Source organism: Aeromonas sp. 30P (assembly GCF_051919805.1).
GTDB lineage: Bacteria > Pseudomonadota > Gammaproteobacteria > Enterobacterales > Aeromonadaceae > Aeromonas > Aeromonas veronii.
Genome location: NZ_JBQBEA010000001.1, coordinates 77,501 through 125,000, shown reverse-complemented (window position 1 = coordinate 125,000; position 47,500 = coordinate 77,501). Strand labels below are relative to the sequence as shown.

The following is a 47,500-nucleotide window of genomic DNA, read 5'->3' as shown; positions in this document are numbered from 1 at the left end:
GCCGTGCCCTGCATCGGGGCGTTGATGGCGGCCCGTTCGGCAGCCTTGCGCAGACCGGCGTTGCGGGACTTGATATCCGGCAAATAGAGGCGACGACCAAACAGGGTCTCGACATACCCCTGGGCTTCCGCCTGCTGACGGGTGCGCTCCATATACTCCAGCACGCCCGGGTAGCGCTCGAAGTAGAGATCCATGTACTTCTGCGCTTCGGCACGACCGATCCCCAGCTGCTTGGCCAGACCGAAGGCACTCATGCCGTAGATAAGGCCGAAGTTGATCGCCTTGGCGCTGCGGCGCATGTCGGTGGTGACCGCATCGAGCGCCACGCCGAACACCTCGGCGGCAGTCGCCTTGTGGATGTCCTTGCCCTCGGCAAAGGCGGTCAGCAGCCCCTTGTCACCGGAGAGGTGCGCCATGATACGCAGCTCGATCTGGGAGTAGTCCGCCGCTACCAGCTTGTAACCGGCGCTCGGAATAAAGGCCTGACGGATCCGGCGCCCCTGCTCGTTGCGCACCGGGATGTTCTGCAGATTGGGATCAGATGATGACAAACGGCCCGTAGCCGCTACCGCCTGATGATAGGAGGTGTGTACCCGCCCGGTCTGCGGCTTGATCATCAGCGGCAACTTGTCGGTGTAGGTGGACTTGAGCTTGGCCAGACCGCGGTGCTCCATCAAGAGACGCGGTAGCTCGTAGGTCTCCGCCAGCTCGGCCAGCACCTCTTCTGCGGTGGACGGTGCCCCCTTCGGAGTCTTTTTGATGATCGGCAGGCCCAGCTTGGTGAAGAGGATCTCCCCCAGCTGCTTGGGCGAGGAGAGGTTGAACTCCTGTCCGGCCCGCTCGTGAGCCTGCTTCTCCAGCTCCGCCAACCGCAGCTCGATCTCCTGGCTCTGCTGGTGCAGCAGCTTGGGATCGATGGTGGTGCCGAGCAACTCCATCCGCGCCAGTACCGGCAGCAGGGGCAGTTCGATCTCGCTGAATACCTTGGCGAGACCCGGCACGGCCTCCAGCTGACCCCACAGGGTCTGGTGCAGACGCAGGGTGATATCGGCATCTTCCGCCGCATAGGGGGCCGCCTGCTCCAGCTCGATCTGGTTGAAGGTGAGCTGTTTCACCCCTTTGCCCGCAATATCTTCAAAGGAGGTGGTCTCGACCCCGAGGTAACGCTTGGCCAGCGAATCCATATCGTGACGACTGGCGGTGGAGTTGAGCACGTAGGACTCGAGCATGGTGTCGTAGGCAATACCCTGCAGGTCGATGTCGTGGTTGAGCAGCACGTTGCGATCGTACTTGAGGTTCTGCCCCACCTTGAGACGAGTCGGATCTTCCAGCAGCGGCTTGAGCTTGCCGAGCACCACGGCCTCGCTCAGCTGTACCGGTGCCCCCAGATAGTCGTGGCCAAACGGCACATAAGCAGCCTTGCCCGGCTCAACCGCGAAGGAGACGCCGACAATCCGCGCCTCCATATAGTCGAGACTGGTGGTTTCGGTATCGAAGGCAAACAACGGTGCCGCTTTCAGCTGTTCCAGCCAGCCGTCAAACTCGGCTTCGTCCAGAATGCAGCGGTAGTCGGTTTCGATGGCGGCAACCGGAGCGGAGCTCTCATCGCCAGCCTCGTCCTGTCCGGCGCTCTCGCTGCCCTCTTCACCACCGGACTCCAGCTCCTTGATCAGGTTGCGCAGCTCGTATTCGCGATAGACCGCCAGCAGGGACTCCTTGTCGACCGGCTTGAGCAACAGCTCTTCCAGACTCTGTTCCAGCTCGACATCGGTCTTGATGGTCGCCAGTCGATAGGAGAGGCGAACCTGCTCCTCCTGCTCGCGGAACTTGTCGGCGAACGCCTTGGAGCCACGAAAGCCGAGCGCGGCCACCTTGTCGAGGTTGGCAGCAATCTCGTCGATGCTGCCGATCCCCTGCAGCAGGACAAGTGCAGTCTTTTCACCAACGCCGGTCATGCCGGGGATATTGTCGACCTTGTCCCCATCAGGGCCAGATAGTCGATGATGAGCTCGGGCGGTACGCCGAACTTCTCGATCACCCCTTCCCGATCGGTCTTCACATCTTTCATGGTGTCGATCAGGGTGACATGGTCGGAGACCAGCTGTGCCATATCCTTGTCACCGGTGCTGATCAGTACCGGCAGCTGCTTCTCGGTCGCCTGGCGGGCCAGGGTGCCGATCACGTCGTCGGCCTCCACCCCCTCCACCATCAGGAAGGGGAAACCCATCGCCTTGATCATCTGGTGGATAGGGGCAACCTGACTGCGCAGATCGTCCGGCATGCTGGCACGGGTCGCCTTGTACTCGGGATAGATGTCGTCGCGGAAGGTCTTGCCCTTGGCATCAAACACCACGGCCACATGACAGTCAGGATATTGCTTGCGCAGGCTGCGCATCATGTTGGCCATGACACGGACGGCGCCGCTCGGCAAACCGGTCGATGTGCGCAGATCGGCCTGCTGGGAGGCGAAGAAGGCGCGGTAAAGATAAGAGGAGCCGTCGACCAGAATAAGGGGGTTGCTAGGGGCCATGAAATCGTCCTGCCAGAGATAAACAGCCGCTAGGATGCCACAGGGCCCCCCTCACACCAAGGGGCGCAGCAACAGCACACAGCGCCTGATAAAGGGACTCAATCTGTGGATAACTCTGTGTTCAAAAATGGGACGCATCAGAGCGCACAGTGATAAAGCTGTGCATAAAAATATAAAAAACCATTAAAAACAATGCGTTGAGATCGTAAAAACCGATCGTGAGACAGTTGGAATGATCTCGATCAATGTGGAAAAAGATTTAAGGGAGTAGGTACGGCAGGATCCAAAACGAAACAATCCTAGCACAGCAAGATGACTTGACCAGCGGAGGGTGAGCGATAACCATACAAAAGTACAACAATCCATCCTGGCTCACATTTTCAACAACGAGGAGTTTGCCATGAAAAAAGTGGCCGTGATTTTGAGTGGCTGCGGTGTCTTTGACGGAGCCGAAATCCACGAGGCCGTCATCAGCCTGCTGGCGTTGGCCCGTCAGGGAGCCGCCGTCCAGTGCTTCGCCCCGAACGTGGCGCAGCTCCATGTCATCAACCACCTGACCGGTGAAGTGAGCGAGGGAGAGAGCCGCAACGTGCTGGTCGAAGCGGCCCGCATCTGCCGTGGCCAGATAAAGGATGTGGCCGAGCTGGATGCGGCCGATTACGACGCGCTGCTGGTGCCCGGCGGCTTTGGCGCGGCCAAGAACCTGTGCGACTTCGCTATCAAGGGGGCCGAGTGCCAGATCCAGCCCGATGTGCTGAAAGCGTGCCAGAGCTTTGCCAAAGCCAACAAACCGGCCGCCTATATCTGCATCGCACCCGCCATGATCCCGCTGATCTATGGTGCCGGGACGCTGGCGACCATCGGCCATGACGAGGGTACCGCCAACGCCATCGAGGCGATGGGGGGCTGCCATCTCAACTGCCCGGTCAACGAATTCGTGGTGGATCAGGAGCGCAAGGTGATCTCCACCCCCGCCTACATGCTGGCCAACAACATAGTCGAAGCGGCAAACGGCATCGAGAAGACAGTCAAGCAACTGCTGGCGCTGTAATTCCCATCCCGCCAAAAACAGACGGGCCGCTCATGGAGCGGCCCGTTTTCAATTCTGCCTGAAAGCAATGAATTAGATGGTTTCGCCCATCTGATCCATTTTGCCCAGCAGGGCACGCAGACGCTCCTGCCATGCAGTGTGCTCGTTGCGCAGCTGATGGTTCTCGTCTTGCAGCTTGCTGTTCTGCTCTTTCAGCTCGTCCAGCTCCATCTTCAGCAGGGAGATGTTGTCGACGGCGGATTGTACTTTGGATTCGAGTTGCTCAAGGACTTCTAGTGACATATGCATACCTGTATGTTCAATTGCGATGCCCCACAGAGGGCGATTCAAGCGCGTGAAGCCAGCATACCCCGAGCGCATCGGCACAAACAAGCCAGTGCGCTGTAAAATGCACCTTCCATAGATGTATTGTCTAAATATGCGTCTATTTTTCTCGCATCCTGCGCCCGAGCCGCGACAACACACTGAAGCGTGCGTAAAAGACCCCGGCGCCCGCGCATCATTTGCCCCCCTTCCAACGGAACCGCCGTTATCCATGCAAGGCGATATAAGCCCCCAGCAACAGACAGGCGACAACATACATCAGCAGGCCGTAGAGCAGATTCCAGCGCAGGATCAGCCCGGCACTGAGGTTGTAGCGTGAGGCCAGCGCCAGATTGGATCCGGAGAGCGGACTGGTGCCGGTGGCAAGCCCCCACCCCAGCAGGAAACACATGCCGAGCAGGCTGGGATCCGGCGCCAGCGGCCAGAGCAGTGGCGCCAGCCCGGAGATACTGATGAGCGGATGCACCCCGACGATGGCCACCAGCAGAATCAATAGCAGGGTGACGGATGCCTCAAGCCAGCCAAAGTGATTGAACAGCGGCAGGCCATGACCGGCACCGAGATCGATGACCGACAGCGCACTGTTGATGCCTGCCGCCAGCAAACCGGCACCCAGAAACAGCACCAGCTGACCGCCGATGGCGGGAAAGCGCTCCACCACCTGCCGCTTGAGGGCCGCCTTGCGCCCGACCCTCGGCATAAAGAGCAGCGCCAGCAGCGGGGCCACCAACGCGATCACCGCCAGAATGCCGAGCTGGGGCCAGATCTGCTTGATGAGCAGTACCAGCAACGCCAGCGTGACCGGCAACCCCAGAGTCTGCAACCGCAGCGGATAACCGGCAAAGTCGGCCACCCCGATCCGTTCCACCTGCCAGGCGGTCAGCCCCATCGCCAGCAAGGCGGCGAGGATCCCGAACGGCAGAATATGGGAGAGCTGCAAGCCCGGCGCATAGGTGAGCGCCACCGCCATGGCGACAAAGAAGGGTGACCAGAAGGCAGCCGCACAGAAGATCCGGCTCAGCACCATCACCTGACGCCGCTCCAGGGTGCCATTGCGCTCCAGCCGATCGCCGATGATAAACAACACCGAGAGGTTGATGACCGCCCCCAGCAGATTGAGGCTGGCCATGGTGCTCCACAGCCCCTTGCGCCCGGTCCAGGAGGTGGTGCCGGTCAAGAGACCCGAGGTGGCGAGGTTGAGGGTGCTCACCGCGGCAAACATGGTGAGCATATTGATGTTGGGCAGCAGCCAGTCACCGGCGGTGAGGGTCGCACCCTGCCACCAGGAGAAGATGAGCAGCAATAGCGCCGCGCCATACAAGGCCAGCGCCTGCCGCTTGGCGGCCCCCACCAGCCAGGGCCAGGTGAGCAGTGATGCCCCCCAGGCCGCCATGGCCGCAGGCCAGGGGGAGAGTCCCAGATAGAGATGGAGCAGGTTGAGCAGCCACATCCCCAAAATCAGATAACCCGACCAACGCTTGGCCATCGACTACTCCGGCCGGGAGATCAGAGACACTGATCCATATCCAGTGAAGGCTTGTCGCACTCCGGACGGCCGACGATCTTGGCAGGTACGCCAGCGACCGTGGTATGAGGCGGCACCGGGTTGATCACCACGCTGCCCGCGCCAATTTTGGCACCCACGCCCACTTCGATATTGCCGAGCACCTTGGCGCCCGCCCCTATCATCACCCCTTCGCGGATCTTGGGGTGGCGATCGCCGCTCTCCTTGCCGGTACCGCCGAGGGTCACGCTCTGCAGGATGGAGACATCATCTTCAATCACCGCCGTCTCGCCCACCACTATGCCGGTGGCGTGGTCGAACATGATCCCCTTGCCGATACGGGCGGCAGGGTGCACATCCACCCCGAACACCACCGAGATCTGATTTTGCAGATAGAGGGCCAGCGAGCGGCGCCCCTGACGCCACAGCCAGTTGGCGACCCGATAGCCCTGCAGGGCATGGAACCCCTTGAGATAGAGCAGCGGGGTGGAGAAGAGATCGACCGCAGGATCCCGCTCCTGTACCGCGCAGATGTCGGCCGCCACTACCGTCAGCAGCTCGGGCTCGCTGCGCAGGGCCAGCTCGATCACCTCGCGCAGAGCGATGGCGGGCATGGTGGCGCTGTCGAGTTTGTTGGCCAGCTGGAAGCTGAGGGCCGAACGCAGATTCTTGTGATTTAGAATGGTGGAGTGGAAGAAGCTGGCCAGCATCGGCTCCTGGGCCGCCATGCACTCCGCTTCTTGCTGAATTTTGTGCCAGGTTTTGGCAACCAGTTCATCCATGTTGCAGCCTACTGTTGTTCTGGGTGAGGGCTCTGTTGTTCTTTTGTCAGCACCGAGATGGGGTCCATGTGGATGATGACATCCATCCGCTCGAATGCCTGGCGTACCGCCAGTTCGGCTTCATCGGCGATCTGATGGGCCTTGACCAGGGGGATCTGATCATCCAGTTCAAGATGCAACTGTACGAATCGGGTCGGCCCGGATTGACGGGTGCGCAGGTCATGTACGCCGTGTACACCTTCTACGGCACAGCAGAGCGCCATTATTCTCGCTTGTTCTTCCGCTGGCAACTGACGATCGAGCAGGGCCTGCACCGACTCGTAGCCGATGTGTCCCGCCCCCCACAACAGGAATAGCCCGATCAGGATGGCAAACAGGCCGTCGGCCCAGTACCACCCCTGCCCCGCCAGCACCAGCGCCAGCAAGACACCGGCATTGAGCAGCAGATCGGAACGGTAGTGCAGCATGTCGGCCTTGATGGCCACACTGTTGGTCTTGCGAATGACAACGCTCTGGAAGCTGACCAGCAGCAGGGTCAGCACGATGGAGCCACCGCTGACCCAGAGACCCGCCTCCAGCCGCAGAATAGGCGCCTGATTGAGCAGAGATGAAATTCCGTGCATCACCAGCAGCAGGGCGGAGCCGGAGATAAAGGCCGACTGGATGAGGCCCGCCAGCGACTCCGCCTTGCCGTGACCGAAGCGGTGTTCGTCATCGGCCGGGGCAAGCGCATAGCGAATGGCCAGCAGGTTGATGATGGAGGCACTCACATCCATAAAGGAGTCAGTCAGGGATGCCAGCAGGGTCGACGAATCGGTCATCAGCCAGGCGATCAGTTTGCCGATGATCAGCAAGGTAGCGGTGGTGACCGCCGCTATGCTGGCAAAGGTCACCCAACGGGAATATTGTTGATGGCTCAAAACCGGCTTTCCTCTGGCGATGAAAAACTTATTATACCCTGACCCCGGCGTCAGTTTGGCGCGAAAATCTGCGGAATAACACCAGATGAACAGAATACTCCTGGTCGACGACGATCTTGAATTGACCCAACTGCTCACCGAAATTCTGACCCTGGAGGGATTTCAGGTCACGGTCGCCGAGGATGGTGAAGAGGGGCTGCAACGGCTGGCGGAGCAGAGCTTCGATCTGGTGCTGCTGGACGTGATGATGCCCAAGCTCAACGGCTTTGCCATGCTGACCAAGCTGCGCAAGACCCACGACACCCCGGTGCTGATGCTGACCGCCCGCGGTGACAGCCAGGATCGGGTTAACGGTCTGGAAGCGGGTGCCGACGACTATCTGGCCAAGCCGTTCGATGACAGGGAGCTGCTGGCCCGGGTTCGCGCCATCCTGCGCCGTACCCAGAGCGCCCCGCCCCAGCGCGGCAGTTCCTCCGACGAAGTGCACTTCATGGATATCGTGCTGCAACCCGGCCTGCAGCAGGCCCGCTGCGGCGAACAACTGCTGGAGCTGACCGCCACCGAATTCGGGCTGCTGGAGTGCCTGCTGCGCAATCCCGGCCAGATCGTCAGCAAGAGCCACCTCTCCGAGCAGGTGCTGGGCAAGAAGCTGGAACCCTTCGATCGGGCCATCGACATGCACCTGAGCAACCTGCGCAAGAAGCTGCCGGACCGCACCGATGGCCAGCCCCGCTTCAAAACCGTACGGGGGCGCGGTTACCTGTGGCTAGAGCAAGAATAGAGCGCATCAACTCCCTCAACGGGATCTCGACCCACATCTTCCTCTGGTTCTGGTTCATGCTGCTGGTGATGCTGGCCGCCGTGATCAGCCTGCCGACCCTGGATCCCCGCAACCAGATCCCGCTGCCGACCCATGAAGTGGCGCGGATGCAGAACAACGTACAGGCCCTGCTCAACGCTGCCGAGCCGGATCAGGATTTCGATCTGGCCAAGGCAATGGACAAGATCGCCATGCTGCCGGTGGACAACGTCTACCTGCGCGACGAGAAGGGGCAGATCCAGTCCACCACCCATCCGCGCAAGTTCGTGGTGCGCTTTATGGTGGATGCCGATGACCCGGCCAATCCCATGCTGGGCAACGAGGATCGCAAGGCGATCGCCGGCCCCTTCCTGATGGAGCACCACGGCCATCGCTATCACGTCTATTTCGGCCTCAATGCCGAGAACCCCTACCTGTTCCTGTTTATTCAGGTGCTGGATCACCCGATCCGCATTCTGGGCATCTCGATGCTGGTCAGCACCCCGCTCTGTCTGCTGCTCGCCTGGCGGCTGACCCGCCCCATCCTGCAGTTGCAGAAATCGGTCTCCCAACTGGCGGCTGGCAATCTGGAGGTACAGATCCCCAACCTGGGACGGGGTGACGAGATCGGCCAGCTGGCGGACAACGTCAGCCGCATGGTAGAGACGCTCAAGAGCATGATCCAGAAGCAGAAACAGCTGCTCTCCGATATCTCCCACGAGCTGCGCAGTCCCCTCACCCGGATGCAACTGGCGCAGGCGCTGATCCGCCGCAAGCAGGGTGACAGCGCCGAGCTGGCGCGGATCGAATCGGAGATCGGACGGCTGGACAAGCTGATCGGCGATCTGCTGGATCTGTCGCGGGTACAGCAGCATGTAGAGGCACCGGTGGTGCACCCGCTGGCCGACCTGCTGGAGCCCATCCTCGAAGATGCCATGTTCGAGGCAAACCAGAGCGGCAAACAGCTCAGACTGCCGCCACTGCCCGCAGAGTCGATCCAGATGTGGCCCGAGCTGCTGGCCCGGGCGGTGGAGAACCCCCTGCGCAACGCCCTCAAATATGCCCGCGAGTTCATCAAGGTGGACTGGTATCGGGAGGGGCAGGAGTGGGTGATGACCATTCGAGATGACGGCCCCGGGGTGCCAGACGAGCAGCAGGCGCTGCTGTTCCAGCCCTTTTTCCGGGTCGATGATGCCCGCAACGCCAAGACTGGCGGCACCGGGCTGGGGCTGGCCATCGCCTCGGAGGCGATCCAGCGCCACGGCGGCACCATTGCGGCCAGCAACAATCACCCGACCGGGCTGACCATCACCATCCGCTTGCCCATCGCCTGATCCTTTTCATCCGGACGGGCGCTGGGTATGCTGGCGCCCCTTCTTGGCTTTACACCTCTTTGCAGGAGCTCGTCATGCTCGATATCGTCCTCTACCAGCCGGAAATTCCGCCCAACACCGGCAATATCATCCGGCTCTGCGCCAATACCGGTTACCGGCTCCATCTGATCGAGCCACTGGGGTTTGAGTGGGATGACAAGCGGGTAAAGCGGGCGGGACTCGACTATCACGAGTTTGCCGAGGTGAAGCGCTGGCCGAGCTATGAGGCCTTTCTGGCTGCCGTCGCGCCCAAGCGGGTGTTTGCCTGCACCACCAAGGGCCGCACCGCGCACTCGGCAGTACAATATGCCCTTGGCGACGCCCTGCTGTTTGGCCCGGAGAGTCGCGGCCTGCCCATCGAGATCATCGAGAGTCTGCCATTCGAGCAACGGCTGCGCATCCCTATGGTGCCCCAGAGCCGCAGCATGAACCTCTCCAACGCGGTGTCTGTCTTTGTCTACGAGAGCTGGCGCCAGCTCGGCTACGACGGTGCCATGTAAGCGCCACCGATGATCAGTGGCGGGCGTCGAGCAGATGCCCGCTGCGCTCCAGCCGCCAGCAAGTAACCCCCAGCGACAGACCTCGCCCCACCATCAGCGCCGCCATCGCTGCCCATAACGCGGCCACGCCCCACGACTGACAGAGCCACCAGATCGGGAAGAAGCCGCCAAACGCGGCCAGCAACATGCTGTTGCGCATCTCCCGCGCCCGGGTCGCCCCGATGAATACGCCATCCAGCAGGAAACACCAGACCGCCAGCAAGGGCATGGCGATCAGCCAGGGAAGCTGACGATGAGCCTCCGCCACCACGGCCGGAATATCGGTGATATAGCCGATAAGGTGGGCACCGAAGAGGGCAAACACCAGGGTAAAACCACTGGCAATGAGGGCGGCCCAGCCCAGATTGAGCACGATGGCCTCCTGCAGTTTCTGCCGATCCCGCTGACCGATGGCTCGTCCTACCATGGCCTCCACCGCATAGGCAAAACCATCGAGTCCGTAGGAGATAAGCATCAGGAAGTTGAGCAGCACCGCATTGGCGGCCACCGCCACATCCCCCAGTCGTGCCCCTTGCAGAGTCATGAAGACGAAACAGAGCTGCAAACAGAGGGAGCGCAGGAAGATATCGCGGTTGAGGCCGAGCAACCGCACCATGGGCGCAAGCTGCCGCCAGCGCTGCCAACCATCCTGCCACACCGTCGGTGCCAGTTGCCGCAGTTGACGGCGTACCAGCCAGATACCGACTGCCAGCGCGCAGTAGTCCGCCATGACCGAGGCCGCCGCCACACCCCGCACCTGCCAGCCGAGCCCCAGCACAAACAGGGCATCGAGCGCCATATTGACCAGATTGGTGAGGATCAGCATCACCATGGGGCTGCGGGCATCCTGCATCCCCAACAGCCAGCCCATGACCACCAGATTGCAGAGCGCCGCCGGGGCGCTCCAGATCCGCACCGCCACATATTGGCCCGCATAAAGCTGCACCTCGGGCGAGCCGCCACTCAGGACGATCAGTCGTGGCAACAGGGGGAAGAGCAACAACAGCAGCGCCAGACCAAGAGCAATGGCCAGCCCCAGCGCCCGCAGCAGGGTATCGAGCTGGGCACGACCGTCGGCGGCGCCGTGCGCCTGCGCCGTCAGCCCGGTGGTCGACATCCGCAAAAAACCGAGCAACCAGAAAATGAGGTTGATCAGGGTCGCACCGACCGAGACGCCCCCCAGAAACCAGGCCTGACCGAGATGACCGATCACCCAGGTGTCCACCAGCCCCAACAAGGGGGTGGTGATATTGGAGAAAACCATGGGCAGGGCGAGCGCAAAGACAGCGCGGTGGCGAGAGGGATCTCGCCACCAGGGGGCAACAGCTGGGGTCACGCTCAGTGACCTGCCAACTTCAGGATGCGGGCGAAGTCAGAGAGCATGGTGGCCATCTGCACCCGGGGCACCTGACCCGGTGCCACCTGCGGGCGGAATACCGCCTGCAGCTTGCCCTTGGGATTGATGAGCACGATGGAGGCGGAGTGATCGATCAGGTAATCCTTCTCCCCCTGATTGGCGATGGAGTAGATCAGCCCCAGATTGCGCACGAACGGGAACAACTTGTCGTGGGGGGCAGTGGCCGCCTTGAACTCGGGATTGAAGAAGGCGGTATAGGTCTTGAGGCGTGGAATGTCGTCACGCTGGGGATCCGCCGAGATAAACACCACCTGACTGTCGGGCGCCATTTTCTTCAGCTGGTCATAGACGGAGCGCATATCTGCCAGGGTGGTGGGGCAGATATCGGGGCAGAAGGTGTAGCCGACAAACAGGAAGGTCCAGTGCCCCTTCAGGTTGGCAGGGGTGAACGGCTGGTTGTCCGCATCGGTAAAAGCGAAATCATTGATGTCCCGCCCCGCTGGATAGTAGTCGGCCTGTTCCGGCTGCTCTGGCTGCGTGGCGTAGAACACCAGGATCAGGCAGGCTGTCAGCAGCAGAAAGAGCAGGGGATAGCGGAGCTTCATCATAACAAGAGACCCTTTCAGTTCGAGGCAGATGGCCAGCAGTGACCGGACAAGAGGGGTGCATTGTACCCCAGCGAGCCGCCAAGGTGGTTCAACCTTGTGCAACGCCCTGTCAGGAGTCGACCATTTGGCATAATTAATCGCCAATTTCAGCCATAAAAAAACCGGCCCCCTCGGGTGCCGGTTATGGATGGATTTGTTTGTCTCTTCTGCTCAGGGGCGAGCGTTACGCCCCTGCTGCAACATCTTGCCGATGGCCCGCACGCCGATGGGAATCACGGGGGCCAGCCAGCCCTCTTCCCCCTGGCGATCACCGTGACCCCGTTTGAACAGCAGCACCAGACGCACCACCTTCTCTTTCGGGCATCCCAGCCAGAGCGTCCAGTGCGAACCACGATGGTGCAGCCAGAGACCGTAAAACCAGGTCATCCGGCTACCTTTGACGAAACGGGTGATTGACGATTCCGCTGGCGCAGCCCCAGCCTCTGAATCCCATGGCGATCTTGATGCCATACCAGTCCTCCTTGACCGACAGGTCATGTTGCTTCGTCGGCCTGAACTGGGAACAGGCCCGTCACGACTATCTGCAACCATTACAAGTAGTCCCCTTTGCCTGACAAGGCTCGGGATCTCCCCACTCCCCCTTCATATCCCGTGAAGGTGTACTGCCCGATTCTCGTTGTTACCGGCCCTCCCGTACCGACGCATTGTGATGGTCAGAGGGAGGTGCCAAGCCCTGTCTCGGCGACAGGGCACTGATCTGAGCATATATCTGAAATGGATGATTGGTAGCCGGTCGCGCAGGACAAAAATGCCGCCGCCGATGATCTGTTTGATATGACAGGGAAAGTGCGCCAGAAACAGCACAGCCTCCCGAAGGAGGCCGTGTGGCAAACGCAGTTGGCGGGGATGATTACATCCAGTCGGCGTTGCGGATCACCCCGACAGCCAGTCCTTCGATGGTGAGCTGCTGGCAGGAGAGGTCCACCTCGATGGGGGAGAGCTCTTCATTCTCCGGCAGCAGCCATACCTGACTGCCCTTGCGCTGGAAGCGCTTGACGGTGACATCCTCATCGAGACGGGCGACCACTACCTGACCGTTGCGCACCTCCTGGGTCTTGTGCACCGCCAGCAGATCGCCATCCAGAATGCCGATGTTCTTCATGCTCATCCCTTGCACCCGCAGCAGAAAATCTGCGCGCGGGTGGAACAGGGCAGGATCCACCTGATAGTGGCTCTCGATATGCTCCTGAGCCAGGATGGGTTCACCGGCGGCCACCTTGCCGATGAGCGGCAAGCCGCTCTCTTCCAGCACCTCTTCCTCTTCGAGCAACAGGCGAATGCCGCGGGACGTGCCCGGCATGATCTCGATGACCCCTTTTTTGGCCAGGGCCTTCAGATGTTCTTCGGCCGCATTGGCCGACTTGAAACCAAGCTTCTGGGCAATCTCGGCACGAGTCGGCGGCATGCCGGTCTCGCTCATGTTCACCTTGATCAGCTCCAGCACTTCGGCCTGGCGGGGGGTAAGGGGTTTCATAGAATTAGCACCTGTCTTTTTATACAGCACACTGGCAGTATATACAGTGCAGTGGCCAAGGCAAGGCGCAGCTGACATTTGTCGCAACCAACCCCTCATTTACTGCTGTTTTGATCCTGCGCAGCCGACTCATCGTACCTCTCGGCGACAAGGGGCTGTCGATTTGCTATGCTCACGCCGCATTTTTTTGGAGAGCAGACGCACATGTCCCTAGGACAGAAGATTTCCAGAGCCATCTTGCAATGGCCGGTCAGCGGCTTGGTCAATCACAAGAGCCTGCCGGAAAATCCCATCACAGAACTCAATCTGGATCCAGCCAGACCCATCGTCTATGCCCTGAAAACCAGTTCGATCACCGACCTGATGACCCTGCAGCAGTGCTGCGAGGATCTCGGTCTGCCCGGCCCCTTCACGCCGCTGGAGCTCAACGGCCAGCTGCTGCCGCGCTATGTCTGTCTGGATCGTCCGCCTCCCCTGTTTGGCAAACGCAGCAAACCGCTCCCCTTCCTGCAGGAGTTCCACCAGCTGCTGGATCTGCACAAGCAGGATCCCGCACTGGATATCCAGGTGGTGCCCGTCACCCTGTTCTGGGGCCGCGCTCCGGGTCGGGAAGGGGAAGAAGCCTCCGGCCTCAACATCATCAGCAGCCTGGCACCGAACCGGCTGAAGAAGGCACTTATCGTGATCCTCAAGGGTCGCGAAAATCTGGTGCGCTTCTCGCCGCCGCTCTCCCTGCGCTACATGGCCGACAAGCACGGCACCGACGAGGCGATCGCCCACAAGCTGGCGCGAGTGGCCCGTACCCACTTCAGCCGCCAGCAGCTGGCCGCTACCGGCCCGAAACTGCCGAACCGCAATCTGCTGTTCAAGCAGTTGCTCGATTCCGCGGTGATCCAGCAGGCGATTGAAGAGGAGGCCCAGCGCGAAGGGATCAGCCTCGAGAAGGCGCAAAAGCGTGCCCATGGCTACATGGACGAGATCGCCTCCAACTTCTCCTACCGGCTGATCCGCCTGGGCGAGAGCTTCCTCGGCTGGCTGTGGAACAAGCTCTACCGCGGTTTGTCGGTCAATGGCGCCGAGAAGGTGCGCCAGCTGGCGCAGGAAGGGCACGAGATCGTCTACGTCCCCTGCCACCGCAGCCACATGGACTACCTGCTGCTCTCCTACGTCATCTACCACCAGGGGATGGTGCCGCCCCATATCGCGGCAGGCATCAACCTCAACTTCTGGCCGGCGGGCCCGATTTTCCGCCACGGCGGCGCCTTCTTCATTCGCCGCACCTTCAAGGGCAACCCGCTCTACAGCACGGTATTCCGGGAATACCTCAACCTGCTGTTTGCCAAGGGTTACTCGGTGGAGTTCTTCACCGAAGGCGGTCGCTCCCGTACCGGTCGCCTGCTGCCGCCCAAGACCGGCATGCTGGCGATGACCCTGCAAGCGATGATGCGTGGACTGGACAGGCCGGTCACTCTGGTGCCGGTCTATCTGGGTTACGAGCACGTGATGGAGGTGAACACCTACCACAACGAGCTCAAAGGTAGCCGCAAGGAGAAAGAGAGCTTCCTGCAGGTGCTCGGCATCCTGCGCAAGCTGCGTAACTACGGCCGTGGCTTCGTCAACTTCGGCGAACCGCTGACCCTCAACAGCTACCTGAGCGAACATATCCCCGACTGGAAAAAGCACATCGGGGAAGAGGAGCGTCCGGAGTGGATGGCGGGCACCGTCAACAATCTGGCCGAACTGCTGATGACCCGCATCAACGGCGCGGCCGCGGTCAACGGCCTGACCCTGAGCGCGCTGGCGCTGCTGGCCGCCGAGCGCCACGCCCTGACCCGCGACGAGTTGCAGGCCCAGCTCAACACCTATCTGGATCTGCTCAAAGCGGTGCCTTACAGCCCGCAGAGCACCATTCCGGATGAGGATGCCAAGACCCTGCTGGATCAGGCGATGGAGCTCAACAAGTTCGAGGTGAGCGAGGACAAGCTGGGGCAGATCATCAGTCTGGACCGCTATCAGGCGATCCTGCTGACCTACTACCGCAACAACATCCTCCACCTGTTCGCCATGCCCTCTCTGGTGGCGGCACTGATCGAACGGTGCGAGGGGATCTCCCGCAGCGAGATCATGGCCCGCTGCATCGACATCTATCCGCTGCTCAAGACCGAGCTGTTCCTGCGTTATGAAGAGGAGGATCTGCCGGCGCTGGTCGACAGCCTGCTCGATGCCCTGCAGACTCAGCAACTGATCGAGACCCGTGATGACGGCTACTGGGTCAATCCGGCCAACCAGATGCGCCTGCTGCTGCTGGCGGAGAGCATTCAGGAGACCCTGCAACGCTACGCCATCGTGCTGACCCGGGTGCTGGCACAGCCTCATATCGAGGCGGAGCAGCTGGAGGCGGACGGCCTGATGATGGCAGAGCGCCTCGGCACCCTGCACGGCATCAACGCCCCCGAGTTCTTCGACCAGAAGCTGTTCAGCACCCTGATCCACACGCTGCGCAAGGAGGGTTACCTCTCCCCAGAGTGCAAGCCGGATCTCGGCCGCTTCCAGGCGCTGGCCGACAATATAGTGCCGCTGCTGAGCAACAAGATCCGCCGCACCATTCAGGCAGGCAATCAGCTCTGACCTGCAACGCAAACAAAGAAGGCCGCATCATGCGGCCTTCTTTTTATCCAGTTTTACTCGGGGCGCAATCACGCCAGCAGGTAATCGAGCACCAGACCGGCAAACACCAGCGCCCCCACATAGTTGTTGTTGAGAAACGCCTGGAAGCAGGCTTCCCGCTGCCGCTCGCGAATGAGCCGCTGCTGATAGACAAACAGCACCGCCGCTCCCAGCAATCCCCAGTAATACCAGCCCCCCAGCGTCATCAGTTGCCCGACCGCCAGCAGCAGCAGCAGAGTCGAGAGTTGCAATGCGCCGATGATCCGTTTGTCGTAACGACCAAACAGGATGGCGCTGGATTTGAGGCCGATCTTGAGGTCGTCATCCCGATCCACCATGGCGTACTGGGTGTCGTAAGCCACGGTCCAGAGCAGGTTGGCAAAGAAGAGCAACCAGGCCACCAGCGGCAGGGCATCCGCCTGCGCCGCATAGGCCATCGGGATAGACCAGGAGAAGGCCATCCCGAGCACCAGCTGGGGGTTGGAGATAAAACGCTTCATGAAGGGGTAGCTCACCGCCAGCAGCAGGGCGACAAACGACAGGCCGATGGTGAGCGGATTCATGGTCAGCACCAGACCAAACGAGATAAGCGCCAGCACGAAGAAGAGCGCCAGCACCTCCCACGGCTTGACCCTACCCGTAGGCAAGGGGCGACCGGCGGTGCGTTTGACGTGGCCATCGAAGTTGCGATCCGCATAGTCGTTGATGACGCACCCTGCCGAGCGCATCAGAAAGACCCCGACCACAAACACGGTCAGCACCCAGAGATTGGGCAGGCCACCAGCGGCCAGCCAGAGCGCCCACAGGGTTGGCCACAGCAGCAGCAGAGTGCCTATGGGTTTGTCGACGCGGGCCAACTGCATGTAGGCAAGTCCCCGCTCCTTGGTTAACAGATTCACTCCAGCTCCTTGTCACAGACGAGAGAGGGCAGAAACAGCTCGTGCACCAGCAGTGGCCACTGCCCCAGAAACAGACGGGAACGACGCCCCCAGACAGTGGCGGCCGGGCAACGGGGATTGGCGGCAATATCGAAACGGGCCAGCTGCAGATGATCGCGGCGGGCAGGCTCATGGCCAAATACCCGCTCACCCAGCGGCTGCTCGCCAAGCTCGGCAATGCCGCTCCCTTGCAGTGCGTCATCGGCAAACAGGGTCCAGCCCAGCACGGCGGGCCCACGATCCCCATGCAGGATCACCTCGCGGCAGGTACCGGCCGGCGAGGCCGAATCCACCAGCCACTGCTCATCGGCAGTAAGGGCGATCGGGTGATTGCCCAGCCACTCCACCGAAAAGTGGCGATTGTACTGACGCAGACGCCGGGTCATGGAGCCGGGCTCCAGCAGCCAGGGGCGCAAGCTGGCGGGCAATTCGCAACATTCGGGGGCCAGCCACCCGCTTAACGGCGTAAGGGGAACAGTCAACTCGGACTTCACAGCTTCACCATCCAGAGATTTCCGTGTTCAGGTTAAAATCCGGTTTATTATCCGTAAATCAATAGCGAAATGTAAGAACATCCGTGCTTGACGGCCCCGATGGCAACATCAAAAATGGGTTATCTCCTGCTGATGAGCCATCTATATGAAGATCTTCAAAATTCTGCTGGTGTTGTTACTGAGCTGTGGCGCCCTGCAGCAGCAAGCTCTGGCTGAAGATGAGCCGCCCGCCGAGGGCGCAGAGGGGGCCGCCAAGCCCGGTTTCTCCTACCATGCGCTCGATCCCGACATCATCACCAACTACCTGAGTGATAGCAAAACCCTCGGTTATATCCGGGTCACGGTAGAGCTGATGGCGGAAAACGAAGCCGATCTCAAGCTGCTGGAGCAGCATGACCCGCTGATCCGCGATGCCATCATCCGTCTGATTGGCAGCAAAAATGCCGATCAAGTGAAGTCCCTGACCAACAGAGAAGAGCTGCGCAAGGAGTGCGAGACAACCGTCAACGAATTGCTGGTGAAAGAGACCGGCAAGAAAGCGGTGCGCGAGCTTATCTTCACCAAGTTCCTCTACCAGTAATCCATCCCGAAACAATCGCTTATTGGCATATCGGCCAATAAGCGAGCTTTGCCGGTTTATTCGAAATGAAAATCGATTACAATACGGCTGTCAAGTCGTAGAGGTAGTCGTTATGGGCAGCAAAACCCTGTGTGAATGGCGCCGTCACGAGATCCCCACCGATCTCAAGGCGTTGCGCAAGATAGTCCGCAAACCCAAGTTTGTCTGCAGCAAGTGCGCCCGCAGTGCCAATGACAAGGGTTACCTCTGCCAGCCGCTGCGTTTGAAAGAGGAGTAACGCCCCTCCCTGTCACGGTGTTATTGATCGGTCCACCCCTGACGTCCCTGTTCGAACAATCTGCGCGCCTGGGTATCATTCGGGCAAACGCCGCGATACTCCTCGCCTGAGCGGCCAGCCAGATAGAGGTGCTCGGGGCGGCAATACCATGCCAATCCCTTCTGATGTCCCTGCTTCCACAGTTCGGCATCCACCTTCTTGCCACACTGGCCCTGATGGAACTCGATCCGCTCGGTGGTGAAGCCCAGCTTGCCATCCGCCTCCCCCACCTCACTCCACACCTTCTCGCAGGGATCATCGTTGGAGACACAGCCACCCAGCAGGGCAGCCAACAATATGATGGTGAGTCGCATAGTCATCCTTGAGCGTCATTTGGGCAGTTCATTCTACCCAGCGCCCCGCCCCTGACCAAGGACGAACGCTCAGCCATGTGAGCGCGGCAAAAAAATCAGGCGGGCCCAAAGCCCGCCTGTTCGTTCAATGCCGTGGTTCACTGGTCATCGAAAGTGTCATCATCTTGCCAGCTTTCATCTTCCCACTGATCCAGCTCTTCTTCCCAGGAATCCGGCTCCCAATCATCATCAGAGGAGTCGTAATCCGGCTTGTGTCCACCCATCTTCACTCTCCTTGGATAGTTCACCCGCACTCCAATTTTATCCGGAATTGTCGGGCTCGCCAGTCAGAGAGAGTTCAAAGTTTGACCAGGGTGCGACCTGCGATCTGGCCTTGCGTGATGGCCTCGGCGGCCTCCACTACCTGCTCCAGCCCAATCTCGGTGACCGCCTGTTCAAAGAAGCTGGCAGGCAGATCCCGTGCCAGTCGCTGCCATGCCAGTTGACGACGTTCAAACGGGCACATCACCGAATCGACCCCCTGCAACCGCACATTGCGCAGGATAAAGGGCATCACACTGGTAGGCAGATCAAAGCCGCCCGCCAACCCACAGGCCGCCACGGCGCCGCCATAGTTCATCTGGGCCAGCAGCTTGGCCAGCACCTGACTGCCGACGGTATCGATGGCACCGGCCCACAGCTGCTTCTCCAGCGGTTTGGCAGGCACCAGCAGCTCGCTGCGCGGCACGATGCGGCTGGCACCCAGCGCAGTGAGCATGGCGCCCTGCTCTTCGGGCCGACCGGTCAGCGCTGCCACCTGATAGCCAAGGGCTGCCAGCAGGGCAACCGAGGTGGAGCCCACGCCGCCAGGCGCCGGTGACCAGCACCTCGCCGCTTTCGGGAGTAATGCCCGCCTCTTCCAGCGCCAGCACGCAGAGCATGGCGGTGAGACCGGCGGTACCGATGCACATTGCCTGGCGCTCATCCAGCCCGGCGGGCAACGGCACCAGCCAGTCCCCCTTGACCCGCGCCTGTTCGGCCATGCCGCCCCAGTGGCCTTCGCCCACGCCCCAACCGGTCAGCACCACCTTGTCACCGGGCTGATAGCGGCTGTCGGCAGATTCGAGCACGGTACCGGCAAAGTCGATACCGGGCACCAGCGGCCACTGGTGCACAATCTTGCCCTTGCCGGTGATGGCCAGCCCGTCCTTGTAGTTGATGGAGCTGTAAGCGACCGCAACCCGCACTTCACCTTCCGGCAACTGGCTCTCGGCCAGCCGGGTCAGAGTCGGAACAGTCTTGCCGTCTTGGTTTTCCAGTAACAGAGCCTTGAACATGGTTGCCTCTTTGATGACGTGTGAAACGGGGATCAGCTGCTTTGGCGCTTTTGCAGTTGAAAATCGAGAGCCAGCGCAGTGCCCATCACGGGCTCCCCGGCCAGTTGGCGCAGGATCAGCTCGGCAGCCTCCTGCCCCATTTTGCGATAGGGGATCCTGACCGAAGTAAGGGTCGGATAACAGGCGCGCGCCACATCCAGATCGTCAAATCCGGCGATGGCGAGTTTGCCCGGCACATTCAAATGGCGACGCTGGCACTCGAACAGTACCCCGGCCGCCAGTTCGTCGTTGACGCAGATCAGCGCGTCCAGCTCGGGCCAGCGCAGCAGAAATTCACCCAGCATGGTGGCACCGGTGCTGAAGCTGGGCCGCTCCGAGGTGTTGATGATGGCATCGGGGGAGAGGTAGTTGTCGAGCAGCGCCTTCTGCCAGCCCTGCATACGCTGTTGCAGCATCCACTGCTCCTGACGGGCACAGAGGAAACCGATATTGCGGTAGCCCCGCTCGATAAGGTGGTGGGTGAGCTGATAACCGGCATCGAAGTTGGAGACTCCCACATTCATGTCGATGGGACTGCGGGCCATGGCACCCACCTCAACCACTGGCAAACGGGCAGCTTTCAGGCGAGTACGGATCGTCTCGCCGGGATCGCCACCAAACAGCACCACCGCCGCCGGATTGTGCTGCAAAAAGCTGGTCAGCAGGCTCTCTTCCTGCTGTTTCAGATGCTGGGCATCCCCCAGCATGATCTGGTAACCCTCCTCGAGCAGGGTCTGTTGCAGGCCAGCGATCATCTCGCCACAGCCCGCTTCCGCCAGACTCGGGACGATCACTACGATGGTCTGGGAAGTCGCAGAGGCCAGCGCCCCGGCGGCCCGATTGGGGATATAGCCGAGCTCTTCCACCGCAGCTTCGATGCGCTCGCGCATCCTGTCGGAGACCATCTCCGGCGTGCGCAGGGCACGGGAAACCGTCATGGCCCCCACACCGGCCAGCTGGGCCACATCGTTGAGGGTCACCCGACCCGTGCTACGGCGCTTCTTTGCTTCTGACATCCATCCCATCCTCGACTTGCGGCTGCTCACTTTAAGGCAAAAGAGCGCCACTGACCATTTGCTCAAGGCCGATTCTACTCTCTTTCCCCCACAATGAGGGCAGGATGACTCCCGTTAATGGGTGAAGTGATAGCGCTATCACAGTTTGATGTTAGCGCTATCTGATAGCGCTAACTTTCGCGATCACCCTCACAGTTTCACCACCGCAAGATCGATAGATTGGCGCCATCATAACTAGCCGGATCACCACCATGCTGACTCAACTGCTGACCGAGGATGTCATCCGCATCGAACCCGCCGCCCGCGACTGGCGCCACGCCATCGAGCTGGCCACGGCGCCCCTGCTGGCCAATGGCACCATCGAGCCCTCCTACGTGGCGGCGCTGTTTCGCTCTCATGAAGAGCTCGGCCCCTACTACGTGCTGGGCCCCGGTCTGGCGATGCCCCACGCTCGCCCCGAGGACGGAGTCAACCGGCTGGTTTGGGTCTGACCGTCATCAAGCAGGGGGTCAACTTCGACTCCGAGGGTAACGACCCGATCCAGCTGCTGATCACCCTAGCCGCCAGCGACAGCAACTCCCACGTGGAGACCATCGCCCAGCTGGCCGAGCTGTTTATGAATGAAGAGGACGTGGCGGCCATTATCGCGGCCGACACCAAAGACGACATTCTGCGCATTCTGGCGCGCTACTGATCTGCGCCACGGCGCACCTGACAGAGGAAGAGACAATGAAAATTCTGGTTGTATGCGGTCACGGTCTGGGCACCAGCCTGATGATGGAGATGAGCATCAAGAGCATCCTGAAAGAGCTGGCAGTCACCGCCGAGGTGGATCACCGCGATCTGGCCTCCGCCGGTAGTGAAAGCGCCGAGATCTTTGTCGCCACCCGCGACATCGCCGAGCAGTTACAGAGCATGGGCGTCAACGGCCGTCTGGTGGCCCTCGACAACATGGTCGACAAGGCCGCAATGAAAGAGAAGCTCGCCATCGCCCTGCGCGAACTGGGCGCCCTCTAAGGATCCTCCATGCGGCCTGCGGGCCGCATCTTCCATTGCCAGGAGCTGACTATGGAATTTTTCAACTTTCTGATGTTTGACGTGCTGTCCGAGCCCGCTGTGCTGGTCGGCCTGATCGCGCTTATCGGCCTGATTGCCCAGAAGAAACCGGTGACCGAGTGCATCAAGGGCACGGTCAAGACCATCATGGGTTTCGTCATTCTGGGGGCCGGTGCTACCCTGGTGATCAACTCGCTGGGTGACTTTGCCGTCATCTTCCAGCACGCCTTCGGCATCAAGGGGGTCGTCCCCAACAACGAGGCCATCGTCTCCATCGCCCAGACCTCGTTTGGCAAGGAGATGGCGATGATCATGTTCTTCGCCATGCTGGTGAACATCCTGATCGCCCGTCTGACCCCGTGGAAATTCATCTTCCTGACCGGTCACCACACCCTGTTCATGTCGATGATGGTGGCGGTGATCTCTCTGCCGGCGGTATGAGCGGCGTGCCGCTGATCGCGGTGGGCAGTCTGGTGGTCGGTGTCGCCATGGTCTTCTTCCCGGCCATCGCCCACCCCTTCATGAAGCAGATCACCGGCTCCGATGACGTGGCGCTGGGCCACTTCTCCACCTGCTCCTACGTGCTCTCCGCCCTGATCGGCGCCAAGTTCGGCAACAAGGCCCACAGCTGCGAAGATGTGCAGGTACCCAAGAGCTTGCTGTTCCTGCGCGATACCCCGGTGGCCATCTCCTTCACCATGGGCATCATCTTCCTGGTGACCTCCGCCTTCGCCGGCCCCGAGTTTGTCTCCAGCGTCGCCAAGGGCAAGCACTGGTTCATGTTCTCCCTGATGCAGTCCATCACCTTCGCCGCCGGTGTCTACGTCATCCTGCAGGGTGTGCGGATGGTCATCGCCGAGATCGTACCGGCCTTCAAGGGGATCTCCGACAAGCTGGTGCCGAACGCCAAGCCGGCTCTCGACTGCCCCATCGTCTTCCCCTACGCCCCCAACGCCGTGCTGATCGGCTTCCTGTCGAGCTTTGCCGCCGGTCTGCTGGGGATGGCGCTGCTCTACGCCATGGGCCTGACCGTCATCATCCCGGGCGTGGTACCGCACTTCTTCGTTGGCGCCGCTGCCGGGGTGTTCGGCAACGCCACCGGTGGTCGTCGCGGCGCCATTCTGGGCTCCTTCGCCAACGGCCTGCTGCTGCTCACCATTCTGCCGGTCTTCCTGCTGCCAGTGCTGGGCGACCTCGGTTTCGCCAACACCACCTTCAGCGACTCCGACTTCGGTGTGGTCGGCATCCTGCTGGGGCTGATCGTTCGCTAATTCCGGCAACCGCCAAAAACAAAACGGAGCGCATCGCGCTCCGTTTTTTTATGGCCGGGCTGTATGAAAGGCTGGCTCTCAGTCGTTCTCCAGCGCAGTGAGGCAGTGCGAGAGGGTACGCGCCAGCGCTCCCTGATTGCGCAGCACCACGGCGCGAGCCTGCTCCCCCATCTCGCGGCGGGCGCTTGCATCAGCAAACAACTGGCTCACCCGCTCGCCCAGCTCGGCGGCATCGGCCACGATGGCGGCGCCCCCCTGAGCCACCAGCTGACGAGTGATGTCGCTGAAGTTGAAGTAGGCGGGCCCCGTCAGGCAGGGCTTGCCGAGGGCTGCCGGCTCCAGCAGGTTGTGACCGCCAATCTTCACCAGACTGCCACCGACGAAGGCCACATCGGCCGCCGCCAGCATCAGCGGCAGCTCGCCCATGGTATCGCCGAGGTAGACCTTATCCTCCGCACTCACCGCAGCACCATCAGTGCGCCGCACGCAGCCGTAAGGGGCACACTGCTCGGCCACCCGGTCGAACCGCTCGGGGTGGCGCGGCACCAGAATGAGCAGCGCATCGGGATGGCGTTTGAGCAGCAGGTCGAAAGCGGCCAGCACCTGCTCATCCTCACCCTGATGGGTGCTGGCGGCGATCCAGACCGGCCGATCCGCCCCCAGTTGCTGGCGCAGGGCACGCCCTTTTGCCTGCACCTCGGCACCAAACTGGATATCGAACTTGATGGAGCCGGTCACCGCCAGCCGCGAACGCTCGATACCGAGGCGGGCGAAGCGGTCGGCGTCATCCTGATGCTGGCAGAGCAGATGGGTCAGTGGCCGGCTCAGGGCATCGAAGGCACCGTGGAAGCGGGCATAACGCTGGCAGGATCGCTCGGAAAGACGGGCGTTGATGATGGTCACCGGCAGGTGTCGCGCCTCGCAGGCGGCCAGCCAGTTCGGCCATAACTCGGTCTCCATCACCCAGAGCGCGCGCGGCTTGAAGGTGTCGAGAAAGGCGGCAATGGCCCAGGGGTAGTCGAGCGGTGCATAGCGATGGATCACCAGATCCCCCAGCTTGGCAGCCTGATCGGCGCCGGTGCGGGTGGTGGTGGTGAGCAGGATCGGCAGATCGGGCCGCTCCGCCTTGAGGGCGCGAATGAGCGGCGTGATGGCCAGCGTCTCCCCCACGCTCACCGCATGGATCCAGAGCGGCGCCTCCTGTCCGGTGGCAGGCAGCCGCCCGAGATGCTCGGCCCAGCGCTTGCCAAAGCCGGGCTTGCCCCGCTTCGGCTTGTAGAGGGCCAGCAGTGCCAGAGGCAATCCCAGGTGGATCAGCAGGTTGTAGAGCAGACGATAGGGCATCTTACTGACTCTGCTCCAGCTTCTTGCAGGCATCGACCACCTGCTCCGGCGCCAGATCGATCAGGCACTTGAGATGGCCGAACTTGCAGGTGCGCTTGAAGCAGGGGCGACACTCGATGTCGGTGTGAACGATCTCGACCCGATCCGCCAGCGGCGGGGTGTAGAGCGGCGAAGTGGAGCCATAGACACCCACCAGCGGCCGGTTGAGGGCGGCGGCGATGTGCATCAGGCCGGAGTCGTTGGAGATGACCCGGCCGGCCAGCGCCATCAGATCGATCGCCTCGTGCAGACTGGTCTTGCCCGCCAGCACGTGGCAGTTGGGGCGAGTCAGCAGGTTGACCCGATCCCGGATGGTGTTGGCCACCGGTACATCCTTGTTGGAACCGAAGATCCACACCTGCCACCCCTCGTCCAGATGCTGTTGGGCCACCACGGCGTAGTGCCCCTCCGGCCAGCGCTTGGCCGGGCCAAACTCGGCACCGGGGCAGAGCACCAGCACCGGGCGAGCGCGATCCAGCCCCAGCCGCTCCAGCGCCTTGCTCTGGTTGACCAGATCGACGTGCAGAGAGGGGTGCGGAATGGTCGGAATATCGGCCCGGCTCTTCATCTGCGCCTTGGGATAAGCGAGCGCCAGATAGCCCTCCACCATCAGCGGGAAGGCGGATTTGTTGCTGCGCATATCGTTGAGCAGGCCGAAGCGGTGCTCCCCTTTCCAGCCGGTACGCACCGGAATGCGGGCAAACCAGGGGATCAGCGCCGACTTCATGGAGTTGGGTTGGACGATAGCCTGATCGTATTTTTCGGCGGCCAGCTGCTTGCCGAGGCGGCGGCGTGCCACCAGCTTGAAGTCACCGTGGCCAAGGGGCATGGTGATCGCCTTGTCCACCTCCGGCATCCGCTCCAGCAGGGCGCAGCACCAGGCGGGGGCCATCACGTGCAGTTCGCACTCCGGATGGTTGGCCTTGATCGCCTTGTAGAGACTCTGGGACATCACCATATCGCCGACCCAGGAGGGGCCGATCACCAATATTTTCATCACGCGTCTTCTCTCGGGACTGGCCCGGCTGTTAATCATCACTGGGCGAGATTATGCCCCAAGAATGACTGGATAAATAACAGAAGATCCTTGGCAGACGCTGCCGTCACCCCTTTTTTCCAGCGGTGCCCCTCTTCCAACCGGACGAGACGAGACAGGCAGACAGCTGATAGAAACGGGCAATGGCGGCTCTCTCTTTGGCCCGTTTTTCCGTTAGAATGGCCCATCAATACGCATTCGACCCGCCAGCCGGGCAATAACCGTGAGCCCACATTCGTGAAAAAACCGACTCTGGCTGCCGTTCTGATCGTCAAGAATGAAGCCGACAACCTGCGCAAGTGCCTCGCCTCCCTCGACGGACTGGTGGACGAGATCGTCATTCTGGACTCCGGCAGTCAGGACGAGACCCCGGCCATCGCCGCCGAATTTGGCGCCCGCTTCTTCGTCAACGCCAAGTGGCCGGGCTTTGGCAAGCAGCGCCGGCTGGCCCAGTCCCACGTGCAATCCGACTGGGTGCTGTGGCTGGATGCCGACGAGCAGCTCACCCCCGAGCTGAAAACCGCCATCACCGAGGTGATGGCCAATCCGGCCAGCGATACCATCTACTCGATCCCACGCCTCTCCTGGGTGTTTGGCCGCTTTATCCGCCACAGCGGCTGGTATCCGGATCGGGTGCTGCGCCTCTATCCCAAGGCACTCACCAGCTACAACGAGGCGCTGGTGCACGAAAAGGTGGAAGTGCGGGCCAACATGAAGATCGTCAATATTCATGGCGACCTGCTCCACTTCACCTATCGGGATCTGGAGCACTATCTGGTGAAATCCGCCGGTTATGCCCGCGCCTGGGCCGATCAGCGCACCGCCCGCGGCAAGAAGGGCTCCCTCAGTCAGGGGCTGATCCACGCGGTAGGCTGCTTCCTCAAGATGTACCTGCTCAAAGCAGGCTTCCTCGATGGCAAGCAGGGGCTGCTGTTGGCGATCCTCTCCGCCCACTCCACCTTCGTCAAATACGCCGACCTCTGGGTGCGCCAGCAGCCGCAGCAGCCGGAATAACCGTCATACGAAACAGGGCCCCGCGGGGCCCTGTTTACATTGCTGCATACGTTATTTGCGCCAGAAAGGCGCCGCCCAGCGGGCCATCACCGGCACCATGGTCTTGGGATCGAGCTGGCTCATATCCTCAGGATGGTCGCTATCCTCCGGCGGGCTGAAGGCGAGGTGACGCCCTTCGCTGTTGAGGGGCTTCCAGCGCAGCGGAGTGGCGGAGCGGCGCATCGGGAAGAAACCGATGGTCGGCACATCGAGCGCGCCGGCGATATGGAGCGGGCCGGTACTACCGGCGATAAACAGGGCTGCGTTGGCCAGCACCTGACAGAACATCGGCAGACCATCGCTGGAGCGGTAGATCCAGCCGTTGCCGCCGTGGGCGAGCAGCTCGGCCGCCAGCTGTTCGGCCATCTTATCCTCGCCCGGGCCTGCGGTCAGCACGCACTGCAGCTCGGGGCAGGCCTGATTGAGCTTGATGATGATGCGGGCATACTGCTCGATGGAGAGATTGTTGGCCGAACCGCCGCTACCGGCATGCACCATCAGCCAGGGGCGGCTGGCATCGAGCTTGAGCTTGAGTGCCAACTGCTCGCGCACCTGTAGCAGGGTCTCGTCATCGAACTGCAGGAAGGGGGTCTTGGGCTCCACCACAGCCACCTGCTGATCGGCCAGGAAGCGGCGGATCAGCTCCAGGTTGTACTCGGACTCCGGTTTCTGGGAGCGGGAGCGACGCTGCACCAGTCGCTGGTTGTAGAGCACCTGCGCCAGCTTGGTCGCCGGGGCCAGCCGGTAAGGGATGTGCGCCTTCCACACCAGCATGGCGTTGCGGGAGTTGGAGAAGAGGCAGATGGACGCGTCGAACGCCGCCGCTTTGATCCGCGCCAGCAGCGCTCGCTGTTGCTCCTTGTCGGCTCGCACGCCCGGATCGATGATCACCTCGTCAATCCAGGGGCAGAGCCGGGCCAGCGGCGCCGTGTAGGCCGGAACCAGGGCAGTCACATGACACTCCATGGAGCCTTTGAGCATGGCGAAGCTAGGCCACGCCAGCATGAAGTCACCAATCTTGTCATTGCGAACGACCAGAATACGTTTCATAAAAAATCCCTTTGCTCCCTGTCACCAATGCAAGGAGGCTTGATGCGCGATGGCGTATTCTTGCCTGATGCACTGCTATTCTCAAGCGACGACCTTATAATGCGACCAAATTTCCAGGTTGCAGGACCGCAAAGATGACTACCAGGGTAATTTATCCCGGGACTTTTGATCCCGTTACCAATGGCCACGCCGATCTCATCGGCCGCGCCGCCAAGCTGTTTGACGAGGTGGTGGTCGGTGTCGCCAACAGCCCGAGCAAGCGACCTCTGTTCGATCTGGCAGAACGTGTCCAGCTTGTCCAGCAAGTGACCAGCCAGCTTCCCAACGTCAAAGTGGTGGGCTTCTCCGGCCTGCTGGTCGATTTCGCCAAAGAGCATCAGGCCAACGTGCTGATCCGCGGCCTGCGCGCCGTCTCCGACTTCGAGTACGAGTTCCAGCTGGCCAACATGAACCGCCGCCTGATGCCTGAGCTGGAAAGCGTCTTCCTCACCCCGGCGGAGGAGAACTCCTTTATCTCCTCCACTCTGGTGAAAGAGGTGGCGCTGCACGGTGGCGATATCCGCCAGTTTGTCGACCCGGTAGTGGCGCAGGCCATCGCAGCCAAACAGCAACAGCGCTAATCCCTCCCCTGATGGCAGAAACGACAAGGGCTACCCGCGGGTAGCCCTTGTTGTATCTCTCTCGCTATGGAGAGGTCAGCCTGCTTGCCGGTTACTGACGGGCAAACCGCTCATTCATCTCCTGCACCAGCAGATCGAGCCACTCGTAGCGGCGCCGATACATGGCCCGCTTCCTGGAGGCGATCTCCTCCAGCGGCTTGCGCGGCTGGGCTTGCAGGGCGACGAAGTTGGCATCCACATCCCGGGCGTCGAACTCCAGCCACAGCTCGTCATAATCGGCCTGCAAATTGGCTTTCTGCTTGCTGCTGTAGCGCTTGGCCTGAAACACATGGGCCCGCTTGCGCACCGCCAGCACCTCCGCCGCCCCCATGGCCTGCGCCAGTTGCAGCACCAATTGTACCAGCAGGGATTTGGGCCGCAGGCCGTGCCCCTCTTTGGTCAGCTCGCGCACCCGATCCTGGGCATTGTCGACAGCAGGCTCCGGCCCCTGCATGGAGCCGATCATCAGAATCAAACGATCCACGCTGCCCGCCAGCGAAAAGGCGCAGCTGTAGAGGCGCTGCCCATCCCCGTTAACGATAGATAGCGCCAGCTCGGCCTCGCGGCGGAAGGTGCCATCGTGGCGCAGCAGAATGCGGCAGCCGCTCTGGGGATAGTGCCCAAGTTCGATCCCCTCGCCCAGATAGAGGGGGTCGATCAGCTGCGGGTAGCACTCCAGCAGCAACCGATAGTGATTTTCCAGCATCTCGGCACGTTGACGGGCGCTGGCACAGGCGAAGCGATAGGGACGCATCGGCTTGTCGAGCAGCTCGGGATAGACAGCTGGCAGCGCCTTGAGCGAGTCGCACTGAAACAGGCTGAAGACCCGGCTCAGCGACTTGCGATAGAGCAGGCTGCGCAGCACGAACTTGCCGCGATTGAAGGTTTTCCGGTCACATCCCTCGGGGTAGAGGAAGCGGGCCATGGATTTTGCGCAATAGCGCTCCTGCCGGGATAAATATTCCCAGTCTATTGATTTAACTGTCATTTTTATATTCTCAAACCGCCTGAACGGTCGGGATACTAGTGACAGCTGTGCAAATCTTCAACAGAGTGGAAATACGCTGTTACAACTTCCCCCGGATCGGGGCAAAAAGTGCGCTCAGCGCTGGCAATGACTGCAAAAAACCGTGGTGCGCTGGCCCATTCTTGTCTCGGTCAGCAGGGTGTGACAGTGGAAACAGGGCTGACCGCCACGGCCATAAACCTGCAACTGCTGCACGAAATAGCCCGGCTTGCCGTCGGCACTGGTGAAATCCTTCAGAGTGGTGCCGCCCTGGCGAATCGCCTCGGCCAACACCCGCTTGATCTCGGCCACCAGGGTTCCCAGCCGCTCGGCACTGATATTGCCCGCCGCCCGTTTGGGGTGAATGCCGGCAGCATAGAGCGCCTCGTTGGCGTAGATGTTGCCCACCCCGACCACCACCTGATTGTCCATCAGGAACTGTTTGATGGCGGTGCTGCGCCCCTTGGCGCGCCCCTGCAGGTAATCAGCACTGAAGGCATCGGTGAGCGGCTCTGGCCCCAGCTTGGCGAGCAGCGCATGGGCTTCGGCCGGTTCGCGAGTCCAGAGCAGGGCGCCGAAGCGGCGCGGATCGTTGAGCCGCAGCAACTTGCCATTCTCCAGCTCGATATCCACGTGGTCGTGCTTCTCGGCCGGGGTGCCGATATCCAGTACACGCAGGCTGCCGGACATCCCCAGATGAAGGATGGCGGTGCCGAAATCGGTCTCCAGCAGCAGGTATTTGGCACGGCGACGCACCCGATGGATGGTGAGGTCCACCAGCTCCTGAATCTCACTGGGGATCGGCCAGCGCAGGCGGCCATCCCGCACCACTACACGCGTCACCTTGATACCGGTGAGCCAGGGGGAGATCCCCTGACGACTGACTTCAACTTCTGGCAATTCGGGCATGGGCACCTCGCAAGGAAAAGAAACTCAGGGGGCAGGACGCAGCAGATCGCGATACTGCTCGGCAGTGAGGGCGAGCCAGAGACCGGAGGGCAGCTGGGCACCATACTGGCCGCTGTTCTGATAGAGGCCGATCTCGACCGGATCGCTCTGGCCGGCAATCCACACCTTGATGGTCACCGGGGTGCCGCGCACCACCTCGCCGGGGGGCAGCAACCAGCTCTGCCAGCGCGCCAGACTGGCATCCAGCTGAGCCGTGTCGAGCCCCAGATCCGGCATGCTGCGCCAGCCCTGACCAATCCGCTCAATCTGCCAGCTCGGCCCCTGCCAGGTGAGCACCACGGCCGCATCCGGCAACAAGGGGCGAGCCCGCTTGGCGCTGTTCTCCTGCTGGGCAGTCTCCATACGATGCAACAGGGTGATCACGATCAGCACCACCACAATGATCACGTTATTCCAGCCTTTTCGGCTCAATTTGAACATGGCAAGCCTCCCTTTGAACCGGCAGTGTACTGAATTCGGCGCATAAAAAACCCGGCACGAAGCCGGGTTTTTGGGAATGCAGCATCAAGTAATTACTTGATTTTGCCTTCCTTGTAGATCACATGCTGACGAACAACGGGATCAAACTTTTTGATCTCCATTTTTTCGGGCATGGTGCGCTTGTTTTTGGTAGTGGTATAGAAGTGACCAGTACCGGCGCTGGAGTTCAGGCGAATTTTCTCGCGAATACCTTTAGCCATGATCTAATTCCTTATACCTTAACACCGCTGGCGCGCAGTTCAGCCAGAACCACTTCAACGCCACGCTTGTCGATGATACGCATGCCTTTTGCGGATACGCGCAGGCTTACGAAGCGTTTTTCACTCTCAACCCAGAAACGGTGAGTGTGCAGGTTCGGCAGGAAACGACGCTTGGTGGCGTTGTTAGCGTGCGAACGGTTGTTACCAACTGCCGGGCGCTTGCCGGTTACTTGGCATACTCTAGACATGTCAGTCTCTCCAAATCTTACTTCATTGCTCGAGCAAATATCTGCCCCGCTGGCCTTCGATTGCGGGGCAAACAGAAGGCGGCATTTTATACAGCATCCGTGATCAAAGATCAACTAATACGGTGCCAGAGCACAGTTATAGCCAACCGCGCTCGGCAAAAGAAACCGTGATGCCATCACCGATCACCAAGTGATCCAGCACTCTGATATCGATCAGGGCCAAAGCGGCCGTGATCCGATCCGTGATCTGGCGGTCGGCCCTACTGGGCTCGGCGACGCCGGACGGGTGATTATGCGCCAGAATCACCGCGGCTGCATTATGTTTGAGCGCGATCTGCACGATTTCTCTTGGCCAGACGCTCGCCGAGTCGATAGTGCCGAAAAAAAGCTCAACAAATTGAATGACTCTGTGCTGATTGTCGAGCAGCAGCAGGGCAAACACCTCGCGCTGCCGATCCCGCAGCTGGGCCTGCAGATAGTCGCGGGTCAGCTGGGGCGAGGTGAGGGCATCGCCCCGTTGCAACTGCTCGGCCAGATGGCGTCTGGCCATCTCCAGCACCGCCTGCAACTGGGCATATTTGGCCGGGCCAAGGCCGTGCGCCTCGCAGAATGCCCGTTGATCCGCGCCCAGCAAGCTGCGCAAAGAGCCGAATTGATTCAATAGATTACGTGCAAGATCCACTGCACTCAGGCCATTGACGCCGGTGCGCAGAAAGATGGCGAGCAGCTCGGCATCGGAGAGCGCCGCGGGCCCCTGACGCAGCAACTTCTCTCTGGGGCGTTCATCTTCCGGCCACTCTTTGATGCTCATTTGTCTCTTCCTCATCCCTGTTGAGAAAAAACATAGCAAAAAATTGCGCGCGCCCGACCACACCCCTTGATGCCAACCCCTGTCGTCATCCATTGCCTGTGGTATCTTAGCCGACCAGTCAGAATGAGCCGGATAGAGAAACAGCAGATGAGATTGGCCGATAAACGCATCCTGTTGGGTGTCAGTGGCGGGATCGCCGCCTACAAGAGTGCCGAGCTGGTACGCCGCCTGAAAGATCAGGGTGCCGAAGTGCGGGTGGTGATGACCCGCTCCGCCAAGGAGTTCATCACCCCGCTGACCCTGCAGGCGGTCTCCGGTCATCCGGTGGCCTACAGCCTGCTGGATCCCTCTGCCGAAGCGGGCATGGGCCATATCGAGCTGGCCAAGTGGGCCGATCTGGTACTGATCGCCCCCGCCAGCGCCAACCTGATGGCGCGGATGGCTGCAGGCATGGCCGACGAACTGCTGACCACCCTTTGTCTGGCCACTCCGGCGCCCATCGCGCTGGCACCTGCCATGAACCAGCAGATGTATCTCAACGCTGCCACCCAGGCCAACCTCAAGACCCTGGCCAGCCGCGGCATTCTGCTGTGGGGGCCGGATGCCGGCAGCCAGGCCTGTGGCGATGTGGGCCCGGGGCGGATGCTGGACCCCCTCGAACTGGTGGATCGCTGCTGTCAGCAGCTGGCCGCTGAGCCCTTGCTGGCAGGCGTCAAGCTGCTGCTCACCGCAGGGCCAACCCGCGAGGCGCTGGATCCGGTGCGATACATCAGCAACCACAGCTCCGGCAAGATGGGCTTTGCTATCGCTCGCGCTGCCCGTGAAGCGGGCGCCGAAGTGACGCTGGTGAGCGGCCCGGTAACGCTGGCTACACCAGCTGGCGTCACCCGCATCGATGTCGAGAGCGCCGAGCAGATGCATCAGGCGGTGATGAGCCGGGTCGGCGAGTGCGACCTCTTCATCGGCTGCGCCGCGGTGGCCGACTATCGTCCCGAACAGGTCGCCAGCCAGAAGATCAAGAAGACTGGTGACAACGACCAGATGGTGGTGAAGCTGGTGAAAAACCCCGACATCATCGCGGCCGTCGGCGCCCTTTCAGACAAACCCTTCACCGTCGGATTTGCCGCCGAAACCGTGGATGTGGAACAATACGCCCTCGACAAGTTGCAGCGTAAGCGGCTGGACATGATCGCCGCCAACGATGTGTCCCGCGAGGGGCAAGGCTTCAACGCCGATGACAACGCCCTGACCGTGTTCTGGCAAGGGGGCCAGACCCCGCTGCCGCTGGCCGACAAGCTGACGCTGGCCCGTCACCTGATCGCCCTGATTGCACGCCACTACCGGCACTGAGCGTCCCGAAAGAACAAGACTCACGGCGCCCCGCCTGCCAAGAGGGACGCCAATACAAGATCCAACTGAAAAAGCGATTCATGACTACACAAATTGAACTGAAGATTCTGGATGCCCGTATCGGTACCGAGTTCCCGCTGCCCGCCTACGCCACACCGGGCTCTGCCGGCATGGATCTGCGCGCACTGCTGGATGCACCGCTGACTCTGGCTCCGGGTGATACCACCCTGGTGCCGACCGGTCTGGCCATTCACATCCAGGATCCGGGTCTGTGTGCCACCATTCTGCCCCGCTCCGGTCTCGGCCATAAGCACGGCATCGTGCTGGGCAACCTGGTCGGTCTCATCGATTCCGATTATCAGGGTCAGCTGATGGTTTCGGTCTGGAACCGCGGCAAGGATGAGTTCACCATGCAACCCGGCGAGCGCATCGCCCAGCTGGTGATCATGCCGGTAGTTCAGGCCAGCTTCCAACTGGTCGATGAGTTCAATCAGAGCGAACGGGGTGAAGGCGGTTTTGGTTCTTCTGGTCGCCAATAACAGACCACACCAGCCCGACGGGCGGTGCTTAATAATAGAATCAAGCCATTGTTTTTTTAGGGGAATCCATGGCAAGCAGTAATCAGAAACAGAGTCGGCGCGATCAGATCCTGCAGGCGCTCGCCCATATGCTGGAAACCAGTCCGGGTCAGCGTATCACCACGGCCCGTCTGGCGGCCGAGGTCGGCGTCTCTGAAGCAGCCCTCTATCGACATTTTCCCAGCAAAGCGCGGATGTTCGAGGGGCTGATCGACTTTATCGAGGATTCCCTGCTGTCACGGGTCAATCTGATCATGGCGGAAGAGAAGGACACCATGGCGCGCTGTCACCATATCCTGCAGCTGCTGCTGGTGTTCGCCGAGCGCAATCCCGGCATCACCCGTATCCTCAACGGCGACGCCCTGCTGGGTGAGCACGATCGGCTGCGGGATCGCATCAGCATCCTGTTTGACAAGCTGGAGACCCAGATCAAGCAGGTGCTGCGCGAGAAGCGGCTGCGCGAGGGGCAAGGCTTCCAGCTCGACGAGACCATGCTGGCCAATCTGCTGCTGGCCTACACCGAAGGCCGCATCAGCCAGTTCGTGCGCTCCGAGTTCAAGCTCAAGCCGACCGCCGGTTTTGAAGATCAGTGGCAATTTATCCGCAGCCAGCTGCTGCAGAGCTGATGGTTTTTTCGCATCATTCAGCAAAAAGAAGGGAGGCTTTGGCCTCCCTTCTTTTTTGTGTCAGGTTTTTATGGCAGAAAAGAAGTACCAGATGCGACCCGTACTGTCGCGCTGCGGTGTTAGATTTATCCACCATAAACCTTTTAGAACCTGACAGGACATCCTATGGAACCCGAAATCATTACCGAAGCGCAGACCTGGCTGGTCAATAATCAGGGACTGCTGATCGAATACGGCGTCAATATCGCCGCCGCCCTGCTGACCCTGCTGGTCGGCTATATCGCCGCCAACCTCATCAGCGGTGGCGTGGTCAAGGTGATGCAGGCCCGCAAGCTGGACACCACAGTCACCCACTTCGTCGGCAGCATCCTCAAATACGCCATTCTGGTGTTCGTGGTGATCGCCGCGCTGGGCCGTGTCGGCGTGCAGACTGCCTCCTTCGTCGCCATTATCGGTGCCGCCGGTCTGGCCATCGGTCTGGCGCTGCAAGGCTCGCTCTCCAACTTCGCTGCCGGCTTCCTGCTGATTATCTTCCGCCCCATCAAGGCGGGCGAGTTTATCGAAGTGGCAGGCACCGCGGGTGTGGTGCAGTCCGTTCAGCTCTTTACCACCACCCTCACCTCCGGTGACAACAAGATGGTAGTAGTCCCGAACTCCGCCATCCTCAACGGCACCATCGTCAACTACTCGCGTATGGATACCCGCCGCGTCGACATGACCTTTGGCATCGGCTACGGCTCTGACCTGCGCAAGGCCAAACAGATCCTCGAGCGTCTGGTAAGCGAAGAGCCGCGCATCCTGAAAGATCCGGCAGCCACCATCGCCGTTGCCGCGCTGGCCGACTCCTCGGTCAATATCGTGGTGCGCCCCTGGGTGAAAACCGCTGACTACTGGGGTGTCTGGTTCGACTTCCACGAGAAGGTGAAACTGACCTTTGATGCCGAAGGCATCGAGATCCCCTTCCCGCAGATGGTGATGCACATGCAAAAACCGCAGGCGTGATCACGGTTCTGCGGCAACAGACAATGCCAGCCTTCGGGCTGGCATTGTCGTTTCTGGCCCCAGCCCATGGCCATGTCGATGCATAACCACGCCAACCGGATGAAAACAATTTCAGGCTATCGGGGTGGCCCCAATCATGAGCAAGCGCAAGATCCGCCTTGCTTTCGTGACACATAATCCCAATGTTCTGGTTGTATGCTCCCGACAGTGACCCATTGCGGTAAAAGACAATCGGTAAAAATCTGTTACACGGGCCGCCCGGCAGGCTCGCTATAATGCTCGGATAATAAGGTTTGGCGGGACCTTGCCTGCAAGGTTCAAACACAACTTGGCATTTCAGGAATCCTATGAAAAATATCAATCCAACCCAAACCCAGGCCTGGCAGGCACTGGAAGCCCACTTTGCAGCAAACAAAGAGACTCGACTCAAGGATCTGTTCGCGCAGGACCCGAAGCGCTTTGACAAGTTTTCCCTTACCTTCGGCGGCGACATCCTGGTTGATTACTCGAAGAACCTGATCACCGAAGAAACCCTCAAGTTGCTGGTTGATCTGGCCAAAGAGACCGATCTTCGCAGCGCGATCGATGCCATGTTCAATGGCGACAAGATCAACATGACCGAAGGCCGCTCCGTACTGCACGTGGCCCTGCGCAACCGCTCCGACCGCCCCATCGAGTGCGACGGCAAGGACGTGATGCCGGAAGTGAACGCCGTACTGGCCAAGATGAAAGGCTTCTGCGAGAAGGTAATCGGAGGCGAGTGGAAAGGCTACACCGGCAAGGCGATCCAGCACGTGGTCAACATCGGTATCGGTGGCTCTGATCTGGGCCCGGTGATGATCACCGAGGCTCTGCGTCCCTACAAAAACCACCTGCAGATGCACTTCGTCTCCAACGTCGATGGCACCCACATCGCCGAGACCCTGAAGAAGATCGATCCGGAAACCACCCTGTTCCTGGTGGCCTCCAAGACCTTCACCACCCAGGAGACCATGACCAACGCCCTGACCGCCCGCGACTGGTTCATCAACATCGCCGGTGACAAGGCCCACGTTGCCAAGCACTTCGCCGCGCTCTCCACCAACGGCAAGGCCGTGGCCGAGTTCGGCATCGACACCAACAACATGTTCGAGTTCTGGGACTGGGTTGGCGGCCGCTACTCCTCTTGGTCTGCCATCGGCATGCCCATCGCCCTGTCTGTCGGTTTCGAGAACTTCGAAGCCCTGCTGCAAGGCGCCTTCGAGATGGACATGCACTTCGCCACTGCCTCCTATGAGCAGAACGTGCCGGTTCTGCTAGCGCTGATCGGCCTGTGGTACAACAACTTCTACGGTGCCGAGTCCGAAGCCATTCTGCCGTACGACCAGTACATGCACCGCTTCCCTGCCTACTTCCAGCAGGGCAACATGGAGTCCAACGGCAAGTACGTGGATCGTAATGGCAAGCCGGTTGACTACCAGACTGGCCCCATCATCTGGGGTGAGCCGGGCACCAACGGCCAGCACGCCTTCTACCAGCTGATCCACCAAGGCACCAAGCTGATCCCCTGCGACTTCCTGGCGCCAGCCATCAGCCACAACCCGATCGGTGACCACCATCCGAAACTGCTGGCCAACTTCTTCGCCCAGACCGAAGCGCTGGCCTTCGGCAAGAGCAAGGAAGAGGTCGAAGCCGAGTTCCTGGCGGCTGGCAAAACCCTGGAGCAGGTCAAGGATCTGGTGCCGTTCAAGGTGTTCGAAGGCAACCGCCCGACCAACTCCATCCTGTTCAAGAGCCTGACCCCGAAAACCCTGGGTGCCCTGATCGCCATGTACGAGCACAAGATCTTCGTACAGGGCGCAATCTGGAACATCTTCTCCTTCGACCAGTGGGGCGTGGAGCTGGGCAAACAGCTGGCCAACAAGATCCTGCCTGAGCTGGGCAACAACGAGGCTGTCACCAGCCACGACTGCTCCACCAATGGTCTGATCAACACCTGGAAAGCGTGGAAAGCCTGATTTATCCAGCCTTTCTGAATGCAAAAGCCCCGCTCGATGAGCGGGGCTTTTTTATGACTGTCAGGCTGAGTTTTCTGGCTGGCCGAGCGGGTGTCCAGTCCGACCGGCGACGGGGATCGTCATCCCTGCCCCTTCATCATCCAGCCCGATGCGGGCTTAACCGCCAACGGCGATGCGTTTCATGTCTTTCATGTAGCCACGCAGTACCTGGCCGATTTTCTCGATCGGGTGGTTGCGGGTCGCTTCGTTGGCCGCCAGCAGCGCCAGGTTATCCACGCTCTGCCCTTCTGCCTTGCTGGCACCCAGATCGCCCGCTTTCAGGGTCGGCATGAAGTGCTCGCGCAGCAACGGCACTGCAGCGTTGGCGAACAGGTAGTTACCGTACTCGGCGGTATCGGAGATAACCACGTTCATCTCGTACAGACGCTTGCGGGCAACGGTGTTGGCGATCAGCGGCAACTCGTGCAGGGATTCGTAGTAGGCAGACTCCTCGTAGATACCGGAAGCCACCATGGTCTCGAACGCCAGCTCGACACCCGCCTTGACCATGGCCACCATCACCACGCCATTGTCGAAGTACTCCTGCTCGGCAATCTTGCCAGCGAACGCCGGGGCGTTTTCGAAGGCGGATTTACCGGTCTCTTCACGCCAGGTGAACAGTTTGACGTCATCTTCGGCCCAGTCGGCCATCATGCCGCGGGAGAACTCACCGGCAATGATGTCGTCCATATGCTTCTCGAACAGCGGGCGCATCAGGGTCTTGAGCTGCTCGGAGAGCTCGAAGGCGCGCAGCTTGGCCGGGTTGGAGAGGCGGTCCATCATCAGGCTGATGCCACCCTGCTTCAGGGCTTCAGTAATGGTCTCCCAGCCGAACTGGATCAGCTTGCCGGCATAGGCCGGGTCTGTGCCTTCGGCAACCAGCTTGTCGTAGCAAAGCAGGGAACCGGCCTGCAGCATGCCGCAGAGGATGGTCTGCTCGCCCATCAGATCGGATTTCACTTCCGCCACGAAGGAGGATTCCAGCACCCCGGCACGGTCGCCGCCGGTGGCAGAGGCCCACGCCTTGGCGATGGCCATGCCTTCACCTTTCGGGTCATTTTCCGGGTGAACGGCGATCAGGGTCGGCACACCAAAGCCACGCTTGTACTCTTCGCGCACTTCGGTACCCGGGCACTTGGGCGCCACCATCACGACGGTGAGGTCGGAGCGGATCTGCTGACCCTCTTCCACCACGTTGAAGCCGTGGGAGTAACCCAGCGCGGCGCCCTGCTTCATCAGCGGCATCACGGTTTTGACCACGTCGGAGTGCTGTTTGTCTGGGGTCAGGTTGAGCACCAGATCGGCGGTCGGGATCAGCTCTTCATAAGTCCCGACCGCGAAGCCGTTGTCGGTAGCCTTCTGCCAGGAGGCGCGCTTCTCGGTGATGGCGGCCTTGCGCAGGGCGTAGGAGATATCCAGCCCGGAGTCACGCATGTTCAGACCCTGGTTCAGACCCTGGGCACCACAGCCCACAATCACCACCTTCTTGCCCTTCAGCACGTTGCAGCCGTCCGCGAACTCTTCGCGCTGCATGAAACGACACTTGCCCAATTGGGCCAACTGCTGACGCAGGTTCAAGGTGTTGAAATAGTTAGCCATGGTGATTGCTCCGTTCGATTGATTCCATGCCGGATAGCGGCGTTGTCTGAACCACTATAGCGCGGGACACTTATTGCCTGAACTGATATATTCGAAACAGTACGTTGCAATAACTGAAAGACTCACCCTTCATAATTGCCTGCTGAATGTACCGCGAGATGGCAGAAACAAGCCACCAACCGCTGGGTATCGGGCACACAAGCAGCGCCAGGAGCTGAAAGATGGACCTTCGCAATCTCGAGCTGTTTCTCCACCTCGCCGACTCCCTTCATTTCGGCAAGAGTGCCGATGCCATGGCGGTCAGCCCCTCCACCCTGAGCCGCGCCATCCAGCGACTGGAACAGGAGACCGGCTGCATCCTGTTCGAGCGGGACAACCGCTCGGTACGGCTCACCCCCGCCGGCGAGAAGCTGCGGGAGTTTGGCGGCGGCCTGTTGCAGGAGTGGCGTCAGCTCAAGCAGGAGCTCAAACGCAGCGACGAGCCGCTGCAAGGTCGTCTGCGGGTCTTCTGCTCAGTCACTGCCAGCTACTTCCTGCTGCCTGAGGTGCTGGAGCGTTTTCGCCGCCGCTACCCCCAGCTGGAGATCAAGCTGGAGACCGGTGACCCGGCGCTGGCGGTGGACAAGATCCTGGCCGATGAAGCCGATCTCGCCATCGCCGCCCGTCCCGACGCTCTGCCCGCCAAGCTGGAGTTCGCCAGCCTGCAACTGGTGCCGCTGGTCTTTATCGCGCCGCGCAATGCCCCGCAACTGAACCAGTGGTTCCGTCAGGGAGAACCTGATTGGGAGCAGTTGCCAGTCATCCTCTCCGAGCAGGGGCTGGCCCGCAAACGCAGCGATCAGTGGTTTCGCAACAAGGGGATAGCGCCCAACATCTATGCCGAAGTGGCGGGTAACGAGGGGATTGTCGCCATGGTGGCGCTCGGCTGTGGCGTAGGATTGGTGCCGGCGGCGGTGATCGACCACAGCCCGCTCGGCGACAAGGTGCGGATCATCGACCTCAAACCCGCCTTCAAACCATTTGATGTGGGGATCGGGGTGCTCAAGAAGCGGCTGGAGGAACCGCTGATCCGCGCCTTCTGGGATACCGCGCAGAATCAGGGTTCACTGCGCTGATACCGGATTATAGATAAGGGCCGGATCGGCCATCATGATGCGGCTGGGCAGCGGCAAGTCGGGGTTGTGCAGCTCGAGGCGCACCCGCTCATCCAGTTTCAGCCGCCGAATGGTGCTGCCAAATCCCTCTTCAAAGACCCGGTCAAAAGCACCAGACTGCCGCGCCCGCAGCAGGCCAAGCTCGATACGCTGGGCCAGCTCCGGATATTTTGGCGAGACAAAGAAGAGCAACGCCAGCGGATAGCGAAACACCAGACGGGACTCGATGGCGAGATCCGGATGCAGCCTTAGCTCATCCTCGATCTCGATGACCGAACGCAGGAAGCAGTCAAAGCGCTTCTTGCGCAGCATGTTGAAGAGCGCCTCATAAAGATTGCCCACCGTCACCTTGAGGCCGTTAGCCCGCAGCAACTGGGTGTCTGGCCAGGATCTGTGCTGGCCGATGGAGAGCCCGGCGCGATGCCAGTCCGCCAACGATCCGATCTCGGCAAAACGCCCCTCATCCCCCTGCCGAACCAGACACACCCGCCATCCCAGCAGCCCCTCGGCCAGCGGAATGTGGATTGCCAGCAACTCCCGTTCTCGCTCACCATCGGGGGCAAAAACACCGACCTGAACCAGCTCGCCGCTGCGCAGCTCCTTCACCGCCCGCCCCTGCTCCATTTGCGGGCTGGAAACCAACTGGTAGGGGCCATATTCGGGCACGGTGAGATCGAGGGAGAGGCGCAGCAACTGGACGACGGCGGGGTTGGGGTGATCCAGCAGCAGATTCCAGGCGCGGATAGGCTGCTCGGTTGCCGATACGCCAACCGTCCACAGTGCCATGCACCACCACCAGACTCTGATCATCCTGCGCACCATCCGTGCCTCATGCTCCTCGCCATACTATAACGTCAGCCAGCACCTCAACGGCGCCCTCTCTGAAAGATGTGTGAGCGCTCTCGTGTCAAAAGTGACAATAGGCAAACCCGGCAGGTCATCGCAGACTAGGCATTCATCAACAAACACCAAGGCGCAGGGAGGAGAGCCATGAAACAGCATCTGGTAGAGATCAAGGGTTCAACCCTGTTTGACGAGTATCTGCAAAGCATGGGCGTACCCAGCACGGCGCTCGATCGGGAGCAGAATATCTATCTACAGGAACGCCACCTGGGAGCCATTCGCCGGGTGCAGGGCGAACTGCGCTTTTATCTGCGTGCCAATGCCCTCAACAAACGGTGATCAGGATCCGGTCACAGAACCCGTAGCAAAGGCGTATTAGACTGGTATCTTCCCCCTTTTGTCGGGAGTGCCCATGAAAGCAAGCGGTCTGGATCGGCTGTTCAAACCCCACTCAATCGCCGTGATCGGCGCCTCGACCGACCCGCTCAAGGCGGGCCATGTGATCGTGCGCCACCTGCTGGCGGGCCAGTTCAAAGGGCCCATCCTCCCGGTAACCCCGCGCAACAAGGCCATCGCCGGCGTGCTGGCCTATCCCGATATCGCCAGCCTGCCGCTGACCCCGGATCTCGCCATCATCTGCACCAGGCGGGAGCGGGTCTTGCCATTGCTGGAAGCGCTCGGCCAGAAGGGCGCAGGGGCGGCCATCATACTGGCCGCCGACTTTTCCCCCGAGGAGCGACTGGAGCTGAAACGGGTCTGCCAACAATACGGCATTCGCCTGCTCGGCCCCAACAGCATGGGAATGCTGCTGCCCGGCCAGGGGATCAACGCCAGCTTTTCACCCACTGCCGCCAAGCCGGGGCAGGTCGCCTTTCTGTCGCAATCCGCCGCCGTCAGCACCACCATTCTGGATTGGGCCAAGCAGCATGAGCTGGGCTTTTCCGCCTTTATCTCCCTTGGCGATCACTGCGACATCGACTTCGGCCAGCTGCTGGATCAGCTCTCCCGCGACAGCGTCACCCGCGCCATCTTGATCTACATGGACAAGTTGCACGACGCCCGCCACTTTCTCTCGGCTGCGCGGGCAGCCTCGCGCAACAAGCCGATCCTGGTGCTGAAAAGCGGGCGCCACGAACCGGCCCACGGTCTCGACAACGTCTATGATGCCGCCATCCGCCGCGCCGGCATGTTGCGGGTACGGGATACCCACGAACTGTTTGCCGCGGTAGAAACCTTGAGCCACTCCATGACCCTCAAGGGAGAGCGGCTCGCCATCATCTCCAACGGCCGCGGGCTGGCCAATATGGCGGTGGATGTGCTGCTGGAGCGGGGCGGCAAGCTGGCTCGCCCGCCGCTCGATATTGGCAGCGATGCTACCATCACCACCTATCAGGAGGCGCTGGACAACGTGTTGCAGGAAGATGGCATCGACGCCATCCTGATCATCCACGCACCCTCGCTCACGGCACCTAGCGCGCCGCTGGCCAGCCATCTTATTGCCCATCTGAAACAGCACCCCAGAGCGCGCCGTTTCAACATCCTCACCAACTGGGCGGGTGAATACTCGGCGCAGGAGGGGCGAAAACTCTTTACCGAGGCGGGTTTCCCGACCTACCGCACGCCGGAAAGCGCCATGGCCGCCTTCATGCACATGGTGGAATACCGCCGCAACCAGAAGCAGTTGATGGAGACACCGGCATCCCTGCATGGCAACCAGCTCAATGTCGATCTGTGCCAGCAGCTGATCCGCCAAGCGCAGGAGCGCAAACAGCTAAGATTGGATACCCATCTGGTGCACCCGATTTTACAAGCTGCCGGTCTCTCGACCCTGCCAACCTGGATCGTCACCGACGCCATCGAGGCGACCCTGACCGCCGAGCAGATCGGCTATCCGGTGGCGGTAAAACTGCGCTCGCCCGATATCCTGCACAAGTCTGCCGTACACGGTGTGGTGCTCAATCTGCGCACCTCGGCCGAAGTAGCACAGGCTGCAGATGCCATTCTGGACAGGGTCAAACAGCATGATGCGGGCGCCCGCATTGAAGGTTTGCTGGTGCAGCGGATGGCTCGCCGCAGCGGTGGCCTCGAGCTGCGGGTACGCATCCAGCAAGACGCCATCTTTGGCCCCGTCATTCTGCTGGGTGAGTCGGGTGCGGAACCGCAGGAGATGGTGGCAGCGTTACCGCCGCTCAATCAGGCGCTGGCCCGTTACCAGATCATCGGTGCACTCAAGAGTCGCAAGATTCGTGAGCAGGCCACACCGGAACGACTGGATACCGATGCCCTCGGTCAGGTGCTCTGCCAGCTCTCCGAACTGCTGCTCGCCTTTCCTGAGATCCAGGAGCTGGACCTGCACCCGCTGCAAGCGTGCGGTACCGAGATGGTGGTACTGGATGCCAGCCTCACACTGAGTGACCCTACCATCCCGACAATCAACCGACTGGCGATCCGCCCCTATCCCACCGAACTGGAGGAGGGTGCCTGGCTTAAAGATCAGCGCCATATCCTGCTGCGCCCGATCCGACCGGAAGATGAACCGGCTCACAAGCAGTTCGTGCTGCGGGTCTCCGATGAAGACAGGTACAAACGCTTCTTCGCCGATGTAGGCGAGCTGGGCCATGAAGAGCTGGCTCGCATGACCCAGATCGATTACGACCGGGAGATGGCCTTCGTAGCGGTGGGGCAAGATGGCGAGCTGCAGGATCAGATCCTCGGCGTGGTACGCGCGATCTCGACCCCGGATCTGAGCGATGCCGAGTTTGCCATTCTGGTGCGATCGGACTTGAAAGGGGTGGGGCTCGGCAAATTGATGATGGAGAAGATCATCCGTTACGCCAAAGAACAGGGGATTGGCCAGCTATCCGGCATGACCATGCCCAGCAATCGCGGCATGGTCAACCTCGCCAAACGGCTTGGCTTCAAGATCGACGTGCAAATGGAAGAGGGGGTGGTCAATATGGAGCTGCCCTGTAGTCAGCAGGCGGCAGAAGGCTGATTTGGCCGCCTGTAAACTCGCTCAAATGGCTGATAAGGCTCGGATATAGCCAGAAAATGGCGGGAATAACCGGCTATCTGGCCCTCTCTTGGCAGGTAAAAACCAAACGTTGGCTGTTTAACACGCTAAAAACAGCAGAGCCCAGTCTCACGACTGGGCTCTGCTGTGCAAATCTGTGGTTCTTATGGACAAAACCGCCCATAGCAAAAAGGCCTTCCCATTCGGGAAGGCCTTTCAAGTTAGTGGCGGAGCGGACGGGACTCGAACCCGCGACCCCCGGCGTGACAGGCCGGTATTCTAACCGACTGAACTACCGCTCCGCATTCGGTTAGCTTTCGCTAAATCTTTTGCTGCTTCTTCTGAGGTGTCATCCTCGCAGCCGGCTATGTGTTTTCACATCACCGTTTAATTGGGTGCCTGGCAGTGTCCTACTCTCGCATGGCGAATGCCACACTACCATCGGCGCTACCACGTTTCACTTCTGAGTTCGGCATGGGATCAGGTGGTTCCACGGCGCTATGGCCGCCAGGCAAATTCTTCAATCTGAGAAAGCTGACGTAAGTAATTCGTTCGTATTTGCTACAAGCCTTAGAACACTTCTTGGGTGTTGTATGGTTAAGCCTCACGGGTAATTAGTATGGGTTAGCTCAACACATCACTGCGCTTACACACCCCACCTATCAACGTTGTGGTCTCCAACGGCCCTTTAGGACCCTCAAGGGGTCAGGGATGACTCATCTCAGGGCTCGCTTCCCGCTTAGATGCTTTCAGCGGTTATCGATTCCGAACTTAGCTACCGGGCAGTGCCACTGGCGTGACAACCCGAACACCAGAGGTTCGTTCACTCCGGTCCTCTCGTACTAGGAGCAACTCCCTTCAATCATCCAACGCCCACGGCAGATAGGGACCGAACTGTCTCACGACGTTCTGAACCCAGCTCGCGTACCACTTTAAATGGCGAACAGCCATACCCTTGGGACCGACTTCAGCCCCAGGATGTGATGAGCCGACATCGAGGTGCCAAACACCGCCGTCGATATGAACTCTTGGGCGGTATCAGCCTGTTATCCCCGGAGTACCTTTTATCCGTTGAGCGATGGCCCTTCCATTCAGAACCACCGGATCACTATGACCTACTTTCGTACCTGCTCGACCTGTCCGTCTCGCAGTTAAGCTGGCTTATGCCATTGCACTAACCTCCTGATGTCCGACCAGGATTAGCCAACCTTCGTGCTCCTCCGTTACTCTTTGGGAGGAGACCGCCCCAGTCAAACTACCCACCAGGCACTGTCCGCGAGCCCGATTCAGGGCCCTGCGTTAGAACATCAAACATACAAGGGTGGTATTTCAAGGACGGCTCCAGCGCAACTGGCGTCACGCCTTCAAAGCCTCCCACCTATCCTACACATGTAGGTTCAATGTTCAGTGCCAAGCTGTAGTAAAGGTTCACGGGGTCTTTCCGTCTAGCCGCGGGTACACCGCATCTTCACGGCGAATTCGATTTCACTGAGTCTCGGGTGGAGACAGCATGGCCATGGTTACACCATTCGTGCAGGTCGGAACTTACCCGACAAGGAATTTCGCTACCTTAGGACCGTTATAGTTACGGCCGCCGTTTACCGGGGCTTCGATCAAGAGCTTCGCTTGCGCTAACCCCATCAATTAACCTTCCGGCACCGGGCAGGTGTCACACCCTATACGTCCACTTTCGTGTTTGCAGAGTGCTGTGTTTTTGATAAACAGTCCCAGCCATCTGGTCACTGCGACTCCCAACTGCTCCATCCGCAAGGGACTTCACTGTCAGGAGCGAACCTTCTCCCGAAGTTACGGTTCTATTTTGCCTAGTTCCTTCACCCGAGTTCTCTCAAGCGCCTTGGTATTCTCTACCCGACCACCTGTGTCGGTTTGGGGTACGATGACTTGTAATCTGAAGCTTAGAGGCTTTTCCTGGAAGCAGGGCATCAATGGCTTCCACACCGTAGTGTGTTCGTCTCGTGTCTCAGTGTTGTGTCTCCGGATTTGCCTAGAAACACCACCTACGCACTTTCACCAGGACAACCGTCGCCTGGCCCACCTAGCCTTCTCCGTCCCCCCATCGCAATTACAAGTCGTGCAGGAATATTAACCTGCTTCCCATCGACTACGCCTTTCGGCCTCGCCTTAGGGGTCGACTCACCCTGCCCCGATTAACGTTGGACAGGAACCCTTGGTCTTCCGGCGAGGAGGCTTTTCACCCCCTTTATCGTTACTTACGTCAGCATTCGCACTTCTGATATCTCCAGCATACCTCTCGATACACCTTCGCAGACTTACAGAACGCTCCCCTACCACTCATACATAAGTATGAATCCGCGGCTTCGGTGCCTGGTTTGAGCCCCGTTACATCTTCCGCGCAGGCCGACTCGACTAGTGAGCTATTACGCTTTCTTTAAATGATGGCTGCTTCTAAGCCAACATCCTAGCTGTCTGAGCCTTCCCACATCGTTTCCCACTTAACCAGAACTTTGGGACCTTAGCCGGCGGTCTGGGTTGTTTCCCTCTTCACGACGGACGTTAGCACCCGCCGTGTGTCTCCCGGATATTACTTACTGGTATTCGGAGTTTGCATGGGGTTGGTAAGTCGGGATGACCCCCTAGCCCAAACAGTGCTCTACCCCCAGTAGTATTCGTCCGAGGCGCTACCTAAATAGCTTTCGGGGAGAACCAGCTATCTCCGAGTTTGATTGGCCTTTCACCCCCAGCCACAGGTCATCCCCTAACTTTGCAACGTTAGTGGGTTCGGTCCTCCAGTTGATGTTACTCAACCTTCAACCTGCCCATGGCTAGATCACCCGGTTTCGGGTCTACACCTTGCAACTAGACGCCCAGTTAAGACTCGGTTTCCCTACGGCTCCCCTATACGGTTAACCTCGCTACAAAATGTAAGTCGCTGACCCATTATACAAAAGGTACGCAGTCACCCCGAAGGGCTCCCACTGCTTGTACGTACACGGTTTCAGGTTCTATTTCACTCCCCTCACAGGGGTTCTTTTCGCCTTTCCCTCACGGTACTGGTTCACTATCGGTCAGTCAGGAGTATTTAGCCTTGGAGGAT

General features: G+C 60.3%; 42 protein-coding genes, 1 tRNA gene, 2 rRNA genes and 4 pseudogenes (2 of these 49 cut by a window edge). 20 read left to right on the top strand and 29 right to left on the bottom strand.

Annotated features, from left to right (window positions below; all coding sequences use genetic code 11):
- A pseudogene (gene polA / locus ACTG2B_RS00585) lies at positions 1-2,530 on the bottom strand (DNA polymerase I); it reaches 235 nt to the left of the window's first position.
- A 400-nt stretch (positions 2,531-2,930) separates the two neighbouring features.
- Here polA and elbB point away from each other — a divergent pair.
- On the top strand, positions 2,931-3,581 hold the full coding sequence (gene elbB, locus ACTG2B_RS00580; RefSeq protein ID WP_439995020.1) for an isoprenoid biosynthesis glyoxalase ElbB: 651 nt from the start codon (positions 2,931-2,933) through the stop codon (positions 3,579-3,581).
- Between the two features lie 72 nt (positions 3,582-3,653).
- On the opposite strand, the gene ACTG2B_RS00575 is transcribed toward elbB, so the two are convergent.
- The 4 genes from ACTG2B_RS00575 to fieF all read right to left on the bottom strand — a co-directional run bounded on the left by ACTG2B_RS00575 (position 3,654) and on the right by fieF (position 7,111).
- Entirely contained in the window at positions 3,654-3,863 is a 210-nt protein-coding gene (locus ACTG2B_RS00575; RefSeq protein WP_005339554.1) for a cell division protein ZapB, read from the bottom strand.
- 247 nt (positions 3,864-4,110) lie between these two features.
- Entirely contained in the window at positions 4,111-5,391 is a 1,281-nt protein-coding gene (locus tag ACTG2B_RS00570; protein ID WP_439995019.1) for a hypothetical protein, read from the bottom strand.
- Positions 5,392-5,411: 20 nt separating this feature from the next.
- Complete coding sequence (cysE, locus tag ACTG2B_RS00565; protein ID WP_005339552.1) at positions 5,412-6,191, bottom strand: serine O-acetyltransferase; 780 nt, start codon at positions 6,189-6,191, stop codon at positions 5,412-5,414.
- An 8-nt stretch (positions 6,192-6,199) separates the two neighbouring features.
- Positions 6,200-7,111 (bottom strand): cation efflux pump FieF, encoded by a 912-nt coding sequence (gene fieF, locus ACTG2B_RS00560; protein ID WP_042081837.1) that lies wholly within the window; start codon positions 7,109-7,111, stop codon positions 6,200-6,202.
- A gap of 85 nt (positions 7,112-7,196) precedes the next feature.
- Between fieF and ACTG2B_RS00555 the strand changes: the two genes are divergently transcribed.
- The 3 genes from ACTG2B_RS00555 (at position 7,197) to trmL (ending at position 9,783) form a co-directional block, all read left to right on the top strand.
- Positions 7,197-7,892: a response regulator gene (locus ACTG2B_RS00555; RefSeq protein WP_040069396.1), complete on the top strand. Its 696-nt coding sequence runs from the start codon at positions 7,197-7,199 to the stop codon at positions 7,890-7,892.
- Complete coding sequence (locus ACTG2B_RS00550) at positions 7,874-9,244, top strand: ATP-binding protein (protein WP_005339547.1); 1,371 nt, start codon at positions 7,874-7,876, stop codon at positions 9,242-9,244. Before ACTG2B_RS00555 ends, ACTG2B_RS00550 begins: the two co-directional genes overlap by 19 nt.
- A gap of 74 nt (positions 9,245-9,318) precedes the next feature.
- Complete coding sequence (gene trmL, locus ACTG2B_RS00545) at positions 9,319-9,783, top strand: tRNA (uridine(34)/cytosine(34)/5-carboxymethylaminomethyluridine(34)-2'-O)-methyltransferase TrmL (protein ID WP_259584412.1); 465 nt, start codon at positions 9,319-9,321, stop codon at positions 9,781-9,783.
- A gap of 13 nt (positions 9,784-9,796) precedes the next feature.
- Here trmL and dinF read toward each other — a convergent pair whose 3' ends face one another.
- The 4 genes from dinF to lexA all read right to left on the bottom strand — a co-directional run bounded on the left by dinF (position 9,797) and on the right by lexA (position 13,321).
- Entirely contained in the window at positions 9,797-11,158 is a 1,362-nt protein-coding gene (dinF, locus tag ACTG2B_RS00540; RefSeq protein ID WP_439995018.1) for an MATE family efflux transporter DinF, read from the bottom strand.
- 2 nt (positions 11,159-11,160) lie between these two features.
- Entirely contained in the window at positions 11,161-11,787 is a 627-nt protein-coding gene (locus tag ACTG2B_RS00535) for an SCO family protein (protein ID WP_005339543.1), read from the bottom strand.
- A gap of 210 nt (positions 11,788-11,997) precedes the next feature.
- Entirely contained in the window at positions 11,998-12,213 is a 216-nt protein-coding gene (locus tag ACTG2B_RS00530) for a hypothetical protein (RefSeq protein ID WP_019446524.1), read from the bottom strand.
- Positions 12,214-12,697: 484 nt separating this feature from the next.
- Positions 12,698-13,321 carry a transcriptional repressor LexA gene (gene lexA / locus ACTG2B_RS00525; RefSeq protein ID WP_005339540.1) on the bottom strand — a complete coding sequence of 208 codons (624 nt, stop codon included), beginning with the start codon at positions 13,319-13,321 and terminating at the stop codon, positions 12,698-12,700.
- A 204-nt stretch (positions 13,322-13,525) separates the two neighbouring features.
- On the opposite strand from lexA, the gene plsB reads away from it, so the two are divergent.
- The gene (gene plsB / locus ACTG2B_RS00520; protein WP_160881285.1) at positions 13,526-15,949 is read left to right on the top strand and encodes a glycerol-3-phosphate 1-O-acyltransferase PlsB; all 2,424 of its coding nucleotides are present in this window, start codon (positions 13,526-13,528) and stop codon (positions 15,947-15,949) included.
- Between the two features lie 68 nt (positions 15,950-16,017).
- On the opposite strand, the gene ubiA is transcribed toward plsB, so the two are convergent.
- Positions 16,018-16,887 carry a 4-hydroxybenzoate octaprenyltransferase gene (ubiA, locus tag ACTG2B_RS00515; protein ID WP_005339536.1) on the bottom strand — a complete coding sequence of 290 codons (870 nt, stop codon included), beginning with the start codon at positions 16,885-16,887 and terminating at the stop codon, positions 16,018-16,020.
- A complete protein-coding gene (locus ACTG2B_RS00510; protein ID WP_201910838.1) occupies positions 16,884-17,420 on the bottom strand; it encodes a chorismate--pyruvate lyase family protein in 537 nt (178 codons plus the stop codon). The genes ubiA and ACTG2B_RS00510 overlap by 4 nt, the downstream gene beginning before the upstream one ends.
- A gap of 145 nt (positions 17,421-17,565) precedes the next feature.
- Here ACTG2B_RS00510 and ACTG2B_RS00505 point away from each other — a divergent pair, with 145 nt between their 5' ends.
- Positions 17,566-18,000: a flagellar basal body-associated protein FliL gene (locus ACTG2B_RS00505; protein ID WP_005339527.1), complete on the top strand. Its 435-nt coding sequence runs from the start codon at positions 17,566-17,568 to the stop codon at positions 17,998-18,000.
- Positions 18,001-18,112: 112 nt separating this feature from the next.
- The gene (locus ACTG2B_RS00500) at positions 18,113-18,277 is read left to right on the top strand and encodes a hypothetical protein (protein ID WP_005339525.1); all 165 of its coding nucleotides are present in this window, start codon (positions 18,113-18,115) and stop codon (positions 18,275-18,277) included.
- A gap of 20 nt (positions 18,278-18,297) precedes the next feature.
- On the opposite strand, the gene ACTG2B_RS00495 is transcribed toward ACTG2B_RS00500, so the two are convergent.
- From ACTG2B_RS00495 to ACTG2B_RS00480, 4 genes and pseudogenes are all read right to left on the bottom strand, one after another.
- Positions 18,298-18,630: a DUF2799 domain-containing protein gene (locus tag ACTG2B_RS00495; protein WP_005339523.1), complete on the bottom strand. Its 333-nt coding sequence runs from the start codon at positions 18,628-18,630 to the stop codon at positions 18,298-18,300.
- A 137-nt stretch (positions 18,631-18,767) separates the two neighbouring features.
- Positions 18,768-18,893: a hypothetical protein gene (locus ACTG2B_RS00490; RefSeq protein ID WP_005339521.1), complete on the bottom strand. Its 126-nt coding sequence runs from the start codon at positions 18,891-18,893 to the stop codon at positions 18,768-18,770.
- Between the two features lie 74 nt (positions 18,894-18,967).
- Positions 18,968-19,946 (bottom strand): annotated as a pseudogene (gene acuI / locus ACTG2B_RS00485) (acrylyl-CoA reductase (NADPH)).
- 32 nt (positions 19,947-19,978) lie between these two features.
- Positions 19,979-21,001 (bottom strand): LacI family DNA-binding transcriptional regulator, encoded by a 1,023-nt coding sequence (locus ACTG2B_RS00480; protein WP_270820803.1) that lies wholly within the window; start codon positions 20,999-21,001, stop codon positions 19,979-19,981.
- Between the two features lie 251 nt (positions 21,002-21,252).
- On the opposite strand from ACTG2B_RS00480, the pseudogene ACTG2B_RS00475 reads away from it, so the two are divergent.
- The 3 genes and pseudogenes from ACTG2B_RS00475 to ACTG2B_RS00465 all read left to right on the top strand — a co-directional run bounded on the left by ACTG2B_RS00475 (position 21,253) and on the right by ACTG2B_RS00465 (position 23,328).
- Positions 21,253-21,695 (top strand): annotated as a pseudogene (locus tag ACTG2B_RS00475) (PTS sugar transporter subunit IIA).
- A 35-nt stretch (positions 21,696-21,730) separates the two neighbouring features.
- A complete protein-coding gene (locus ACTG2B_RS00470) occupies positions 21,731-22,018 on the top strand; it encodes a PTS sugar transporter subunit IIB (protein WP_257687725.1) in 288 nt (95 codons plus the stop codon).
- A gap of 51 nt (positions 22,019-22,069) precedes the next feature.
- Positions 22,070-23,328: pseudogene (locus ACTG2B_RS00465) on the top strand (PTS ascorbate transporter subunit IIC).
- A gap of 78 nt (positions 23,329-23,406) precedes the next feature.
- Here the strand turns inward: ACTG2B_RS00465 and waaA are convergent.
- Positions 23,407-24,672 (bottom strand): lipid IV(A) 3-deoxy-D-manno-octulosonic acid transferase, encoded by a 1,266-nt coding sequence (gene waaA, locus ACTG2B_RS00460; RefSeq protein WP_439995017.1) that lies wholly within the window; start codon positions 24,670-24,672, stop codon positions 23,407-23,409.
- Between the two features lies 1 nt (position 24,673).
- Positions 24,674-25,708, bottom strand: coding sequence for a lipopolysaccharide heptosyltransferase II (gene waaF / locus ACTG2B_RS00455; protein WP_088868148.1), 1,035 nt, complete (start codon positions 25,706-25,708; stop codon positions 24,674-24,676).
- Positions 25,709-25,984: 276 nt separating this feature from the next.
- On the opposite strand from waaF, the gene ACTG2B_RS00450 reads away from it, so the two are divergent.
- Positions 25,985-26,761 (top strand): glycosyltransferase family 2 protein, encoded by a 777-nt coding sequence (locus ACTG2B_RS00450; protein WP_439995016.1) that lies wholly within the window; start codon positions 25,985-25,987, stop codon positions 26,759-26,761.
- Positions 26,762-26,812: 51 nt separating this feature from the next.
- On the opposite strand, the gene ACTG2B_RS00445 is transcribed toward ACTG2B_RS00450, so the two are convergent.
- Positions 26,813-27,850 (bottom strand): glycosyltransferase family 9 protein, encoded by a 1,038-nt coding sequence (locus ACTG2B_RS00445; RefSeq protein WP_439995015.1) that lies wholly within the window; start codon positions 27,848-27,850, stop codon positions 26,813-26,815.
- A gap of 134 nt (positions 27,851-27,984) precedes the next feature.
- On the opposite strand from ACTG2B_RS00445, the gene coaD reads away from it, so the two are divergent.
- Positions 27,985-28,470 carry a pantetheine-phosphate adenylyltransferase gene (gene coaD / locus ACTG2B_RS00440; protein ID WP_019446530.1) on the top strand — a complete coding sequence of 162 codons (486 nt, stop codon included), beginning with the start codon at positions 27,985-27,987 and terminating at the stop codon, positions 28,468-28,470.
- 91 nt (positions 28,471-28,561) lie between these two features.
- Here the strand turns inward: coaD and ACTG2B_RS00435 are convergent, their stop codons facing one another.
- The 6 genes from ACTG2B_RS00435 to radC form a co-directional block, all read right to left on the bottom strand.
- Positions 28,562-29,497, bottom strand: coding sequence for a VirK/YbjX family protein (locus ACTG2B_RS00435; RefSeq protein WP_234915956.1), 936 nt, complete (start codon positions 29,495-29,497; stop codon positions 28,562-28,564).
- Positions 29,498-29,611: 114 nt separating this feature from the next.
- Positions 29,612-30,424: a bifunctional DNA-formamidopyrimidine glycosylase/DNA-(apurinic or apyrimidinic site) lyase gene (gene mutM, locus ACTG2B_RS00430; RefSeq protein ID WP_335878136.1), complete on the bottom strand. Its 813-nt coding sequence runs from the start codon at positions 30,422-30,424 to the stop codon at positions 29,612-29,614.
- Positions 30,425-30,448: 24 nt separating this feature from the next.
- Entirely contained in the window at positions 30,449-30,904 is a 456-nt protein-coding gene (locus ACTG2B_RS00425; RefSeq protein ID WP_439995014.1) for a hypothetical protein, read from the bottom strand.
- A 92-nt stretch (positions 30,905-30,996) separates the two neighbouring features.
- A complete protein-coding gene (gene rpmG, locus ACTG2B_RS00420; protein WP_005307500.1) occupies positions 30,997-31,164 on the bottom strand; it encodes a 50S ribosomal protein L33 in 168 nt (55 codons plus the stop codon).
- An 11-nt stretch (positions 31,165-31,175) separates the two neighbouring features.
- Positions 31,176-31,412: a 50S ribosomal protein L28 gene (gene rpmB / locus ACTG2B_RS00415; protein WP_005307492.1), complete on the bottom strand. Its 237-nt coding sequence runs from the start codon at positions 31,410-31,412 to the stop codon at positions 31,176-31,178.
- Between the two features lie 136 nt (positions 31,413-31,548).
- On the bottom strand, positions 31,549-32,223 hold the full coding sequence (radC, locus tag ACTG2B_RS00410) for a RadC family protein (RefSeq protein ID WP_439995013.1): 675 nt from the start codon (positions 32,221-32,223) through the stop codon (positions 31,549-31,551).
- Between the two features lie 147 nt (positions 32,224-32,370).
- Between radC and coaBC the strand changes: the two genes are divergently transcribed.
- The 5 genes from coaBC (at position 32,371) to pgi (ending at position 37,776) form a co-directional block, all read left to right on the top strand.
- Entirely contained in the window at positions 32,371-33,573 is a 1,203-nt protein-coding gene (gene coaBC, locus ACTG2B_RS00405; RefSeq protein WP_279488677.1) for a bifunctional phosphopantothenoylcysteine decarboxylase/phosphopantothenate--cysteine ligase CoaBC, read from the top strand.
- A gap of 80 nt (positions 33,574-33,653) precedes the next feature.
- Positions 33,654-34,112 carry a dUTP diphosphatase gene (gene dut / locus ACTG2B_RS00400; RefSeq protein WP_005355985.1) on the top strand — a complete coding sequence of 153 codons (459 nt, stop codon included), beginning with the start codon at positions 33,654-33,656 and terminating at the stop codon, positions 34,110-34,112.
- Between the two features lie 68 nt (positions 34,113-34,180).
- Positions 34,181-34,777 carry a nucleoid occlusion factor SlmA gene (gene slmA, locus ACTG2B_RS00395; RefSeq protein WP_005339495.1) on the top strand — a complete coding sequence of 199 codons (597 nt, stop codon included), beginning with the start codon at positions 34,181-34,183 and terminating at the stop codon, positions 34,775-34,777.
- 165 nt (positions 34,778-34,942) lie between these two features.
- Positions 34,943-35,779, top strand: coding sequence for a mechanosensitive ion channel domain-containing protein (locus tag ACTG2B_RS00390; RefSeq protein ID WP_005339493.1), 837 nt, complete (start codon positions 34,943-34,945; stop codon positions 35,777-35,779).
- A 347-nt stretch (positions 35,780-36,126) separates the two neighbouring features.
- Positions 36,127-37,776, top strand: coding sequence for a glucose-6-phosphate isomerase (gene pgi, locus ACTG2B_RS00385; protein WP_021231531.1), 1,650 nt, complete (start codon positions 36,127-36,129; stop codon positions 37,774-37,776).
- Between the two features lie 156 nt (positions 37,777-37,932).
- Here the strand turns inward: pgi and ilvC are convergent, their stop codons facing one another.
- Complete coding sequence (gene ilvC / locus ACTG2B_RS00380) at positions 37,933-39,414, bottom strand: ketol-acid reductoisomerase (protein WP_335863719.1); 1,482 nt, start codon at positions 39,412-39,414, stop codon at positions 37,933-37,935.
- Between the two features lie 221 nt (positions 39,415-39,635).
- Here ilvC and ilvY point away from each other — a divergent pair, with 221 nt between their 5' ends.
- Positions 39,636-40,529: an HTH-type transcriptional activator IlvY gene (gene ilvY / locus ACTG2B_RS00375; RefSeq protein WP_005342097.1), complete on the top strand. Its 894-nt coding sequence runs from the start codon at positions 39,636-39,638 to the stop codon at positions 40,527-40,529.
- On the opposite strand, the gene ACTG2B_RS00370 is transcribed toward ilvY, so the two are convergent.
- Positions 40,518-41,378, bottom strand: a complete 861-nt coding sequence (locus ACTG2B_RS00370; RefSeq protein ID WP_439995012.1) for a hypothetical protein — start codon at positions 41,376-41,378, stop codon at positions 40,518-40,520. The two genes, ilvY and ACTG2B_RS00370, sit on opposite strands and share 12 nt — an antisense overlap.
- A gap of 180 nt (positions 41,379-41,558) precedes the next feature.
- On the opposite strand from ACTG2B_RS00370, the gene ACTG2B_RS00365 reads away from it, so the two are divergent.
- Together ACTG2B_RS00365 and ACTG2B_RS00360 are read left to right on the top strand one after the other, a co-directional pair.
- Positions 41,559-41,750 carry a hypothetical protein gene (locus ACTG2B_RS00365; RefSeq protein ID WP_439995011.1) on the top strand — a complete coding sequence of 64 codons (192 nt, stop codon included), beginning with the start codon at positions 41,559-41,561 and terminating at the stop codon, positions 41,748-41,750.
- Positions 41,751-41,823: 73 nt separating this feature from the next.
- On the top strand, positions 41,824-44,406 hold the full coding sequence (locus tag ACTG2B_RS00360) for a bifunctional acetate--CoA ligase family protein/GNAT family N-acetyltransferase (protein ID WP_439995010.1): 2,583 nt from the start codon (positions 41,824-41,826) through the stop codon (positions 44,404-44,406).
- 243 nt (positions 44,407-44,649) lie between these two features.
- Here the strand turns inward: ACTG2B_RS00360 and ACTG2B_RS00355 are convergent.
- The 3 genes from ACTG2B_RS00355 to ACTG2B_RS00345 form a co-directional block, all read right to left on the bottom strand.
- Positions 44,650-44,726, bottom strand: a tRNA-Asp gene (locus ACTG2B_RS00355).
- Between the two features lie 95 nt (positions 44,727-44,821).
- A 5S ribosomal RNA gene (gene rrf / locus ACTG2B_RS00350) occupies positions 44,822-44,936 on the bottom strand.
- An 81-nt stretch (positions 44,937-45,017) separates the two neighbouring features.
- A 23S ribosomal RNA gene (locus ACTG2B_RS00345) occupies positions 45,018-47,500 on the bottom strand (it continues 407 nt past the right edge of the window).

Coding starts and splice junctions, on each gene's coding strand:
- elbB (WP_439995020.1), top strand. CDS start 2,931: ATGAAAAAAGTGGCCGTGATTTTGAGTGGCTGCGGTGTCTTTGACGGA.
- ACTG2B_RS00575 (WP_005339554.1), bottom strand. CDS start 3,863: ATGTCACTAGAAGTCCTTGAGCAACTCGAATCCAAAGTACAATCCGCC.
- ACTG2B_RS00570 (WP_439995019.1), bottom strand. CDS start 5,391: ATGGCCAAGCGTTGGTCGGGTTATCTGATTTTGGGGATGTGGCTGCTC.
- cysE (WP_005339552.1), bottom strand. CDS start 6,191: ATGGATGAACTGGTTGCCAAAACCTGGCACAAAATTCAGCAAGAAGCG.
- ACTG2B_RS00555 (WP_040069396.1), top strand. CDS start 7,197: ATGAACAGAATACTCCTGGTCGACGACGATCTTGAATTGACCCAACTG.
- trmL (WP_259584412.1), top strand. CDS start 9,319: ATGCTCGATATCGTCCTCTACCAGCCGGAAATTCCGCCCAACACCGGC.
- ACTG2B_RS00535 (WP_005339543.1), bottom strand. CDS start 11,787: ATGATGAAGCTCCGCTATCCCCTGCTCTTTCTGCTGCTGACAGCCTGC.
- ACTG2B_RS00530 (WP_019446524.1), bottom strand. CDS start 12,213: ATGACCTGGTTTTACGGTCTCTGGCTGCACCATCGTGGTTCGCACTGG.
- lexA (WP_005339540.1), bottom strand. CDS start 13,321: ATGAAACCCCTTACCCCCCGCCAGGCCGAAGTGCTGGAGCTGATCAAG.
- plsB (WP_160881285.1), top strand. CDS start 13,526: ATGTCCCTAGGACAGAAGATTTCCAGAGCCATCTTGCAATGGCCGGTC.
- ACTG2B_RS00505 (WP_005339527.1), top strand. CDS start 17,566: ATGAAGATCTTCAAAATTCTGCTGGTGTTGTTACTGAGCTGTGGCGCC.
- ACTG2B_RS00500 (WP_005339525.1), top strand. CDS start 18,113: ATGGGCAGCAAAACCCTGTGTGAATGGCGCCGTCACGAGATCCCCACC.
- ACTG2B_RS00495 (WP_005339523.1), bottom strand. CDS start 18,630: ATGCGACTCACCATCATATTGTTGGCTGCCCTGCTGGGTGGCTGTGTC.
- ACTG2B_RS00490 (WP_005339521.1), bottom strand. CDS start 18,893: ATGGGTGGACACAAGCCGGATTACGACTCCTCTGATGATGATTGGGAG.
- ACTG2B_RS00480 (WP_270820803.1), bottom strand. CDS start 21,001: ATGTCAGAAGCAAAGAAGCGCCGTAGCACGGGTCGGGTGACCCTCAAC.
- ACTG2B_RS00470 (WP_257687725.1), top strand. CDS start 21,731: ATGAAAATTCTGGTTGTATGCGGTCACGGTCTGGGCACCAGCCTGATG.
- waaA (WP_439995017.1), bottom strand. CDS start 24,672: ATGCCCTATCGTCTGCTCTACAACCTGCTGATCCACCTGGGATTGCCT.
- waaF (WP_088868148.1), bottom strand. CDS start 25,708: ATGAAAATATTGGTGATCGGCCCCTCCTGGGTCGGCGATATGGTGATG.
- ACTG2B_RS00445 (WP_439995015.1), bottom strand. CDS start 27,850: ATGAAACGTATTCTGGTCGTTCGCAATGACAAGATTGGTGACTTCATG.
- coaD (WP_019446530.1), top strand. CDS start 27,985: ATGACTACCAGGGTAATTTATCCCGGGACTTTTGATCCCGTTACCAAT.
- ACTG2B_RS00435 (WP_234915956.1), bottom strand. CDS start 29,497: ATGACAGTTAAATCAATAGACTGGGAATATTTATCCCGGCAGGAGCGC.
- mutM (WP_335878136.1), bottom strand. CDS start 30,424: ATGCCCGAATTGCCAGAAGTTGAAGTCAGTCGTCAGGGGATCTCCCCC.
- ACTG2B_RS00425 (WP_439995014.1), bottom strand. CDS start 30,904: ATGTTCAAATTGAGCCGAAAAGGCTGGAATAACGTGATCATTGTGGTG.
- rpmG (WP_005307500.1), bottom strand. CDS start 31,164: ATGGCTAAAGGTATTCGCGAGAAAATTCGCCTGAACTCCAGCGCCGGT.
- rpmB (WP_005307492.1), bottom strand. CDS start 31,412: ATGTCTAGAGTATGCCAAGTAACCGGCAAGCGCCCGGCAGTTGGTAAC.
- radC (WP_439995013.1), bottom strand. CDS start 32,223: ATGAGCATCAAAGAGTGGCCGGAAGATGAACGCCCCAGAGAGAAGTTG.
- coaBC (WP_279488677.1), top strand. CDS start 32,371: ATGAGATTGGCCGATAAACGCATCCTGTTGGGTGTCAGTGGCGGGATC.
- dut (WP_005355985.1), top strand. CDS start 33,654: ATGACTACACAAATTGAACTGAAGATTCTGGATGCCCGTATCGGTACC.
- slmA (WP_005339495.1), top strand. CDS start 34,181: ATGGCAAGCAGTAATCAGAAACAGAGTCGGCGCGATCAGATCCTGCAG.
- ACTG2B_RS00390 (WP_005339493.1), top strand. CDS start 34,943: ATGGAACCCGAAATCATTACCGAAGCGCAGACCTGGCTGGTCAATAAT.
- pgi (WP_021231531.1), top strand. CDS start 36,127: ATGAAAAATATCAATCCAACCCAAACCCAGGCCTGGCAGGCACTGGAA.
- ilvC (WP_335863719.1), bottom strand. CDS start 39,414: ATGGCTAACTATTTCAACACCTTGAACCTGCGTCAGCAGTTGGCCCAA.
- ilvY (WP_005342097.1), top strand. CDS start 39,636: ATGGACCTTCGCAATCTCGAGCTGTTTCTCCACCTCGCCGACTCCCTT.
- ACTG2B_RS00370 (WP_439995012.1), bottom strand. CDS start 41,378: ATGATCAGAGTCTGGTGGTGGTGCATGGCACTGTGGACGGTTGGCGTA.
- ACTG2B_RS00365 (WP_439995011.1), top strand. CDS start 41,559: ATGAAACAGCATCTGGTAGAGATCAAGGGTTCAACCCTGTTTGACGAG.
- ACTG2B_RS00360 (WP_439995010.1), top strand. CDS start 41,824: ATGAAAGCAAGCGGTCTGGATCGGCTGTTCAAACCCCACTCAATCGCC.